Genomic DNA, 56970 nt, shown 5'->3' with positions numbered 1-56970 from the left:
CTGTTTGAACAGCTGCACGGTGAGCGCGTGCGCGAGCCAGCGCCATGCCTTCTCGTCGCGGACCCAGACGCCGACGTTCGCGTCGCCGCCCTTGTCTCCGGACCGCGCGCCCGCGATCCGGCCGAGCGGAACCTCGCGGGTGCGCGGCGGCCCGCTCGAGAGCTGCAGCAACGGCATCGGCTCCTCGATGTCCTCGACCGGCTTGAGCCGCTGGGTCCGCGCCGCCGGCTTGATCACGTGACGTGCCCCGTCCGGGAGTACGACGACGTGCTCGACCTCGTGAATGTCGACGTACCCGGCCCGGAACACGCCGTACGGCGAACCCTCGCCAGGCGGCGCCGTGACGTGGAACCCGGGGTAACTCCCCAGCGCCAACTCCACCGCGGCACTGCTGAACGCGCGGCCGACGACCTTCGGATCCGGGTCCTTCACCGCGCACCGCAGGAAGACGCTCGCCTCCTCCTCGGTCCCGGCGTTCGGCTTCTCGGTCCAGGCCAGCGTCCACTTCAACTCGGTCGGCCGCTTCGGCAGCGCCTGCTCCAGTTGCCGCTGCACCAGCTCGGCCTTCTGCTCCAGCTGCAGCCCGGTGAGCACGAAGTCGACCTCGTTGCGGAACCCACCCACCCTGTTCAGCGACACCTTGTACGTCGGCGGCGGGGCCTCACCGCGGACGCCGGAGATCCGGATCCGGTCCGGACCGTCGTCCGACAGCTCGATCGTGTCGAGACGCGTCGTCACATCCGGACCCGCGTACCGGGCGCCGGTGATCTCGTACAGGAGCTGCGCCTTGACCGTGTCGACGGTGACCGCGCCCCCGGTGTTGTCGTGCTTGGTGATCACGCTGCTGCCGTCCGCGTGGATCTCCGCGATCGGGAAGCCGGGGCGGCCGAAGTCGCGGATCTCGGTGAAGAACGCGTAGTTCCCGCCGGTCGCCTGGCAACCGCACTCGATCACATGCCCGGCGGCGACGGCACCGGCGAGTTCGTCGTACTGCGTCGGCGTCCAGCCGTGATGCGCCGCGGCCGGCCCGACGATCACCGATGCGTCGGTGACCCGCCCGGTCACCACGACGTCCGCGCCGGCCCGCAACGCCTCCGCGATCCCCCAGGCGCCCAGGTAGGCGTTGGCGGTCATCGGCGTACCCAGGCCGAGCTCCTCGGCCCGGGGCAGGAGGTCGTCTCCTTCGACGTACGCGATCTTCGGATGCAAACCGAGCTTGCCGGCCAGCTCGTCGATCGCCGCCGCCAGACCGGAAGGGTTCAGCCCGCCTGCATTGCTGACGATCCGGACGCCCCGGTCGAGCGCCTCGCCCAGCCCGGTCTCGAGCTGCCGGAGGAACGTCCTGGCGTAGCCCAGGCCTGGATCCTTCAACCGATCGCGCCCGAGGATGAGCATCGTCAGCTCAGCCAGATAGTCACCCGTCAACACATCCAGCGGCCCGCCGGTCAGCATCTCCTGCACTGCGCTGAACCGGTCGCCGTAGAACCCGGACGCGTTGCCGATGCGGATCGGTTCGGTCATGCGAACTGCCCCGGCCGGCGGCCCTTCCCGGGCAGACCGGCGAACGCCTGGATGATGCCGAGCCACTCCTCGACATCCGCGCCCGTGGCCTCGATCGACAGGTCGTCGCGGTGCCGGCGTTGCGTCGCGAGCAGGCAGAAGTCGACCGCGGGAGCACTCACCCGCTGGGTCGCGTCCGCTGGCCCCCAACTCCACTCGTCACCGTCCGGCCCGGTGAGCTCGACGCGGAACTGGTCCGCGGGCGGGGTCCGATCGTTGAGCAGGTACGCGAAGTCCCGCGTACGGACCGCGAGGTGGGCGACGTGCCGCAGCCGGTTGCTCGGTTGCCGCCGGACGCCGAGCGCGTCGAACACGTCCTGCCCGTGCGCCCACGTCTCCATCAACCGCGCGGTCGCCATCGACGTCGGGCTCATCGGCGGCCCGTACCAGAGCACCTTCTCGCCGGCCGGCACCCGCTTGAGTGCATCGGTGACCTCGGCGCGAGCCTCCCGCCAGTACGTCAGGAGCTGGTCGGGCGGCAGTGCGGCGGTCTCCGCGGCCCCGTCGTCGACGTACGTCGTGGGGCTGGCGGCGGCCTTCTGGAGCAAGGCCTTGAACCCAGCCGGATCGGTCGCGGCCAACTCGCTCGCCTCGTCCGTCCAGGCCAGGTGTGCTATCTGGTGGGCGATCGTCCAGCCCTCGGCCGGGGTCGGAGTAGACCACTCCTCCGCGGCCAACCCGGCGACCAACCGGTCCAGTTCAGCACTCTCGGCCCACAGGTCCGCCAGCACTTCGTCCAGTTGCACGCTGCACTCCCTCGCGCGAGTCCTTCGTGCAGCCGAGCGTCCCACGGCCCAGGAAAAGAATCAAGCGTGCTTGTTTTTGCCGAGCTGTACCGCCACGCAGGCAGAAGTCCCGTTTCGGCCCCCAAAACGGCCTGAAAACCGGGGTTATGCCTGCGTGGCGATCCGAGGTGCGTCCCAGTCGGCCCATTGCGCGGTCGCCTTGCGCCACGCGGCCGGGGACACCAGGCGGGCCGCGGTGAGGAGCGCGAAGTGCCGGAACGCGTTGGTGTCGGAGTTGCGGGCGATGCTCGCTCGGGCGGCCGCCATCATCGGGTGCACCCGGGCGCGGCGTTCGCGGTCGTAGCGGGCGAGGTCGTCGGCGTTCGCGGCGAGCACCACGGCGTCCTCGAGTGCCTGGCAGGCGCCTTGCCCGAGATCCGGGGTCATCGCGTGCGCCGCGTCACCGAGCAGCACGACCCGGTCCTTCACGAACGTCGGTACCGGATCGATGTCGAGCATGTCGTTGTGCAGCACCTGGTCCTCGGGCGTCGCGGAGACGAGTTCCGGGATCGGGCCGTGCCACGACCCGATCCGCCGCAGTACCTCGGCGCGGTCGTCGGCGTACAGGATGTTGGGCCGCGGCTCGTTCGCGGTCAGGAACCAGTAGACGCGCTCCCCGGGCAGCGGCAGTACGCCGACCTGCTCGCCACGCCCCATCGTCAGCGACTCCTGCACCGGCCACACCGATCCCGACGGCGTCACACCACGCCAGACCGTACGGTGCTGGAACACCGCGTCCCCGGACCACAACGTTCGACGAGTCACGCTGTTCACGCCGTCGGCCGCGACCACGAGATCGGCCCGCAGTTCCTCGCCCGCGCAGGTGACGGTCCCGTCGGTCGACACCGCGGTCACCTCGGTGTCCGTGTGTAGCGCCGACTCGGGCAGCGCCTTGCGCAGTACGTCGTGGAGGTCGGCGCGGTGGATCGCGAGCACGCCAACGTCCTCCGGATGGTTCCGTCGCACCCACCGGCCACGCGGCGTCCGGATGTTGCCGCGCGAGATCGTCGGCACGCTGCGGTCCGTGACGTCCAGACCCAGCGCGGCCAGCGCCTTGACCGCGTTCGGCCACAACGTCAGGCCGGCGCCGACCTCGGCGATGACCGGTGCCCGTTCGAGCACGCTCACCGACCAGCCCGCCTGACGCAGCCCGATCGCCGCCGCCAGCCCACCGATCCCGGCGCCGATCACCAACGCATTTCGTTCACCAACAACCATGCGCCGGAGGTTAGGGCATGGCGGCCCACCGAACGATCCAGGGTGCGAGTGGTCTCTTCAACAGCTGTCGAAAGGCTTTCGAAGTGGTCCAGTCGGTGCTAGTCAGGTGCAATGCATGGTTCGCTGCCGGGGAAGGCCGCCGAGATCCGGGCGCTGTTGCTCAGTCTGATCGACACGTTGCCGGAGGGCGCTGCCCTGCCTCCCGAGCGCGAGCTGGCGGCCCGCTGGAACGTCGCGCGGATGACGCTGCGCCGGGCCGTCGACGAGCTGGTGATCGAGGAGTTGCTCGTCCGCCGGCACGGCAGCGGTACGTACACGACCCGTCCGAAGGTGGCGCGCTGGCTCGGGATGATCGGGTTCTCCGAGGACATCCGCCGGCGCGGGATGCGGCCAGGCAGCACGATGCTGGAGTTCCGGCACCAGAAGGCCGAGCGGGCCGCGGCGCGCCGGCTGCGGATCCCGGTCGGCGACGCGATCATCGCGTTCACCCGGCTACGGCTGGCCGACGACCACCCGATGGTGGTCGAGCGCACTACGCTCCCGGCCGCGTACGTCCCCGGGCTGCGCGCCGAGGACCTGAACGGCTCGCTGTACGACCTGCTGACCAGCCGGTACGGCATCGATCTGGTGAGCGCGACGTCGCGCCTCGAGCCGATGATGCCCGACGCGAAGACGGCGGGCTGGCTGGACATCCCGACCACGCAGCCGTGTATCGCGCTGCACGGCATCAGCTTCGACAGCCGCGACCGCGTCTTCGAATACACCTCAGCCGTCTACCGCGGCGATCGCTACGCGTTCACCACCGAACTCCGCACCACCACTCCCTCACCCCGAGCCAACGCCAAGGGCCTTTGACCCGTCACACCGCCGGCCGCTCGATCGCGAGCCCGACGCCGAACACGGTCAGGATCGCGCCACCCACGCGCAGGATCGCGCGGGTCACCCGTGCGTCGCGCAACAACTTGGCGGCGGTGCTGAAGACCAACGCGTAGGTGACCAGCGACAGGAAGCCGATGAACGCGAACATCACGCCGAGAACGAGGGTGTCGACGGGCCGTGCGCCCTGGCCGATGAACTGCGGGATCACGCTGGTGAAGACGATCACGGTCTTCGGGTTGGAGAGGTCGCTGATCACGCCTTCCCGGTACGCGCGCCGCCGGCTGTGCGGCCGGCCGGGAACGGACAGCGCCGCGCCCGGATGACGAGCACCACGGACAGGGCGGAGAAGGCGAGGATCGAGGACATGTCTGCATTATCCGGGTGGTTGACGTGTCATGGGGATTGGTGAGCGGGTCGGGGCGTTACTAGGGTGCTGAGGATGGATCTCGGTACGCCGATCAGCACAGTGGTGCCGTCGCTGGACGGTCCGGTGCTGCTCGTGCTGGCCGCCGCCGAGGAAGGGCTGTCGGGGCGGCAGATCCACAAGCTGGCCGGCTCGGGCAGCGTCGCGGGCGTTCGGCTCGTCCTGCAGCGGCTCGCGGCGACCGGTCTCGTACACGGCGACGACTTCGGCAACTCGTTGCTCTATCGCCTCAATCGCAAACATCTGCTCGCGCCGATCGTCGAGCAGCTCGCGAACCTGCGCAGTACGTTGATCACCCAGCTCGCGGCCGAGATCAGCACCTGGCACATCCCACCGGTCCACGCCGGCGTGTACGGCGCCGTTGCCAGCGGCAACGGCGACTCGGACAGCGAGGTCGACCTCCTGCTGATCCGCCCGGATCACCATGACGCCGACGACACCCTCTGGTCCGCGCAGGTCAGCCACCTGATGCAGTCGGTCGTGGACCTCACCGGCAACGCCGCTCACGTCTTCGAGCTCAGTCAGTCCGAGCTCACCGGCCACCTCGCCGCCGAGGCCCCCATCCTGAACGACTGGACCCACCAGAACCTCCACCTGGCGGGCGTACCGCTGGAATCTCTAGACCACCTCGAGGTAGTCCTTTCCGGGTAGCTCGGGGTACGGCGCATGCGGCTCGGTCTGGTACCAGTACGAGGTCGACGCCAGATCGTCCTGGAGTTGCAGGAAACGTCCGTCGCGGCGCCAGCCGAGCGCCTGGACCGTGACGCGCAGGTCCTCGGTGAAGCGGATCGGGTCCTGGATGTGCCAGCGGTAGAGCCCGAACCGCTGCTGGTTGTCGAAGAACCCGTCCGGCTCGATCACCTGCGGCATTCCGAGGTACGGCGTCGTGAACGTCGCGTACTGACCGGAAGGATGCTCGAAGCCCCACGCGCCACCGAAGTAGTCCTCGGTGCCCGTGCCGCAGATCGTCGGGTACTCGTCGTCGCCGTCGAGGTAGAACTTGAACTCGCCCTCGCCCCACCAGCCGCTGTTGTTCGCACCCCACGCCAGGTACGTCCCGACGTACTGTCCCTGGCCACGGACGCCGTCGAGCAGCGTGTGCACCTCGCCGTACGGGACCGGGTTGCTGCGCCGGAACTGCGCGTGGAAGTACGCCATGTCGTCCGGGACCGACGTCCGGGTGAAGTCGACCTGGTAGAAGAAGTTCGAGACCTCGGTCTCCAGCAGGTTCTCGATCGTGATCCGGGCGCCGCCGCGGAACGGCATCTGCCAGTAGCTGTTGAACCCGCCCTTCGGGTTCACCGCGATCGGCACCGAGCTGACCTGGCAGTGCCGGCCCCAGCCGTTGCAGAAGAAGTCGCCGAGCGGCACCTCGACCGACGGCGTCTCCTCGCCGTCCCAGTACATCCTCAGGACCAGCGAACGCCAGGTGTTCGAGTCGACGGTGATCCAGAAGTGCGTGATCGCGCCCGAACCGTCGATGTCCGCGAGCGTCGTGGTCGACTCGGGGGCGAGGTTGACGCACGGCTGGATCTTCCAGCCCGGGCCGAGGTCGCGGGCCTGCCGGGACAGGATCCCTTCGGTCGCCCGCGCGCCGCCGGCCTTGGCGCCGTCCGGGTTCTCCGCGCTGATCGAGTAGGACTGCGCGGACGACAGCCGCGCCAGATTGCCGAGATGGAGGTCGAGACCGTTGAAGTCACCCATACCGGACGACCCTAAGGCGCGGTCGGCGCCGCCACACCCCGTCCGGTGAGACCGCAGGCGTCCGGTTCCGGTCAAGTGGTCTACCCAAGGTGCTTTACCGGCCGCGATTCGTCGGCAACAGTGAACCGGTGCCTGCTTCGTCTGTCGCGCTGATCGGTCCGCCCGGCCCGGCGGCCGCGTTCGCCCCCGCTCTCGACCAGGCCGGTCTCACCTCGGTCCGGTACGACGACCTGCCCACGGACCTCGCCGCGCACCACGCGGTGGTGGTGCTCGCGGGCCGTTACCCGGAGCCGTCGCGGATCGACACGACGACCCTGGCGGAGTACGTGCGGTCGGGCGGGTCCGCGTACGTCGAGTTCGCTCTCGACGACGGTTTCCTGCCTGCCGGTCCGGTACGGGACGCGCACATCGAGCGGATCTTCACGCGCGAGGCGTTCCGGGGCATCGAGCCGCTGAGCATCCTCGACGAGCACCTCTCGCGCGCGCAGGAGGTGGTCGCACCGGCGGGCTCGACCGAGTTGCTCACGTACGGCTCAGTGGCGGGCACGCACAAGGCGGTCTTCGGCCCGCCCGAGCACACCTTCCCGGCTCTCCTCGACGTACGGATCGGCGACGGCCGGTTGCTCTACGCCACAACTGCGCTCAGCCATCACCTTCAGGGCCGCTACAAGCCGGTACGCCGCTGGACGCGCCTGCTGCAGCTGATCGTCGCCGAACTCACGCGCACCGAGGCTGCACCCGACGTCGAGGTCTTCACCGAGCCCCATGTCTGGTCCGCGTCCGGCGAACCGGTGAAGCTCGTCGTCCGCGCAACCACCAAGCCGCAGTCGGACGTCGAGCTGATCGAGGTCTCGCCCGGCCGGTACGAAAGTGAACTCGCCGCGCTTCCCGATGGCGAGCACACCTTCGCGGTCGGCAATCACACCACGAGCGTGAGCGTCGGCCCGCGCCCGGAGCGCTACCGGCGGATGGTCGACCGCGGCATCGCCTGGTTCGACAAGGCCGGCATGTTCTACGACGCTCCCGACGGCTCGAACGGCGTCGCAGAGGGTTTCTCGAACGAGATCGGCTTCGACGGCACGCTTCCGTTCCGCCCGGTCCCGCGCGGCGACTGCTACACGCAGACCGCGCACGCGTTCCGGATGTACGCCGACCTCGCCGACTTCCCGCGCGGCCGTACGATCGCCGCGAACCTGATGCGCCGCGTCGTCGAAGAGGAGCAACTGACCGACCGCAACGCGCTGTACGGCGCCTTCGAACCGCGCGGCGCCCGGACCGATCTGACCGCGACCAACAACCTGTTCGCCGACGACGGCGGCTGGATCGCACTCTTCGCGCTGATCTCCGGCGACACCGAGGCCGGCCTGCGCGGCGTCGAGTCCCTGATCCGGACCGCGAACACCGAGCTCGGCCTCCAGGTCGACCCGTGGCGGACCCCGTCGACGCTGATGGTGAAGGGCTGGGACGAGTTCGGCCGCAGCCCGATCGAGGACGGCCTCGACCTCACCTCGCACTGGCAGAGCTCGGCGTTGTGCGCCTACCTCTACGCGTACGGCATCACCGGCGAACCCTCGTACCTGGAGATCGCCGAACGCGGGCTCGACCACATGGCCTCGCACTATCCGCGCGCCCGGTTGGAGACCAGCCGCACCTGCGAGGCCGGCCGCTTCCTGCTGCCGCTCGCCGGCGGGTACTTCTACACTCGTAAACCCCTTTATCTACAGACCATGCTCAAGCTCGCCGAGTACCTGAAGAGCCGCCAGGGCCCCGACGGCGGGTTCGCCGAGTGGGACGGGAAGTGCCCGCCGAGCAACGAGGCGTACGGGGTCGACGAGGCGTCGATCTTCCAGGCCAACGGCGACCCGGTCACCGACCAGCTGTACGGCACGCCCTTCGCGGCCTGGGCGCTGCCGATCGTGCATCAGATCACCGGCGAACCGGTCTTCGAGGAGCTGGCGCACGGCGTTCTCGACTACCTGAGCCGGATCCAGATCGACGATTCGGCCGACGAGCAACTCGACGGCACCTGGCAGCGTGCGTTCGACTTCGACGCCTGGGAGTACTTCGGGTCGAACGCCGACATCGGCTGGGGACCGTACTGCGTCGAGACCGGCTGGTCGGTCGCCCCGAGCCTGATCGCCGCCATGCAGTACCTGCAGGGCAAGCCCTTCTTCCCTGTACCGCAAGCCGACCGGACCGAGCTTGTTGCCAAGATCCGTGCGGAGTTCGCCTCCATCGCGGACGGTGAACTCGCGGAGCCGGCGTTCCATCGCCGCGACGACGGCCGCATCGGACGCACCCAGGCCGGCGTCCACGCGGTCCTCGGCGACCTGCAGGCGGGTGGCGAACCGGTCTGGGCGCGCAACGATCCGGCGAACTCGTACGAGATCTACGTCCGTGGTGCCGACAACCACCTGCACCACACGTACCTCGACGACCGCACCGGTCAGGGCCGCTGGCAACAGATCGGCGACCTCGAGCTCGCCGACGACCCGGTGGTCGCGTTCAACCCCGGAGCCGGCGCGATCGAGGTGTACGCCCTCGGAGCGGACCGCCGGATCCACCACTGCTCGATGATCGACGTCCGCGGCGGTCACACCCCGTGGGAACCTGTCGGTACGCTGCATTTCACCGGCTCACCGGCCGTGATGTACGACGAGTTGCTCGGCAGCGTCCGCCTCGTGGCGAACGACACCGCCGGCCAGGACCGCCGTACCCGGAAAGTGAACCGCTGGCACCTTCCCTGGCAGGACTACTCACACTGGATCACCGCATGACTCTACTTTTGGCCGGGCCTCCGGCGCCGGCGTGGTCACGGGGCTCTTCCTCCCGGTCTTCCCTCGTCGCTCCGGTCGCTTCGCTCTCTCCGCTCCTCAGTCCAGACCGGGAGGCCCCGTGACCTTCATTGCTATTGACGGCGGGCAATCCGCCCTTCGGCTTCGGGTTCTTCCTTCTGGGCGGACTGGTTCCGGGCCCGGTTATACGCACGGGCCGGATGCCGTGCAGAAGTTGCTGGATGCGATCGGGGCCGCTGCGGCCGAGGCTCAGGTGGACGGGCCGGTCGAGGTTGTTGCGCTCGGGCTCACCGGTTATCCGCAGGCGCCCGGTGTTGCGGAGCGGTTCGCCGCGGACGTCGGCGCGTTGCTGGACGCCGACGAGGTGCGGCTGACGCAGGACATGGTCACCGCGCACGCCGGCGCGCTTCCCGACGGGTACGGCGTGGTGGTTGCCGCAGGCACCGGTCTGGTGTGTCTCGCGGTCGACCGCGACGGGACGTGGCGGAAGCTGGACGGCCACGGGTACCTGTTCGGCGATGCGGGCAGTGCGTTCGCGATCGGGCGGGCCGGGCTGGTCGCCGTACAGCGCGCCCGTGACGGTCGCGGGCCTGTCACCAAGCTTGCCGACACCGCGCTCGATCCGGTGACGCTCTACCGTTCGTCGACGCTCGTCGACGATGTTGCCCGGTTCGCTCCCGAGGTGCTGCGGTGCGCTGCCGAGGGCGATCCGGTCGCGCACGAGCTCGTCGTACTCGCAGCCAACGACATCGCCGAGACGATCGGCGCAGCGATCGCTCAGCTCGCCGGAGAAGGACCCGCGCCGGTCGCGTGCGTCGGCGGGCTGTTCTCGGGCGCCGGCGAGCAGTTGCTCGCACCGGTCCGCGACGCACTGCCCGCGCGCGCCCAGCTCGTACCCGCGGCCGGGAACTCCCTCGACGGAGCCGAACGCCTCGCCACCGGATCCGCCGGAACGTACGCCGACCTGATTGTGACGCACCGTCGATGAGAACCCTTGCCCCCGGCACCCTGGCGGTGTCCTGCCAAGCAGGTCCCGAGAACCCGTTCTACGGGCCGGCCGGGATGGCGCTGATGGCACAGGCCGCCGAGGCCGGTGGGGCAGGGGCGATCCGGGCCAACGGGCCGCAGGACGTCGCCGCGATCCGCGCGGTGACCGACCTGCCGATCATCGGGATCCACAAGCTCGGTGACCCCGACGGCGTGTTCATCACCCCGACGTACGACGCCGCGGCCGGGATCGTGGCCGCCGGCGCGGACCTGATCGCGCTCGACGCGACGCTGCGCCCGCGGCCCGACGGGCACCAGGTCGCGGAGCAGATCGGCCGGATCCACGCCGAGCTCGGCGTACCGGTAATGGCCGACGTGGACACCCTGGACGCGGGCCTGGCGGCGCGGGAAGCCGGTGCCGACATCGTCGCCACGACCCTGTCGGGGTATACCAATGGCCGTCCGCCGACCGGACCTGACGTCGAACTGGTCCGGCAGCTGGCCGCCAAGCTCGACTGCCCGATCGTTGCCGAGGGCAGGATCCGGACCCCCGAAGACGTCCGCAGCGTGTGCGATGCGGGCGCGTACGCCGTCGTGGTCGGGCACGCGATCACCAACCCGATGGACCTCACCGCCCGCCTGGTCGGCGCGATCCCGGTCCCGTAGACCACGACCAGTGGTCTAGTCGATCTTGTCGACCAGGCTCGAATCCCCTTCCGCAGTCACGGTCCGGCGGCGTATCCATGACCCAGTTATTGCCCCGGAGAGGACTCGTCATCATGATCGAGGTCGACCGTCGTACCCTGCTCCGCGCCGCTCTGGCCGGATCCGCCGTTGCCACGCTCGCCTCTTGTGCGAAGCCCGTCCAGGACAAGGCCGCCGCGCCGGCCGCCGGCTCCAGTACGTCCGTGGACGGCAGCAAGCCGCTGGAGTTCTTCAACTTCGACGGCGGCTACGGCAAGGAATGGACCACGATGCCGCTGGATCTCTACCGCAAGGAGTTCCCGAACGCGGACGTGAAGCTGAACAGCGGCCAGCAGCTCCAGCAGCAGCTGCAGCCGCGGTTCATCCAGGGCAACCCGCCCGACCTGATCGAGAACGTCGGCATGGACGGCGCCACCCTGGCCGCGAAGAAGCAGGTCATGGACATCGGGTCGCTGCTCGACATGGAGGCGTACGGGCAACCGGGCGTGAAGGTCCGCGACACGCTGCTCCCCGGCGTCGCCGAGGCCGGCCGGTACGACGGCGTGAAGTACGAGATGCCGTACGTGTTCGGCGTCGGCGGGATCTGGTACAGCAAGCCGCTGATGGACAAGCACGGCTGGGAGTACCCGAAGCACTGGGACGAGATGCTCGCGCTCTGCGCGGAGATCAAGAAGACGACCGACATCGCGCCGTGGACGTACCAGGGCAAGTTCCCCGGCTACCTCACCAACCCGATGCTGATGACGGCGTACAAGGCGGCCGGCCCGGACCTGAAGAAGAAGGTCGACAACCTGGAGCCGAACGCCTGGCGCGACCCCGCGTTCATCGCGGCCGCCGAGGGCTACCAGGAGCTGGCCGCGAAGGGCTACCTGCTGGAGGGTTCGCAGGCGCTCACGCACACCCAGTCGCAGACGTACTGGGCGCAGGGCAAGGCGGTCTTCATCCCGTGCGGCGGCTGGCTCGAGAACGAGCTCGGCGACATCGCCCCGAAGGACCTCGGGATGACGATGGTGCCGGTGCCGGGCATGTCGTCCGCCGACAAGGCCCCGTTCGAGACGGTCACCGGCGGTCCCGGTGGTGCGCTGATCGTCCCGGCCAAGGCGAAGAACCCGCAGGGCGGCCTCGAACTGCTGCGGATCATCGTGTCCAAGCAGTGCATGCAGAACTTCACCAAGGTGACCAAGTCACTGACCGTGGTGAAGGGCGCCACCGACGGCGTCGAGCTGTCCTCGGCGAACAAGTCCATGCAGGACGTGATCGAGGCGGCCGGTACGAACATGTTCTCGGACTGGTCGTGGCGGCTGTGGTACAAGAAGCTGCTGGACAACTCCGACAAGGCGATGGCCGCGCTGATGAACCGCGAGCTCACCCCGGACGGGTGGAGCAAGCAGATGCAGAAGTACGCCGACGAGACCGCGAAGGACCCGTCGATCAAGAAGTTCCACGTCTGATGCACCACGGGAAGTACCGGTTCGTCATCAGCCTGCTGATCGTTCCGCTGGCCGTCTACGCGGTGTTCGTGATCTCGCCGTACGTGCAGGCGTTCCCGATCGCGTTCACGGACTGGGAGGGGCTGTCGGCGACCTACCACTACATCGGGTTCGGGAACTTCGTCACGCTGTTCCACGACTCGGTGTTCTGGGTGGCGCTGCGGCACAACCTGTTCCTGCTGGTCTCGCTGCCGATCATCGTCGTCACGCTGTCGCTGTTCTTCTCCACCGCACTCAACTACCGCGGCGGCGTGCCGGGATCCCGGATCTACAAGGTGGTGTACTTCTTTCCCGGCATCTTGTCGATCGCGATCGTCGGCGTGCTGTGGCAGTTCGTCTTCGAGCCGCGCAGCGGGCTGCTGAACGGGTTCCTGCGCGCGGTCGGGCTGGACGGACTGGCGCGGCTCTGGCTCGGCGACGGGAAGACCGCGCTCGGCTCGATCATGGCGGTGGTCGTGTGGGGCGGCGTCGGGTTCTACGTCGTCCTGTTCACGGCCGCGATGGCGGCGATCCCTCGCGAGCTGTACGAGGCCGCCCTGCTCGACGGGGCCGGTGCGGTGCAGTCGTTCTTCCGGGTGACGCTGCCGTTGATCTGGAACACGGTGCAGACCGCGCTCGCGTTCCAGGTGATCGGGGCGCTGGACCTGTTCGCGCTGGTGAAGATCCTGTCGGTCGGCCCGGGCGGTCCGGACGACGCGACCCAGGTGATCTCGCTGTACATGTACACGAACGCATTCACGTACGGGAAGTTCGGGTACGCGTCCGCGATCGGGGTGACGTTGTTCGCGATCAACATGATCCTGACCCTGCTCACGTTCCGGCTGACCCGCCGCGAGCGGGTCGAGTACTGAGGAGCCTGCGATGGCCTTGCTGACGTCACCGTCGCGGACGGTAACGCCCGACGTACCGCCTGCTGCTCCGGCCCGGTCGCAGGCCGGCGCCCGAGTGCTGGGTGGGGTGTCCCAGGGGTTCCTGCTCGTGTGGGGCGCGATGGTCGTGTTCCCGTTGCTGTGGGCGGTGCTCAGCTCGTTCAAGTCCGACAAGGACATCTTCACCAGCCCGTGGAGCCTGCCGACCCACTGGCAGTGGAACAACTTCTCCCGCGCGTGGAACGAGTCACACATCGGCTCGTACTTCTTCAACAGCGTGATCGTCGTGGTCTCCGGCGTCGTACTGACGTTGCTGCTGTCGTCGGCGGTCGCGTACGTGCTGGCACATTTCGAGTTCCCGGGCTCGCGAGTGCTCTACTACGTGTTCGTGGCGGGGATGGTGTTTCCCGGGTTCCTGGCGCTGGTGCCGCTGTTCTTCGTGATCCAGAACCTCGGGCTGATGAACTCGTACCTCGGGCTGATCCTGGTGTACGCCGCGCACGGGATGTCGTTCTCGGTGTTCTTCCTCACGGCTTTTTTCAAGACCCAGTCGAAGGAGCTGGCCGAGGCAGGACTTGTCGACGGGTGTTCTCATTGGGGTGTGCTCTTTCGCATCATGCTGCCGCTCGCCAGGCCCGGTCTGGTCAGCATCGGCATCTTCCAGTTCCTCGGGATGTGGAACGAGTACCTGCTGCCACTGGTGCTGAACACCGACGAGAAGCGGTACTTGGTCACCCAGGGGCTGGCGAATATCGCGGTCACTCAGGGGTACCACAGTGACTTCTCCGGTTTGTTCGCCGGACTGACCATCTCGATAATTCCGGTCCTGGCCGTATATCTTGTCTTCCATCGGCAGATCAGCACCGGTATGACCGCGGGAGCACTCAAGTGACCGAACTCCGACTGGCAGCGAAGTCCCTCGACGTCACGCCTCCGCCCGGTCATCTGCTCGACGGCTACGCCGCCCGCGCGGACGTCGCGACCGGCACGGCGGACCCACTGCGAGCGAGCATCATCTGGTTGTCGACCGCCGACGACCCGGGCGTGCTCTGGCTCACGCTGGACGCGATCGCCGTCGGGTGCCAGTTGCGTAGCGAGCTCGCCGCGGCCGCAGGCGCCGCGGCCGGCATCCCGCCGTCGCACGTCGTGGTGTCCGCGTCACACACGCATTCGGGACCGTCCGGCTGGACCGGTGAGATCCATCCGGTGATCCCCGCCGCGCGCGAGGCCGACCTGGTTGACGCGCTCGTCGGCGCGGTGCGCTCGGTGCAGTTGGAGACGCAGCCGGTGACCGCGTCCTGGCGTTCGATCGAGGTCGTCGGCGTCGGTACGAACCGGCATCGGCGCAACGGTCCGCACGACAACACGGCCGGCATCCTCGCGCTGCACTCGGCGTCCGGCGCGCTCGAGGCCGTACTGCTCGACTTCGCCTGTCACCCGACGACGTACGGACCGGAGAACCTGAAGTACTCGGCCGACTGGCCGGGCGCTGCTCGTGCGGCGCTCGCGCCCGCCGTCGTCGGATTCCTCCAGGGTGCCGCGGGGGACGTGAGCCCGCGGTTCACCCGGCAGGGGCGCGGTGCGGCCGAGGTCACGCGCCTCGGATCGTTGCTCGCCGGTCGCGTTCGCGAGGCGCTTGCCCAGCCCGGCCTGGAGCTGCCTCAGGCCGCGCCGGTCATCCGCCGTACGACGCTCACCCTGCCGGTCCGCAACATCCCGCCCGCGGCTGAGGCCGCGAAGGTCGTGTCCGCGGCCGCCAGCCACGTCAACGGCAAGGACGACCCGTCCGGCCGGATCTCACAGACCCGGCTGGACGGCGCCCGCGGTCAGGCGCTGATGTCGGCCGCTTTGTTGCCACCGGCATATGACCTCTCGATCAGCACCGTCTCGATGGGCGGGGTCTGCTGGATCAACCTGCCGGTCGAGCTGTTCGCGGTCCACGGCGCGTGTCTCCAGGCTGACAGCACGCACCCGATCACGCGGGTCATCGGGTACACCGACGGCTACTTCGGGTACGTCGTGGACCCGTGCGCAGCGGAAGCCGGCACGTACGAGGCGCTGATCACCTTCTTCGACCAGCCCACGACGAACCAGCTCCTCAAGCAAACGGCCGACTTCGTCAACAGCTGATTTATAGGGCCTGGAAGCCGCCCAGCTCTTCTTCGAGCAGTTCGGCCAGGCGCAGCGGGGTGCGGTCCTCGTACATCGGGCCGATGAGCTGCACTCCGACCGGGAGACCCTCGGGGGAGCGGCCGGCCGGGATCGCGGTGGCGGGCAGGCCGGGCATCGTCGCCAGACCGGCCCAGACGAGCTGGTCGAAGTACGGGTACTCGACGCCGTCGATGTCGAGCTTGCGTTCCAGCGCGTTGGGGTCGTGATCGTGCGGGAACGCGGGCGTCGGCGTGATCGGACACACCACCGCATCGAACTCGGCGAAGAACTGCCGCCAGCCGTGGCGGTGGAGTTCGCGACGGTAGTTCGCCTGCATCCAGTCGTGGTGGCTGAACACCATGGCGCGGAGTTGCGCGGCGGCGAAGCTCTGGTCGTCCGCGCTGAGTCCGGCGATGCGGTCCTCGAGCTCCTCGATCGGAAAGTGCGCGACAGCGCCCGAGAACAGCAGCTGGATGTAGAGCGTCCCTGCCTCGGCCAGATCAGGCAGCAGCGGACTGTCATGTACGACGTGGGCGCTGTTGCCGACGAGCGCGTCGGCCACCCGGCGCACGCCTTCGCGTACAGCCGAACTGGTCGGGATGAGCGGATGCTCGTCGAGCACCAAGACCCGGAAGTCGCTGAGCCGTTCGTGGCGTGCGGGAGGCAGCTTCAACTCGTGCGCCACGCCGAGCGTCAGCGGGTCCGGCCCGGCCATCACGTCGAGCAGCAGCGTGAGGTCGCGGGCACTCCGCGCCATCGGCCCGACGACAGCCAGGTCGAGGTCGATCGGCAGGGCCGGCGCGGTCGGCGGAACCATGCCACGGTTGGCCGCGAGTCCGATGGTCGGTTTGTGCGCGTAGACGCCGCAGAAATGCGCGGGCGTACGCAGCGAACCGGCGAGGTCGGAGCCGAGCGAAAGCGCCCCGAACCCGGACGCCAGCGCCGCCGCCGACCCGCCGGACGAACCGCCCGAGGTGCGATCGTGGTCCCACGGATTGTTGGTCGTGCCATAGATCTCGTTGAAGGTCTGAATGTCCTGCAATCCCAACGGCACATTGGTCTTACCAACCACCACCGCACCGGCGGCCTTCAGCCGCGCCACCGCCACCGCGTCCTCGGTCGGCATATAGTCCGCGTACTCCGGCATGCCCCACGTCGTGGGCAGCCCCGCCATGTTGTAGCACTCCTTGACCGTCACCGGAATCCCAAGCAGCGGTCGCTCCTCCCCCCGAGCCCGAGTCTGATCGGCAAGCTCCGCATCCGCCCGTGCCCGCTCAAAGTCCCGCACACAAACGGCATTGACCGCCTCGTCCTCCCGCTCGATCCGCGCAATCACCCCCTCAACCAGCTCAACCGAGGTCACGTCCCCAGCCCGCAACGCATCCAAAAGCTCTTCAGCCGACCCAAAGTCCCAATCCATAAATCCGACGCTATAGACCCATCCGAGTAGCCACGAAATACTCTTTCGCGCAACGGGGTCTGTGTATTAGCGGGTCCACTTCTGGGTGTTGGATCCGTTGCAGGGGGTGGTGGTGACAGGGGCACCGTTGCCGGTGCCGACGGCTGCTAGGCACTGGGTTGGGGCGGCGGGGCTGGTGATGGTTTGGTCGGCGTTGAGGTCCCATGCTTGGTTGGGTGCGCCGGTGCAGGTCTCGATGGTGACGGTGGTGCCGGTCGTCATGCACATGTTCGCGTACACCGTCAGTTCTTTGGCGGCTGTGTAGTTCCACGACTGGTTGCCGCCGTTGTTGCAGTCCCACAGATCCAGTGACGTACCGGGTGCCGTCGAGAACCCGGGTACGTCGACGCATCGGCCGCTCGCGACACCCCACAGTGGTTCGCCGGGCGGGGCCGGCGGCAGGGTGTTGGTCGGCTCGTCCTTCAGCAGCCGCCAACCCCACCACAGCTGGTCGAGGCCGCTGCGGCTGTTGACCTGGAGATCCGCCGGTCCGACCTGCGTCGTCATCGAGTACGAGTCGCCCGTACGCAGCCCCGGCCAGTACACGATGCCCATCCCGTTCTCGCGGGCGACCTGCGTGAGCGCACCGAGGTACGCCGTGTAGACGTTCCCCTCGTGGTTGCCGTAGTTGAGCCCGATCGTCATCGGCGAACCTGCCTCGTCGATGATCGTCCGCCACCCGTACGTACCGATCCGCGGCCGCAGGTTCGCCAACCAGGCGGCCTCCGTGGTGTCGGACGCCCAGAATCCGTAGAAGTGCAACGACAGCAGCGTTCCGCGCAGCTCCGGCGCCGCGCCGACCCCGGTGACGTTGTCGTTGTAGCCGGTGCCGGAGATGACGATCCGGCCGCGCGGTACGTCGTGATGCCGGGCGATCCAGCCCGACGTGAGCGTCACCCACTCGGGCAGCGAGTACCCGAACGGCTCGTTCATCGGCTCGAAGTACACGTGCGGGTTCTTCCCGTACGCCTTGACGACGGTGTCCCACATGGCGGCGTACGCGGCCGGATCGTCGACGCGTCCGTCCTTGGCGTTGTCGGCCTCCCAGTAGCTGAGGATGACCTTGAACCCGCGCCCGACCGCCGCATCGATCGCACCGCGGTACGACGTCCACCAGGCGGTCCCGACGCTCGACGGGTTGATCGGCAGCCGGACCGTGTTCGCCTTGAGCTCCTTACGGAACTCGCCCACGATCCCGTCGGCCTTGCGGTACGTCGTCCGGTAGCTGTCCGCCGTACTGAGACCGGACGGGACCACCTCGTCGTGCGCGTAGTTGTCGCGCGGATCGGCCCAGTTCACGCCGCGGAACGCGTTGGTGTCGCCGGGCGGGGGTGCCGCCTGGGTCGAGGGGGCTGTCAGGGCGGTGACGGCGGCGGCGACCGAGAGCATCGCGGCGGCGATCCGGCGGACGGTTGAGCTCATGGGCCTGATGTTCACGCAAACATCAGGCCCGGTCAATGGCTCGCCGACGGCTTTACAGCACCAGTTCCGGCTGGAGCTTCTTGGCCGGCCAGACCCGCTGGTTGCGGGCCGCCAGCGTCGAGGCGGCGATCGCAACCGCGAACCAGGCGCCCAACGCGAGCAGGTCGCGGCCGAGGGAGGCGCCGGGGCCGCCGTACATCAGGTGCCGGACGCCGTCGATCGCGTAGCTCATCGGGAGGGCGTGGTGGAAGAAGTACAGCGGCTGCGGGATCGTCTGCCACGGGAACGTCCCGCCGGCGCTCACCAGTTGGACGACCATCAGTACGAGCCCGAGGAACTTGCCCACGGCACCGAACCACGCCGACAGCGCATGCAGGATCGCGACGAAGGTGAACGACGTCAGGATCAGGAATCCGACCGTCAGCCAGGGGTGCGCCGCGTTGATCCCGAGGCCGACGGTGACGGCCACGAAGACCAGCGTCGCCTGCACTGCGCCGAAGAGGGCCGGAGGCAACCAACCGCCGAGCGCCACCCGGAACGGTGACTGCAGGGCGGCCAGCGCCCGCGGCGACAGTGGTCGCACCAGCAGGAACAGGACATACGCACCGATCCAGCAGGCCAGGCTGAGGAAGAACGGAGCCAGCCCGGCGCCGTAGCTGTCCGCTGTGGCCTGTGAGACGTTCTGCAGCGTCACAGGTGCGCCCAGCGTCTCCGCGACGGCCTTGCGCTGATCAGCGGTCGGGTTGGGAATCTGCTTCACGCCACTGACCAGGCCGGTGTTCAGCTGCGTCGCGCCAGTCTTCAACTGGCCAACACCGGTCGCGAGGCTGTTCACACCGGTAAGCAGTTGCCCCTGCCCGGTCACGGCCTGCTTCTCACCCGCAGCGAGCTTCTGCGCACCGGTCTGCAACGTGCCCAGCCCGGTCTTCAGCTGGCCGGCACCAGTGTTGAGCTGGTGCGCGCCGCTGGCTGCAGTACTGATCCCACTGGTCAGTGCGGGGGTCGCCTTGGCCAGCGTGGATGCGCCGTTCGAAACCTTCCGGGCGCCGGTCGCGAGCTGGTTGAGCTGCTTCGAGGTCGACTGGATCTTGGTGTTCGCCTGGACCACGGGAGCCCGCAGCTTCGCGGTGTCCTGCAGAATCACCCGGATCTGATGCTGGCTCAGTCCCTGCGCCTTCAGCCGCGCGGCGAGCTGCGTGTCGAACGACTTCAGGTCCTTCACCAACGTGCTCGACGCGGTCGCGACCTGCTTCCCGACGCCGGCGATCTTCTCGTTGCCGTCGGCAACCTGATCCGCACCCTCGGCGAGCTGCTTGGTCTGCTTGGGCAGCGAGGCCGTCTTGTCCTTCAAAGTACCCAGGCCGCTGTCGAGCTGCGCGGCACCCGAGGCCAACGACGATGCGCCCTGCGACGCCTGCGTCGCGCCGGTGGACAGCTGTGTCGCGCCGGCCGAGAGCCGCTGCTGCGCGGTGTTGAGCTGCTTGGCACCCGACTGGAGCTTCGTGACCCCGGTCGCAGCCGACGTCAGACCGGTCTGCAACTGAGCGGCGCCGGCGGCCGCGGAACTCACCTGCTTGTGGATGGTGTTGTAGCCGGCCAGCAGCTGCGACGCGGCCGTCTCACTCACCTGCGACGCCACCGTCTTCGTCACCTGCGCGACGACCTGGTTGGCGATCGTGTGGGCGATGTAGTTGTTCGCGTCGTTGGTCAGCAGCTCCAGCTGCGCCTGCTTCGGCTTGAAGTCGGCACTGGACGCCAGGTCTGCCGAGAACGACTTGGGCAGCACCAGCGCGAACTCGTACTTCCCGTCCGACACCCCGTCGGTCGCGTCCGCACGATCCACGCGGTGCCAGTCGAAGCTCTTCGACTTCACCAGTTCGTCCGCGACCTCCGGTCCGACGTTGAGCTTCTCCCCGGTCGCGAGCGTCGTACCGGAGTCCTCGACGACCACGGCCGTCGGGATCTTGTCCAGTCGCCCGTACGGGTCGTGGTTCGCGTAGAGGTAGAGGCCGCCGTACAGCACCGGCACCAGCAGCAGCGCGACCACCGCCAGCTTGGGCAGCCGCCCGGCCGTCAGGCGCCGCAACTCACTCAGGGCCATCCGCAGCGCGGTCACGCCTCTGTCTCCTCTTCGTCCTCGTCGTCTTCTTCGTCTTCAATGGCAGCTACCGGCTCGACAGGAGCTGTCGGTGTGACCTGCACCGGGTCAGGCTGGTCGGTCTCGCCCATGCGAGCCGCCTTGATGTCCAGCAGCCGGGCCGCCGCGTCGGCGCAGGTGATGATCACGCCGTACCCGTCTGCGGCCAGTCCGCGACCCAGCTCGTACCAACCGTGCGGATCGCCACCATGCCGGTCTGGCATGGTCAGAATGACCACCTGTACGTCGGGGCGCGCCACGGTGAGCTCGGTGAGCAGCCTGGTCCGTACGGCGACCGGCAGGTGCTCGAACCGCTTGTCAGCATGCTCTGCGGCGTCATGCTCGGTCAGCCACTCCAGCACTGCCTTACGCCCTGCCTTGCGCCCCGCGATGGCTAACTCCTCGCCAACGACCGTCTGAACCGGCAGGGCATCGTCCGGCTCGGTGATGCCCGGTGCGTCGACCACGGCGACCCGTCGACGCAGTAGCGCGAGGTCAGCCTTCCCGTCGAGCCGGACCGTCCCGGTGTCGGGCTTGAGTCGCCCGGAGAGTCCTAGCGACGCAGCCACGTGGCCGGCGCCCGGGTAGCCGGTCAGCAGCACCACCTGGTGGTCGGCCACGGACACCGACGTGGTGTGCAGCATCGGTGCATGCGGACCCTGCACGCTGATCCCGACGGCCTCGAGCTCCATCCTGCATCCCCGTTCAATACGGTTGTGTATTCAATACAGAACTGTATCCTACTCCTATGGAACCGCTCAAGCGCCGCCGCTCCAACACCCGGGCCCGACTCCTCGAGGGAGCCCTGGAGGTGTTCGCCGAGCGCGGTTTCCACGGCGCGTCGGTGGAGGACATCTGCGAGCGCGCCGGATTCACCCGCGGCGCCTTCTACTCGAACTTCGGGTCCAAGGACGAGCTCGTCCTGGCGCTTTTCCAGGCCACGACCGACCGGCTGCTGGAGCAGATCGAGGCGCTGCTCCCGGAGCTCGCGAACCAGCCCGGCACGCTGCTCGACGCCGTCCTCGGGCTGCTCGACGAGACCGCGCCGGATCAACGGCAGTGGCATCTGATCTCGGCCGAGTTCACGCTGCATGCGCTCCGCGACGCCGAGGCGGCGGAGGCGCTGAAGAAGCAGCGAGCGATGTTCCGCGAGAGCCTGACCAAGCTGGTGGAGCAGATCACCGAGACCAGCGGGCTGGAGCTCAGCGTCCCGGCCGAGCAGTTCGTCCGCCTGGTCATCGCGGTCCACGAAGGGTCGCGCGCTCAGAGTCTCCTGGAGCCGGACGACGTCCCGTCCGGCTCCCTGGAGCACACCTTCCTGCCGATGGTGCTCGAGGCGGTCAGCCGACCTTCACGTTGACCGTGTGCAGACCGGTGGACCCGTTCGGAGCCGGGGGTGCCGAGTCTTCGACCTGGGGCGTTCCCTTGGCGTCGAACGCGCGTACCTGCAGGACGTGGTTGCCGCGCGGCGCGTCCCAGCTCCAGTGCCACTGCCGCCAGGTGTCGATCGACGGGTCCGTCGCCAGTGTGGCTTGTTGCCAGGAGCCCCCATCGACGCGGACCTCGACCTTCGAGACACCGACGTGCTGGTCCCAGGCCACGCCTGCGACCGTCACCTGGCCCGGCTCGACCTTCTTACCGCGCGGGGTGTCGATCCGCGACGACAGCTTGATCGGTCCGAGCGCCGACCACCCGCGCGGCGTCCAGTACCCCTCGAACTGGTCGAACCGCGTCACCTCGATGTCGACCAGCCACTTCGTCGCCGACACGTAGCCGTACAGGCCGGGGACAACGACGCGTACCGGGAAGCCGTGCTCCACCGGCAGCGGGTCCCCGTTCATCGCGAACGCCAGCATCGCCTGCCGGTCGTCGAGCAGCGTCGGCAGCGGCGTACCGGCGGTGAACCCGTCCTTCGACGTCGACTTGATCGCGTCGGCATCCGCCGCCGGGCCGGCCTCCTGGAGCAGATCCTTGAGGAGCACGCCGGACCAGAGCGCGTTCCCGATCAGGTCGCCGCCGACCTCGTTGCTGACGCAGGTCAGCGTCACCCACTTGTGGACGACCGGACGCTTCAGGAGGTCGTCGAAGTTCAGCTCGATCTCCTTGCCGACCATGCCGTGGATGCGCAGCTTCCAGTCCGCGGGCACGATCTGCGGCACCGAGAGCGCGGTGTCGATGCGATAGAAGTCGGCGTTCGGGGTGGCCCACGGGACGGCGCCGTCGGCTTGTACGCCGGCAGGCGGCGCGAGGGTCGGAGGCTGCGGGAGTTGGAGCTGCTTGCGAGCGTCGGCCACCGCGGCGCGGTTCCCGCCGACGACCTTGCCGAGGACCGCGACCGCGGCCGATCCGAGGGCGACACCGGTCGAGAGCTGCAGGAAGCCGCGCCGGCTGACGCCGTCGTCAGGGAAGTCGATCAGCGGCTCGAGTCGCCGGCTGAACAGGCGCAGTACGAGCAGCGCGGCGACGCCCGCGAGCGCCGACGGCAGGAACCCGGTCTGGCCCGAGTCCGCGCGGGTGAAGGCCGCCACCACGGCGACAGCGCTGAGCGCGATCGTGATCAGCGCGCCGGCCCAGTACCGACGCACGGCGAGCATCCCGCCGACCGCGGCGAGCGCCGCGACCACGATCAGGATGCCGACCCGGAGCGCGGTCTTGTCGTGCGTGCCGAACAAGGAGATCGCGAGATCCTTGAGCCACGGCGGCACCCGGTCGATGAACGCGGACCCGATCGCCACCACCGGCGTCTGTGGCGTACCGAGGACGGCCGCCACCAAGCTTCCGACAGCAAGCCCGGCCAACGCCGCCAGCACACCACCGACGGCCCCACGCCACCTCAGACCCCGCCGACCCGGCACCAATCGCCCCGCCGAACCCCCGCCGGCACTCCCCCCGGAGGGGCCACCCGTACCACCGGCGGAGTCCTCAGCCAGTGGGGTGGTTGTGCGCTCGCGGGTACGGGTGCGGGCCGTCCGGCCGTCGGTCGTGGGGCGGGCCGCATACGTGGGCCAGCCGTTGTCGGGCGTGCTCGTGCCGGGGTGTGGCTGGTCCGAGGCTTGCTTCACTTCTCAACCATTGCGCGATGGGGCGCCCGACACCAGTCGGGCGCCCCATCCGTTAGTCGCGGGTAATGCTTCGTGCGGTTGTGCGGTGACCCGGAATCGTGGTCAGATCCGGTCGGGCGTGATCGGCCCGAGTCCCGGCCGGCCGTTCGGCCAACGCCGGGCGTTGTCCCGGACCCGGCGAAGCCTGCCGAGAACGACGTCCCGCTCGTCCGCCAACTGAGACATCCAGAGGCTGTCGATCTCGAGCAGGTGATCCGGCAGTGCTTCGCGCAGCCGCCGCTTCCCCTCCTCGGTCAGGACGGCGAACGAGCCGCGGGCATCGTCGGGGCACGGCTCCCGGCGGACCAGTCCGAGGTTCTCGGCACGGTCGACCAGTCGGGTGATGCCACCAGTGGTGACGGTCAGGTCCCTGGCAAGGGACGTAAGACGCTGCTTCTCCCCGTTGCTACGGGCCAGCCGTAGCAACAGTTCGAACATTGCCATTTGCAGTCCACTGCGCTTCAGGGAATGGCGCATCAGGTGATCGAGCTCGGCTGCTGCTTCTCGCAGCAGGCCGTAGGCCGTCAGCACGTCGCTTTCCCAGGGTTCGGCAGCGCGGGTGGAGTCTGCATCGGCGAGCGCTAGGGGCGAGCAAAGCGAAGGCGCGATGGTCATGCGCGGACTCTATTAGCTGACCAGTTCACTTCGCTACACGGGGTGACCCTTTGGCTACAGATCGACCCAGAATCGCAAACCCTCTGAGCGTAGCGGACACCCTCCCCGAGATCCGGTCTAGAACGCATTCAGACCCCGAAATCCCCCTGTGGATAACTTCCGCGGGCCCTCCCCGATCTTTGCGAACCTTGTGCCCTGAGGTTGTGAACCGGCGGATCGGGGAGTGGACATGAGCAAGGACGAGGAAGACAAATCGCCGTACGGCGCGGGTTTCATCGCGGCGTGCATCGTGGTCGGCGCGGTCCTGATCTGTGGCCTGGCGGTCATCGTCGTCGGCCGCGGTTCGTCACAGGCGAGCACGGTTGATCAGCGGGCAGTCAGCGCCGTGTCGGCGCCTCAGCCCACTGACGCCCCGGCCACCCAGCCGGCTCAGGCGCCCGCCACTCCGGTCGACAACCCCTCGCAGAGCAGCAGCGTTGACCATCAGCGACAGACAGGCTCGTGCGACGTCCCGGCCGGCGACCAGACGGTCCCCGCGTCGGCGCCCGCGGCCGACAGTTGGGAGGTCAGCCGGCGCGTGGTCGTACCGCGATCCTCGAAGTTCGGCCCGGCAACGACCGACTCGGACGGATTCCGGCACTGCTTCGCGCACTCACCGACCGGTGCGCTGTACGCCGCGTACAGCGCGATCGCGGCCACCGCCGACCAGACCAAGCGGGTCCCCACCGTCAAGAAGCTCATGGTCCCTGGACCTGCAACCGACGCCCTGCTCCAGGAGGTCAGCACCGAGGACCCTTCGGCGAGTACCGAGTCGCCGGCCCAGCCAGTCGGTTATCGGATCGTCGACGCGGCTCCTGATCGGGTGAGCGTCATGCTCGCCATGCCTGTCGAGTCCGTGTACATGAGTGCCAGCTTGACCCTGGTCTGGTCCCGGGGCGACTGGCGGGTTCAGCCCCCACAGCCCGGCGAAGCCGTCGGAGCGCCATTCGCACAGCACCGCGACCTGGACGACTTCGTGAAGTGGAGTGGTATCTGATGTGTGGTCCGACAAACCTGACGTGCCACGTCGTCGCCGGCGTCCAGTCGGTCGCGACCAACTGGTTCGACAACTTCAACCGGATGTCGACGGAGTTCTTCTCGACCGCACTGAACTCGTTGGCGACATTCTGGGTGAAGCCGCACACGCCGGTCGCTCTTGCGACGCCGTCCGGCGACGGGTCGTGGACCGACAGCAAGACGGTTGCCTTCGTCCACTCGCAGACTTTTGCCCTGACCGCCGCGATCTTCACCTTGGCGATCGTTGTCGCGGGCATCCGAATGGCTTGGGAGCAGCGAGCCAAGCCGTTGCAGGATCTGCTCAAAGCGATGCTGACCTTCGTTGTCGTATGCGGTGCAGGCACGGCGGTCGTGCAGTTGCTGATCGCCTGGTCGGACGACTTCGCCGTGAACGTCGTGAACTCCGCGATCGGAGGTAACAGCTTCGCCTCGATGATGACGAAGATGGTCACCGCCCAGACCGAGCACAATTCCGGTCAGGAGTTTCAGTCGAGGATGATGTTCATGGTCCTCGCCCAATTGGCGACGTTCGCGTCGCTGATTCAGATCGTGTTGATGCTGATCCGCTCGGCAATGCTCGTTCTGCTCGGCTCGACGCTGCCACTCGCCGCCGCGGCGACCAACACCGAGGTCGGCAAGGCCTGGCTCAAGAAGTACTGCGCGTGGACGCTCGGCTTCGTCGCCTACAAGCCGGCGGCAGCTCTCATCTACGCGGCCGCGATCAAGCTCAAGAACGAGAACATGCTCAGTGGGGACAACTCCGGTGTGATGCAGTCCCTCACCGCGCTGATGATGATGATGCTTGCCATCCTTGCGATGCCGGCGCTGCTGCGGCTCGCGGTGCCGGCCACGGCAGCGGTGGCCGGAGGCTCGTCCGGTATGGGGAGTGCGGGTCCCGACATGGGCTCGCTGGCGACGGGTGCACTCAACGTCGGACCGTCGTCCAGCCGCAGTGGCGGGGCCTCGGGCGGCGGCATGTCGGGTGGAGGTGCATCAGGTGGAGGCGCCAGTGGTGCCGCAAGCACTGGCGCCAAGGCGGCAGGTGCGAGCGCGGCGCTGGGTCCGGTCGGCGTGGCCGCGTCTGCGGCTCGCAAGGCCGCAGGCACCTTCGCCGGAGCCGCCGCGCACTCCGCCGGGGAAGCAGGCGGCGGCCCTGGTGGGTCGTCCGGGGGCGGCGGTCGATCCGGTCGCGGGCCGATGAGCTCCGGTGGCAAGCGGACCCAACCCGCAGCTCCGTCGTCGAACCCGCAGCCGAAGGTCCCCGTCGGGGCCGGCTCGAGCGGCACCACCGGCCCAACCGGGGCTGGTGGCTAGTCGTCACCGTCGCGACTGTCCCCAGGGTTTTCCACAGGTGTGGATTGGGGGCTTTTGGCAACTATTTGTTGGTTGTTCGGGTGCTGGTCACTTGATGAGGAGGGCTTCGGATCCGACCGGCTTGTAGTTGGCGGCGATGAAGGTTCGTAGGGAGGCTGCGTTGCCGGGGGTGATTTGGGCCCAGATCGAGGCTGTGGGTGGGATCAGTGCGCGGGCCGCTCGGGCGAGGCGGCGGCCGTGGCCTTGGTGGCGGGCTTCGGGTGGTACCTCGATGGCGCATTCCAGGCGGTCGGCGACGCCGCGGCCGGTCAGTACGAGGCCGCCGAGCTCGTCGACGTACACCCGGACGTCGTCGCGGTAGCGCCAGGCGTGGTCGACGCGGGGATGGTCGAGGTTCTCGAGTTCGGTGAGGCCTGCGGTTGCTGCGGCGCGTTCGGCCTCGTCGGTGAGGGCCGGGGCGAGGAGCATCGCGTCGAGCGAGCCGACGCGGCGGCCGGTGAACTCCTCGAGGGCCGAGAGGAACGGCGGGTTCGTCGGGGCGCTCACGTCCCCGTCCGGGACTCGCTCCGCGACCCACTCCGGCGTGACGTCGGCGGCGACGACGATGTGGGCCGTGAACGCGACGACGCACGACTCCCGGACCGACGGTGGAGGTACGACGACGGTGCGGAGATCCGGGGGCGGGAACACACCGCGTTCGACGGCACGCAGAATGGCAGCAAGAGTGGTCATCGAGAGCATTGTCGCGGAGATCCCGTGTCAGGCTCGGCCGTCAGGCTCGACGAGGAGGCAGCACGATGCGCGAACCGCAGCTGGTCCAGGCCGAGGGACTGCCCGAACGGGTCACGATCTACGAGGTCGGCGCCCGCGACGGGCTGCAGAACGAGTCGGCGGTCGTCGACGTGGCGGTCAAGGCCGAGTTCGTCCGGCGGCTGCTCGACGCGGGGCTGACGACGATCGAGACGACCAGCTTCGTACATCCGAAATGGGTCCCGCAGCTCGCCGACGCGGCCGAGCTCCTCGAACAGCTGGACCTGCCCGACGACGTACGCGCCCCGGTCCTCGTCCCGAACGAACGCGGGCTGGATCGCGCGCTCGCGGCCGGTGTGCGGGAGATCGCGATCTTCGCGAGCGCGACCGAGACGTTCGCCGAGAAGAACCTGAATTCGACGCTGGACGACCAGTTCGCGATGTTCACGCCGACGGTCCAGCGGGCGCTCGAGGCCGGATTGGCGGTACGTGGATACGTGTCGATGTGTTACGGCGATCCGTGGGAGGGCGACGTACCGATCGATCAGGTCGTCAAGGTCGGGGCGCGGCTGGTTGAGCTCGGGTGTCACGAGCTGTCCCTCGGCGACACGATCGGTGTCGCGACGCCGGGGCAGGTGACTGCGCTGCTCGCCGCGTTCGGCGCGGCCGGGGTGGGTGTGGACAAGCTGGCGGTGCACTTCCACGACACGTACGGGCAGGCGCTCGCGAACACCCTCACCGCCCTCCGCGAAGGCGTTACCACGGTCGACAGTTCGGCTGGTGGGCTTGGCGGCTGCCCGTACGCCGAGAGCGCCACCGGCAACCTTGCGACCGAGGACCTGCTCTGGCAGCTGAACGGGCTTGGCATCCAGACCGGCGTCGACCTCGAGAAGCTCGTCAGCACCAGCACCTGGATGGCCGAACAACTCGGCAAGCCCTCCCCCAGCCGAGTAGTACAAGCCCTCGCCGGCTGAGCCCCAAGCCCGTCAAGGCGAGGTCCGATGCGGACGTAGAGTTCGGACATGGAGCTGATCGACGCCGCGTCGGCCGAGTTCGAGCGTGTCGTACGCCAGTTGCCGCCCGACGCCTGGTCAAGCCCGACGCCGTCGGACGTCGACGTTCGGGAACTGGTCGAGCACGTGGTCGTCGGCAACCGCCTCAGCGCTCTGATTCTTGGCGGCGTGAGTCTGGACGAGGCCAGGGCACAGTTGGACTTCGACCAGTTGGGTGACGACCCGGTGGCTGCCGTTGCCGAGTCTGCGGCCCGCCAGTCGGCGGCGTTCGGTGCGGCGGCGCCGGATCAGGTCGTTCCACATCCGAAGCGCGACATTCCTGCGAGCTCCTTCCTGCGGTTCCGTCTCGTCGATCTCGTTGTCCATGCGTGGGATCTCTTGCGCGCCGCGGGGCTCGACGAGGCACTCGATCCGAGCGTTGTCCAACGCCTCTGGGTCGCGGTTGAACCGCACCTGCCCGACATGCTCGCGTTCGGCGCATACGGCGACGGCCCCAGCGGGACTGTGCCCGCAGACGCCACTCTGCAGGCGAGACTGCTCGACGCCTTCGGACGGCGGCCGTGATTCCCAGCATTTCCTGTCGGTGGGGTGGGGGAGACTTGGTCGGGTGAGTGCGCAGCGGGTTGAGCTTGGGGAGTTTTTGAAGGCGCGGCGGGCTCGGGTGACGCCTGAGGACGTCGGGCTGCCCGGGGGCGGGCGGCGGCGGACGCCTGGGTTGCGGCGGGAGGAGTTGGCGCAGCTCGCCGGCGTCGGCGTCACCTGGTACACCTGGCTCGAGCAGGGCCGACCGATCAACGCATCCGGGCAGGTGCTGGACGCGGTCGCGACGACGCTCCGGCTGACGCCCGTCGAGCGCGAGCACCTGTACCGGTTGGCCGAGGCGACGCCGGTGCGGCTGCCGCGGGCCACGGACTGTGCGAGCGAAGCGGTGTTCGAGGAGATCGTGGAGGCGCTCGACCCGTTGCCGGCGGTGATCACGAACACCCGGTTCGACACCATCCGGGCGAACCGTGCGTACCACGACCTGTTCCACGACTGGCATCAGCTGCCCTGCGTCCACAGGAACCAGTTGTGGTGCCTCGTCACCGAGCCGACCGCCCGCGACCAGCTGCTGAACTACGACACCGAGGTCCCGTACCTGGTCGGTCGGCTGCGGTCCGCGTACGGCGAGCATGTCGGCGACCCGGACTGGGAGACGGATATCGCCCGGTTGCGGTCGATCTGCCCCGAGTTCGAGCAGCTGTGGTCGCGGCACGAGGTGACGGCCTGTACGCCCCGCCTGCGCCGGATCCTCAACCCGGAGGTCGGCGAGCTGCGCCTCACGGTCACCGAGCTCGCGCTGTCGGCGCACCCGGACCTGATCCTGTTCATCGAGTCGCCCGCGGACGACGAAACCCGCGCCAAGCTGCCACTCACCCGCCGACAGCCAACCGAACAGCGAACCTGAAGCCCTACTGCTCGATCGATCGCGGGATCCGCCGGATCAGACTCTTGTCCGCGAACTGACCGACCCGGTACGTCGACCAGCCGTCGACGCCGGCGCCCACGGCACCACCCAGGAGCGGGACGCGCCGGGTGACGGTCAACGCCATCCGCTTGCCGCTGATCCGCCCGATCAGCTCCGCGACGACCTCACCCGAGACCTGCCGATCGAGGTCCGGGTCGAACACCGGCGCGGTCGCGATCGCGAGCGGCGACGAGACCAGGCTCGACTTCCGCAGCCGGGACGTCACGCCTTCCTCACCGAGCAGGCAGGTGATGACCGCCGTACGGACCCGGGGATCGTGGAGGTCGTACCCGCGCAGATGGGCGATCGCCGCCACCATCCGGCACTGCACGACCGCGAGCCCGGTCAGGTTGGCCGGCAACGCGACGGGCAGCGTGACGAGACCGCCGATGCTGGTCGCGAACCCTTGCACCCCGGCGAGCCGGATGTGCTGGTCGATGACCGCCTCGATCGCGAGCGTCACGTCGCCGTCGCAGCGCGCCAGCTTGTTGTCGGCGATCCGCTCCGCGCCCGGGAACCGCTGGTACCCGTCGATGGCGATCTCGAGGATCTGACGCAGCGCACCGCCTGCTGCCGTCGGCGCGAACCGCTGGGCGGCGGGCGCGAGACTACTGGCGACGAACCTGGCTACTCCGGCCACGGTGCTCCTTCCGGCCCGGCCCCACGCGTCAGAACCCGGACGTGTCTCAACTGTACGTGGCTCCCCGCACCGCGCCACTCGGGAGAAACCCTTGGTGTCCCCTAGGTGGACGGCGACAGGAGTGGATCGCCAGGCAGGCAGAAGTGCCGTTCTGGGCCGGTTCTACCGCGGTTTGACCGGGTTCTGCCTGCGTGGCCGTCCAGTCATGGGCGAGGATGGGTCGCGTGCCAGTCGAACCTGCCCCGAGTCCGTGGGAGTTCCCGCCTGCCGGCGTGGCAGGGGGTAGTGACGTGGTCGCGGGTGGTGCGGACCTCGCGCCGGGGACCGTGCTCGCGGCGTACCGGAGGGGCCTGTTCCCGATGCCGGACCATCGCGGCTCGCTGCTGTGGTGGTCGCCGGTCGACCGTGGCGTGATCGACGTCGCGGAGCACGCGCCGTCCCGGTCGGTGCGGCGGGCCCGGGCGAAGTTCGAGATCCGGGTCAACACCGCGTTCGACCAGGTGATCCGCGCGTGTGCGGACCCGCGGCGTCCGGGTTCGTGGATCGACCGCGACATCATCGCGTCGTACACCGAGCTGCACCGGCTCGGCTGGGTGCACTCGGTCGAGGCCTGGGACGGCGACGAGCTGGCCGGCGGGCTGTACGGCGTGGCGATCGGCGGCCTGTTCGCGGGCGAGTCGATGTTCCACCACAAGACCGACGGCTCGAAGGCAGCCGTCGAGGGCACCATCGAGCTGCTGAACGACGAGTACGCCGCGGACCGGGTCTTCGACATCCAATGGGTCACCGACCATCTCGCCACGCTTGGTGCGGCGTCGATCCCCCGGGAGACCTACGTACGGCGGGTTGCCCGCGCCGTGGACGTACCGCTGCCGAAGGCCTTCAGCTGAGCCCGAGGAACGCCGCCATCTGCCGCGACGCCGACGTGAAGAACTCGTCCGCCGGATCCATCGACCCGACCAGCTGACCGAACAGCTCGAAGCTGATCATCCCGAACAGCTGCGTCCAGGCGATGATCGCTCGCACCAATACGGCGGGCGGCAGGCCGGGCGCCAACGCGACCAGGATCTCCGTCTGCTGGGCGAGCGCCCCGGTCGGCGCCGGCGCATCAGCCGGCGGAGTGAGCTGCCCGGCGGCGTGCGCGCGCTGCAGGAGGTCGAGCAGCAGCAACGGCACGCGGCTCGCCGGCTGCACCGTGGTCTGCGGCGCCTGATACCCGCTGATCGGTGAGCCGTAGATCAGCGCGTACTCCTGCGGATGCGCCCGCGCCCACTCCCGTACGGCGGCGTAGATCGCGATCCACTCGTCGACCGGATCGCCACCCGTGGCGGCGCCCTCGGCGGCCGTGCCGAGCGCGTCGTACGCGTCGATGATGAGCGCGGTGAGCAGCTCGTCGCGACTCGCGAAGTACCGGTAGAGCGCCGACGAGACCATTCCGAGCTCGCGCGAGACCGCCCGCAGCGAGAGCGCCTCCGCGCCGACGGTCGCCAACTGCTGCCGGGCAGCCGTCTTGATCTCCTCGGTCAGCTCGGCCCGGGCTCGCTCACGGGCAGTACGTCCGGCGTTCATGGGTCCAGTCTGCCACAAAACCGAGAGCAGTGCTCTTGACAGTGATCAGCGCTCTGGTGTTCACTGATCACAACAGAGAGCACCGCTCTCGCCCAGCAGAAAGCGATCGCCGCCATGACCGAGTACAAGCAGACCTACGACAGCAAGCGCGTCGTCACCGCCAACGAGGGCAGCATGCGGGCCTTCAACAAGATCGTCGCCCGGCTGACGAAGCTCGGTCTGAGCCTGATGGGCAGCCGGGTCCTCTCGGTCCAGGGCCGCAAGTCCGGTGAGTGGCGCAGTACGCCGGTGAACCTCTTGGTGATCGACGGCCAGCGCTACCTGGTCGCGCCGCGCGGCCACACCCAGTGGGTGAAGAACCTGCGTGCCAGCGGCACCGGCCGGCTGCAGCTCGGCGGCAAGGTGGAGACGTTCCGCGCGGAGGAGCTCGCGGACGCCGACAAGATCCCGGCGCTCCGGCTGTACCTGAAGAAGTGGGCCTGGGAGGTCGGCGCGTTCTTCAGCGGCGACGTGAACAAGAACTCCCCCGAGGAGGTCCTGCACCACATCGCGCCAGGCGTACCGGTCTTCAAGATCAACTAGTGATAAGCGGCCGCCTGGATCCGGTACAGGTCGGCGTAGTGACCGTTGCAGGCGATCAGCTCCTCGTGGGTTCCGGTTTCGACGACGTGGGCGCCGTCCAATACGACGATCACGTCGGCCATCCGTACCGTCGAGAACCGGTGTGAGACCAGGATCGTGATCCGGCCGTCGGCCGGGTCCTTCGCCGCCGCGGCGTACCGCTCGAAGAGGGCGTGCTCGGTCTCGGCGTCCAGCGCGGCGGTCGGCTCGTCGAGAACCAGCAGCAACGGCCGGTCCCGCATGAACCCGCGGGCGAGCGCGAGCTTCTGCCACTGCCCGAAGCTGATCTCGGCGCCCTCCGGCCAGGTCGAACCGAGCTGCGTGTCCAGCCCCGATTCGAGCCGCTCCAGTACGTCCTCGGCTCCGGCCCGCCCGACCGCAGTGGTGACAGCCGGTACGTCGTCGAGCCGCGGCAGGTCGCCGAGCCCCACGCTGTGCGCCGCGCGGAACTCGAACCGGAAGAAGTCCTGGAACGCGCCCGCGATCTTTGCCCGCCAGGCCTCCGCCGGGATCCGGTCCAGCGGCCGATCGTCCAGGAACACGTGCCCGCTGTCCGGCTCGTACAGCTTGCAGATCAGCTTCACCAGGGTGGACTTGCCCGCACCGTTTTCGCCGACGACCGCGACGACCTTGCCGGCCGGCAGGTGCAGCTCGACGTCCTCGAGCGCCGGGCGATCGGATCCGGAGTACGAGAACGACACGTTCTCCAGGCGGATGCCGTCGGCGAGCCGCTCGGGTGCCGGCTGATCCGCGGTCTTGTCGAACGAGGCGGCGTAGTTCTCCAGCCACACCAGCCGCCGCGACCCGTCCAGCCAGATGCCGCGCAGGAACCCGATCTCGCCCACCGTCGCTCCGATGTACGACGACAGGCGCGCACCCGCCGCGAGGATGAGCAGTACGTTGCCCACGGAACCGTGCAGCCCCGACGCGACGAATAGCACCGCACCGACGTACGCGGCTCCGAACACCGCCCACGCGAGCGCATGCCACGCGGCGCTGATCCAGCGCGCCGCAGCCATCGGCGCGTACCACTGCTCCCACTCGCGACGACGACCCGCCACGAGATCGGGCCCGATGCCGATCACCCGGACCTCCTTGCCTGGCGCGGGCGTGGTCGCGGTCTTGAACAGGTGCTCCGCCAGGCGGCTGTGAGTGGCGTACCGCTCCTCGATCTCGCGCTCGACGCCCGGGCGCCAACTGGAGCTGAGCACGGTCGGAAGCGCGAATACCAGCAGCAAAGCGAGCACCGGGTGAATCGACATGAGCAGGGCGACCGTCACCGCGAGCCGCAGGATCCAGCCGCAGGTGGAGAACAGCGACATGTACATGTGGTCGAGCACGAACACCTGTTTGCGCAGCACGGACAGGCGATCCAGGTAATCGCGCCGCTCGTGGTGCTCGACCGTCGCAACCGACGCCTGCAGATGCGCGACGTGAGCCTCGAGCATGATCGTCACCCGGTCCCGGAAGCGTCGCGAGATCCGCGTCGACAACGTACGCAGAAGCCAGGTCGCGGTCACGGACAAGGCCAGTCCGCCCGCGGCCAGGAGAGCGGCCCGGCGGTCGTCGTGCAGTACGCCGTCCGCGAGGATCTTGAGCCACAACGCCAGCAACGCATCCGGTACGGCGGCGAGCAGCGTCATCGTGAACGCGGCGACCAGCAGCCACGGCTCGTGCTGGTATCCCAGTTTGCAGAGGCGCCACATCGCGGGGATCGCCTTCGGCAGGTCGTCAGAGCGTGTCATAGCTCAGCCCCTCCTCGTCGACCTCGGCGGTGAACCGCTGCGCCTGCAGGTCGAACATCGTCCGGTACCGCCCGCCGCGGGCCATCAGCTCGTCGTGGCTGCCGAGCTCGACGACCCGGCCGTGCTCCAGTACGCAGATGCGGTCGGCGTGCCGGACCGTCGAGAACCGGTGCGAGATGAGGATCGTGGTGACGTCACGGGTCGCGGTCAGGATCCGGTCGAAGATCGCTGCCTCGCCGCGAACGTCCAGTTGTGCGGTCGGTTCGTCGAGCAGGACCAGGCCGGCTCCTTGGCGTACGGCGCAGAGCGCGCGGGCGAGGGCGACGCGCTGCCACTGCCCGCCGGACAGGTCGGTGCCGTCGCCGTACCCGGTGGCGAGTCGCGTGTCGAGGTCCGCCAGGTCCGCGGCGCCGGCGTCCGCGAGGGCGCCCCGGATGTCCTCCTCCGGGGCTCCGGCCGGCGCTACGTTGTCGCGCAGCGGGAGCTCGAGTTTGAGGAAGTCCTGGAAGACCGCGGCCACCCGGGTCCGCCAGGCGCCGACGTCGAGATCGCGGAGGTCCGTACCGTCGACGCGGATCGTGCCGGAGTCGGGGTCGTACAGGCGGCAGAGCAGCTTCGCCAGGGTGGTCTTGCCGGCGCCGTTCTGCCCGACGACAGCCAGCGACGAACCCGCGGGGACAGTCAGGTCGAGGCCGTCGAAGATCTGCCGATCGGTCTGTGGATAACGGAAATCCAGCCCGCGAAGCTCGAGCTCCACAGCGCCGGCGGGCACTGACCCACCGGCAGTCTGCGCGCCGGCGTTCAGCGAGCTGGCTTTCAGTGTGCTGGCTTTGAGGGCGCCGGCTGGTGCCATCGCCGGCTCCAGCCGTCGTACGGCGGCGACCGGCGCGGCTGCACCGTCGAGCGCCCAGTTGAGCCCGCCGAACGCGATCATGCCGACCCCGATCGCCACCTGCGCGAAGACCACGAGCCGGTCCAGCGGCAACCGCCCGTCGATCGCCGCGGCGCCCAGCGCCCAGAACACCAGGCCGTTGGCCACCACAACGATCAGCAGGCTCCAGATCATTGGCCGCTCCCGCAGTCGCGTCGCGGCGTACTGCAGCTCGAAGAGGCGTCGACGCCGCTCGGTGAACCGGCGTACCGTCCAATCCGCCAGCCCGAACAGCCGCAGCTCCTTCGCCGCTTCCGGCTCGACTGCCAGCTCGTACGCATAGTTGGCATGCCGTTGCGCCGAACGAACCTCGGCCGTGTTGCGGTCCTTCCAGACGCCGCTCTCACGGAGCAACCAATGCGTCGCGGTCCAACCGGCGATCAGCACCAACGGCGCCCACCAGTTGAACCCGAACAGCACCACAGCAGAGGCGATCCCGCCGACGAGCTCGACCAGGCTGCCCGCGACGAAGTCGACGTTCAGGTACATCGGCGGGCCGGTCTGACCGCGGTCGAACTCGCGCGCGACCGTCAGGTCCTCGGTCAGACTCGGATCCTCGAGGTGCCCGATCCCCGGCGGGCCGACGCACGCCTTCGCGAGCGCGTCGTTCAGGTACGCCGAGACGCGGTTGCCGAGGTTGGCGCTGACCGCCTGATGCACCGGTGTCAGCACCTGCAGCAGCACGAACGCCGTACCCATCAAGGTCAACGGCGCCGCGAGCGCCTCCCCGTGCTGCACCGCGCCGACCAGCCACCCCATCGCGATCGCGAACACCGCCGGCAACACACCCCGCGCCACCAGCAACACCCACCAAGCCGCAGCCAACCCCCGATCAGCCCGCGGCAGTACACCGAAGAACTGCCACTCGGGACGATCAAGCAATCGGCTCACCATCCCAACACGATGACACCCCCACCGCCCCACGTCTTGAACGTTTGCCGGATCAGTCGTCAAAGGTGAGCTCGGCCTCCAGTTCGGCGACACTCGGCAGCGCGGACCGGAACTCCTCGGGTAGCGACTTGTTGATCGCGTCCGTCCACTCGGCCACCCCGATCGGAGCCTTGAAACCCTTCAGTGCGTACTCGGCGACGACCTGATTCTTGTTGCGGCAGAGCAGGAGTCCAATGGTGGGCTTGTCACCCTCCTTCGCGAGTACGCCGTCCACCACTGCCATGTAGAGGCCCAGCTGACCGAGGAACGCGGCGTTGAACCTCACCGCCTTCAGTTCGACGACCACGTAGCAGCGCAGCTCGAGGTGGTAGAAGAGCAGATCGCAGAAGAACTCCTCGCCGTCCAGCTCGAACCGAACCTGCTCGCCGACGAAGGCGAACCCCTGGCCGAGCTCGAGCAAGAACTTCCCGACGTGCTCGACCAGCTTCTGTTCGAGCTCACGCTCGTGCCAGCCCTCGGTCGAGCCGAGGAAGTCGAACAGGTACGGATCGCGAGTCGACTGCTGCGCGAGGTCGGACTCCTCCGGTGGCATCGCCGTGGCGAAGTTGGTGACCGCCTTCCCGGCGCGGTCGTGGAACCGGCTGTCGATGTGCAGCGCGAGCACGTCACGGCTCCACCCACGCTCGACCGCGGCCGCGGCGTACCAGAGCCGAAGCTCGGCGCTGTCGAGTTTGTCGAGCAACGCCAGGTGATGACGCCAGGGCAATTGTGCAACGCTGCATTGCACAAATGCCGGGTCCGGCCACGCGACGGCGAAGGCTCGCATGTACTTGAGGTTGCGGGGCGAGTATCCGGTCGCGCCGGGGAAGCGGGTCTTGAGGTCGGTGGACAGCCGGTCGACGACCTTGCTGCCCCATCCTTCCTCGTGCTGGCGGCTCAGGATCTCTTGACCGATCGACCAATAGCTCTTGAGCATCTCCTGATTCGCGGCGCTGACGGCGCGCCGGTGGCCGGTGGCGATGTGGGCCGAGACGCTGTCGAGCAGGTCCGGGTACCAGTCAGGGAGTGAGGATCGGGCGGGGGCGCTTTCGAAGCGGGGCGTCTTGTCGTTCATGGAGACCAGGCTTCCGGTTGCGACACCCGCGACACGAAGGCCTTTCTGGGGCATCGTGGGGCAGATCGAGGCGGTTTGGGGCCGGAATGGCATGGATTGTGGGGCAGACCGGGGCAAGTCGGGGCACGTACTCAGGATCGACTTGGCACTATGGCCGCATGATCAGCGCGGAGGAGTTGGCGGCGGCGCCGAAGGTGGTTTTGCATGATCATTTGGATGGGGGGTTGCGGGCGGGGACTGTGGTGGAGTTGGCGGGGGAGATTGGGCATGAGTTGCCTCGGGCGAGGGCGGCGGAGTTGGGCGCCTGGTTTGTGGAGTCGGCGGATTCGGGGTCGCTCGAGCGGTATCTGGAGACGTTTGATCACACGGTCGCCGTGATGCAGACGGCTGCGGCGATCACGCGGGTGGCGAGTGAGTGCGTACAGGATCTGGCCGCTGACGGTGTCGTGTACGCCGAGGTGCGCTACGCGCCGGAGCAGCACCTGAACCGTGGGCTGACGCTCGAGCAGGTCGTCGACGCCGTGCGGGAGGGATTCGAGCACGGGATGGCGATTGCCGAGCGGCCGATCGTGGCGCGGCAGTTGCTGACGGCGATGCGGCACAAGGCGCGGTCGATGGAGATCGCGGAGCTGTCGGTCGCGTACCGCGATGCCGGTGTGGTCGGGTTCGACATCGCCGGCGCCGAGGCGGGCTTCCCACCCACCCGGCACCTGGACGCGTTCGAGTACCTGCAGCGCGAGAACGCGCACTTCACCATCCACGCCGGCGAGGCGTTCGGGCTGCCGTCGATCTGGCAGGCGATCCAGTGGTGCGGCGCGGACCGGCTCGGGCACGGCGTACGGATCATCGACGACATCAACACCGACGGCGACGAGGTGGAGCTCGGTCGGCTCGCGGCGTACGTCCGGGACCGGCGGATCCCGCTGGAGATGTGCCCGAGCTCCAACCTGCAGACCGGTGCGGCCGCGTCGATCGCCGAGCATCCGATCGGCCTGCTCGCCAAGCTCGGCTTCCGGGTGACCGTCAACACCGACAACCGTTTGATGAGCGGTACGTCGATGAGCCGCGAGCTCGCCCTGCTGTCGGAGGCGTTCGGCTACGGCCTCGATGACCTGCGCTGGTTCGCGATCAACGCGATGAAGTCCGCCTTCCTGCCGTTCGACGAACGTCTCGCAATCATCAACAACACCATCAAACCCTGGTACGCCGAGGCGCTCGCTCCGTGAGCGTAGATCTGCGGGTCAAGTCGTCAGCCACGCGAACGCCCGAGCGCCGAGGCCGCGGACGCGGAGCGCTGCTAGTGCGCGGTACGTCGGCTCCTCGACGTACTTCGTGAGCAGCCAGGCGAGCCCGATCACGCCGACGACCGCGCCGGTGATCTGGACGAGCCGGTCCGCGCCGAGCTGCATCAGGCGGTACGCGATCAGGTAGCCGACCACCTGGTTCAGCAGATACAGGCCGAACGAGATCCGCGCCAGGAACTGGATCGGCCGCCGGAGCCGGGCGAACACCGTCCAGTCCGGGCCGCGGGCCGCGAGCGCGACGAGCAGCAGCATGGCACCGATCCCGAGCGACGACGGCAGGTCCGCGGTGTGTGCGTGCTGCGCGAAGACGGTCGCGACCAGGAGGGCGGACAGGTGCAGTACTCCGATCCGCCGCTGCGACCAGAGCCAGATCGCGATGCCGATCGCGAACAGCTGCATCCGGTGCAGGCCGAGCCCGTTCCAGGCCTGGATGACCCAGACCGGGCTGTGGTCGATGCGGCCGTGCCACTGCAGGGCGACCGGCGCGAGGATCATGATCCACAGCATCGTCGTGATCCGCGGGCCGACACCGCGCGGCCAGAGCAATGCGGCCGCGGCGAACGCCATCAGCTGCAGCGGCAGCGTCCAGTACGAGCCGTCGATGAGCTGTACGCCCGGATCGAACGAGGCAGCCAGCGTGAGGTTGCCCCACAGGTCGCGCCCGCTCGGGAGGATCCAGTTGCTCGGGCCGAACAAGATCAGCAAGGTGTACGTCACCAGTACAGCGACCAGGTACGGCGGGAGTACGCGGCAGGCGCGCCGCCACAGCCACCTCGACGTGGAGCCCTTCCGGATCGTCACGCAGACGAAGTACGCACTGATCACGAGCAGGATGCTGGCGCCGACCTGGAACGGATACCGCCCCAGCGGCTTGCCCAGCTCCGGATGCAGGAACGGGCCCATGTACGTCGTGTGCGTGAACATCACCGCGAGCACTGCCACGACGCGCACCACGTCCCAGCTCAGCCTGCGTGCGGTCCTGCCCGGAGGGCGGTCCGGCGTCGTCAAAACAACTCCATCTGCGTCGGCGCTCGTTACCCCCCTGTGACCTTAGGCAGAGCAGGGGGTGCCGATGCAAATCCGCAGCGTGCCGCTTACCTCACATCAACCGGCCGTTTGGAACGTGCGGCGGTAGTCCTGGGGCGGTACGCCGACGACGCGACGGAAGTGGTGGCGGAGCAGGGCGGCGGTGCCGAAGCCGGATTCTCCTGCGATCTGCTCGATGCCCATCCGGGTCTGTTCGAGCAGGGTACGGGCGCGCAGGACGCGCTGGGTGGTGACCCATTTGAGCGGCGTCGTACCGGTCTCGGCGACGAAGCGGCGGGCGAAGGTGCGCTCGGACATCTGGGCGCGGCGCGCGAGGGCCGGCACGGTGTGCTCGATGGTCAGATTGTCGACCATCCAGTCCAGGACCGGCTGCAGGCTCTCGCTCGACGACTCCGGTACCGGTACGTCGACGTACTGCCGCTGGCCGCCGTCGCGCTGCGGTGGGACCACCATCCGGCGGGCGATCCTGGTGGCGACCGCGCTGCCGAGCTCGCGTCGGACCAGGTGCAGGCAGGCGTCGATACCGGCCGCGGTGCCGGCGCTGGTGATGATGTTGCCGTCGTCGACGAACAGCACGTCCGGGTCGAGCTTCGCGCTCGGGAACTGCTCGGTGAACTTCTGGGCGTACCGCCAGTGCGTGGTGCAGGCGCGGCCCTCGAGCAGGCCGGCCGTCCCGAGCACGAACGCGCCCGAGCAGACCGTGAGCAGGATCGCCCCGCGGGCCTCGGCCTGCCGGAGTGCTTCCAGGACCCGCTCGTCGTACGCGTGCCGCCAGGTCGTCGCGGGGATGCCGATCAGGTCCGCGTCCTCGAGCTCTTCCAGCCCGTACGGAGCGATCACCTGGGAATGGGTGCTCGTCTGCATCGGGACGCCGGGCGTCGTCGAGCACACCTTGAAGTCGAACGGCGGCACGCCGTCGTCGGTGCGGTCCAGCCCGAAGACCTCCGCGAGCACGCCGAATTCGAACAGCGCGACGTCCTCCATCAGTACGACCGCGATCTTTCGGAGCATGGCAGAATCTTATCGGACCATGTCAATGGCGCCACTGGTGGCAGGATCTGAAAGATAGAATCATTACTGCCATGAGCGGATACGTAGTTCTCGTAGTTCTCGTACTGGCTGTGATCGCGGCTCTGGAGATCAGCAACAGGCGCCACTCGACCGGTCCGGCTGCCGGACCGCGGGGCTCCTGGATCGCCGACGACCGCGACCTGGCCCGGACCAAGCTCGACCTGCTCGCGCTCGGCGCGGCGGCCAAGCCCTTCACCAGCAAGCCCGCTTCGACCACCGGCACGGTGCACCACATCCGCGCCGCCCGGGTCACCCACGGCCGTCACGCGGCCTGAGTCCGCCAGCTGAGGGCGGTCGCGTTGGTGACCGCTCGCAGTACGCCTTCGACCGGGCCGTACCGGAAGCTGTTGAGCCACATGTGGCTGAGCATCAGCTGCAGGACGAAGATCCCGACCGCGAGGCCCGTGGTCTCCAGTGGCGACACCTGACCCATCAGCCCGAAGCCGACGCCGGTGAAGATCAGTACGGTCGCTACTGACTGACCCAGGTAGTTCGAGAGGGCCATGCGCCCGGCCGGCGCGAGCAGGCGGCGGATGTCCTCCCCGCGCTCGGAGTGCATGATGCGCAACAAGGATGCGACGTAGGCCGCTGTCAGGAAGGGCGCCGTCATGACACTCATCAGTACCGCCCTGGTGTCACCGTTGCCGCCGGACGCGTAGACAACGCCCCCGGTGATACCGATCGCGAAGCCGACCAGCTGGATCAGCCGGAGCAGTGCGTCGGCTCCAGTGGTGTTCTGCAGCAGTCGGCGCCGGCCGGCCACCATGCCGACCAGGAACGCCGCCAGTGTCGTGGGGCCCTGCACGGTCAGCAGTGAGAGACCGTACGTGGGGAGAGCGCGGAGGTGCTCCCCTATGACACTGCTGAACGAGCCGGCCAGGTTCGCCGTGGTCTCCTGGGCGGCTGCTACTGCTGTGGTTGGGTCCAGGACCGCGGACGTGTCCAGGAAGAGCGCAGCGATCGCCAGGGTGAGGAAGAGGTACGCGTAGATCGCTCCGGCGACGAGGAGCGCCGTACGGTCCTTGACGCGCCGCATGGCGACCAGGACGAGCCCGATGATCGCGTACAGGCTCAGGATGTCGCCGGTGATCAGGAAGACGCCGTGCAGTACGCCCAGCACGAACAGCCCGCCCAGCCGGCGCACCATCCGTGGGCGGAACGCTGCGCCCACCCGCTGCGCCGCCTCGAGCTGCAGCTGGAAGCTGTACCCGAACAGGAACGAGAAGAGCAGATAGAACTTCATGTCCACAAAGGCCGACGACAACCAGTGGACGGAGTGGTCGAGCCACGACCCGTACGCCGGATCCTCCGCGACGTGAATGGGAAACCCGGAGGCCGCGAACGTGATGTTCACAATCAAGATGCCCAGCAGGGCAAACCCACGCAACGCGTCAACATCCTGAATCCGCGTCCGTTCCAGTACCTGGCCCATACAGCCAGCACACCAGCACGGCGCCCCCCACGCAGTGACCCTGAATCCTCCCCCGAGGTAGACCTAGCTCTACCTCGGCGTCAGTGAGCGCGGCGTTGCTGGACCTTTTGGACCGCCTGCTTGATCTTCTGCTGGTTCTCCGGCTTGCTCAGCTCACGCTGGGCAACCTGCACCAGCTTGGCGACCACAGCGCCCTTGAGCATTGTCTTGACGAACCCCATGAGGGCCTCCCAACTCTGGTACCCCCGAAACTACCGCCCGTCACAACCACCCTCCATAGGTGATCCACCGGAGACAGCCCTCAGGACATGTCCGAATACGCCAGGTGTGTCCCGCACTGCAGGCACCGGAACAGGTACCCCGTAGCTTCGCCGTCCGCGTCCAGGTGTCGCACGTAGTACTCACACTGCTCCGGCGACCAGAACTGCCGGTTCTCCTCCAGCAGCATCTCAACCGCCTCCGGAAGCTCGCGCAGTACCTCGTACCCGACCCGCCCGAGGAAGGCCGCCCCGTCGCCGCAGTGGAAGAGCCAGCGCTCCTGCTGCCACCCGTCGAAGCCAGGCGTTCGTGTCAGCACCTCTTGCACGACAGGCTGTGGCACGCCATCTGGTTCGCCCAAGGTGTCGGTGAACGTCGCGTCGAACCGATCGGCCGCCGACCCGTCCGCGATGCACCACGGGCACAGTTCGTCGACGATCTCCTCGACTGCGTACACCGGGCCGGTGTACAGATAGCCGCGCGACTGGCCGCAGTTCAGGCACTCCTCCTCGCTCGGCTTGACCATGCCGGTGGCGAGTGGGTCGGGGTGGTAGCGGAAGGTGGGCAGTTGGGTCACAGTGGTGATTTTGGCCGAACTGTCCCTGGGGTCGGGCACACTGGGGGTATGCCTGAGTTGCCGGAGGTTGAGTCGCTGGCGGTGTTCCTGCGGGAGCGCGCGGTGGGGCATGCGTTCGTGCGGGCGGACATCACGGCCATCAGCGCGCTGAAGACGTACGACCCGCCGGTGTCCGCGATGGTCGGGTTGCTGATCGACGACGTGCAGCGGCACGGGAAGTTCCTGGACATCTCGGCGCAGGGCGTGCACCTGGTGATCCACCTGGCGCGGGCCGGCTGGCTGCGCTGGAAAGAGGAGCAGAACACCGGGCTCGTCCGCCCGGGCAAGGGCCCGATCGCGCTCCGGACCGTGCTGGACGACGGGGCCGGGTTCGACCTGACCGAGGCCGGTACGCAGAAGAAGCTCGCGGTGTACGTCGTCCGGGACGTCGCCGACGTCCCGGGGATCGCGCGCCTCGGCCCGGATCCGTTCACGCTCTCGCTCGACGACTTCGGCGAGATCCTCAGACGCGCCGGCCGTGTCCAGCTCAAGGGCGTCCTGCGGAGCCAGTCCGTGATCGCCGGCATCGGCAACGCGTACTCCGACGAGATCCTGCACGTCGCGAAGATGAGCCCGTTCAAACCGGCGTCGAACCTGTCCGACGACGAGCTCAAGGTCCTGTACGACGCGATGCGCGAAACCCTGCAGGACGCGGTCGACCGCTCCGCCGGGCTCGCCGTCCAGGACCTGAAGTCGGAGAAGAAGTCCGGCCTGCGCGTGCACGGCCGCAAGGGCCAGAAGTGCCCGATCTGCGGCGACATCGTCCGCGAGGTCAGCTTCGCCGACTCCTCCCTGCAGTACTGCGCAACCTGCCAGACCGGCGGCAAACCCCTGGCCGACCGGCGGATGTCAAAACTCCTCAAATAGCGCCCTGGGGCGGCGGCCCACACGATCGTGAACCGCCACCCCAACACAGGACTACTTGTCGAGCTGCGTCAGCTGCGCGATCCGGTCCAGCTCCAGATCACCCTTCGGCGCGCCACGGAAACCGTCGAAGTTGTACGCCGGCAGCGTCCGGTTGGCGTGCTCGTCGGTCTCGGTGCGGGTCGTCGTACCGCGGTGGTCGGCCACCTGCTCAACGGCCGTCCGGCGCGAGGAGTTGCCGAAGTCGCCGAGCAGACCGAAGCCCTCGTACGAGTACGGCAGCGCGTACGTCGCGTAGCCGTCGCGGTCCGAGCGAACGATCGAGCCGTCCCGGTCACCGGCGACGATGCTCGACCGGTGGTCGGCGAAGTCGAGCGCCGGGTTCCCGGTGATCGCGCCCGAGCGGCCCGCGATCGCCTGGTGCGAAGCCTGCTCGTCGGTGACGACCTTGCTCACCGTGCCCCGACGGCTGGACTCCTCCGTGCCACGAACCCGCCGCGACGCCTGCTCGGAGGACACGAATCCGGTCACACCGTCGAACCTGAACGGCGCCGCCAGCGAACCGGTGGTGGCCTGGTCGTTGACCAGCGTGTAGCGACCGTTCCGGCCGGTGGCGAACAGGCTTGAGCGCCGGTCGCTCAGCGCGGCGCTCGGGTCGGCCGCGAAGCGCCCAACGTTCAGACCCGCGGCCGTACGGGAAGCCCGCTCATTGGACTCGACCTCGGTGCGGTTGCCGTGGTGACCGGCCGCTGAGGTCTTGCGGTAGTTGGCGTCGTACGACTCCGACCAGCCTTGCGCCTCCAGCCCACCGGTCGAGATCGGCAGCGAACCGGTGACGTCGGTCGCCGAGTTCGAGGAGACCTTCGAGCCGTGCCGCCCGCTGGTGCCCGCGATGGACTTGCTGGTGTCGACGGCCCCGTTCGGGTCCAACGTGATCGCGCCCGTGGCGAGCGAGCCGCCGGTCTTGCTGCTGTGGACGTTGCGCTGCTCCGACGTCGAGGTGCCGTGCTTGCCGGTACGGACGACCTTGCGGCTGTCCGTCGACGTCTGCTCGTTCTGCGCGGTGACCTTGGCGCCGCCGATCGTGATCGGTGCCTTGATCGAGCCCTTGGTGTGCTGCGCGGCGGCGCCACTGGTGTTGTGCCTCGAGCGGTCGGTGGTCGACCGGGTGACACTGCTCAGGCTGCCGGCCGGGTCGGCGGTGATCTTGCCGGTGCTCAGGCCGAGCGTGCTCTTCTGCGTCGAGGCCGAGTTCTTCGTGCTCGTCGTCGTACCCTTCCGGTCGGTGTGGGTCACCGCCGTGCTGTGGCTGGACGACGACTCGGTCGTGAGGCCGAGGTCGACCGAACCGATCTCGAGCGGAGCGGACAGGTTGCTGCTGGTCAGGTTCTCGGCGAGGCCGCCGCCGGTTCCGATTCCGGTTCCGGTGTCGGCGTTCGCGACTGCGGCTCCGGCGAAGAACAGGCCGCCTGCGACTGCGGCGGTGCTGAGGGAGCGCTTGATCCAGACGTTCATCAGGTGATGCCTTCCGTTCGTTGCGTTCATCGGTAGCCGGCGTACTCGGGGTACGCCGTCCAGGTCCGGCCGCCGGCCGGTCACGCGATGGAACGGAAAGGTCAGTCGGGCGTGGTCCCGGGGCGGCCGCCCGGGTGCGGTTGTACGGTGACGTCGTGCTCGCCGGCGCGGGCAGCTGAGGCGAACCGCTGAGTCAGTGCATGTGGGAGCACGGCGAGCTTCTTGACGACGTGGGTGCCGGCCGACGAACAGGTCAGCTGGGCGTCTGCGGGAGCACCGGGCACAGGGTGCGGCGCCGGATGCTGCGGGCCCGGACCAGAGTCCGAGCCCGGAGCGGGAGCCGGAAGCGCAGCTGGAGCGGGAGCCTGAGCCGGAGTCACCGCCGGAGCCGGGCTGCGGCTGGCGGCTGGGGCCTGTGCAGGCGGTGCAGTTTGCGCGGCCGGTCGTGCCTGCGCGCGCCGGGAGGTGACGTGGGTGCTGGCAGCCCGCACGGCCCGGGGCTCGTGTTTCTTGATCGCGGCCTTCGTCGGAGCCACAACGGTCCGAGCAGGTTGAGCGGGTTCCGGTGTGACAACCGGCCGCAGCACAGGCTGCACGACCTCATCCAGAGCAGGCTGCACGACCTCATCCAGAGCAGGCTCCACGACCCGATCCGCAGCAGGCTTGACCACCGGCCGTACGACATCCTGAACCACTGGCTCGACAGCGCGATCCACCACAGGCTTGGCGACAGGGCGTACGACCTGCTTCGCGACGGGTTCTACGACACCCTTCACCGCTGGATCCAGGAGTGTGCTGATCGGGCTGGACGGTGTCCGGGCGGCGCTGGCTTGAGTGGTCGACAGGATCAGCGCGGCCGCAGCGCCCGCGAGAGTGCCGCCGAGGAGAAGCGCGAGACGCGTCCAGCGACGACGTTCGGCGGACATCTGCGGCACCTCCCCGGGCGTGGGTTCTCAGCTGCTGACAGTCCTCCTTCGGAGTGAGCAGCTGCCCGGATAGGTGTCGATCCGGAAAGAATTCTGCCTGCGCGAGCAGGCACCGGTCAGGTGGTCATCTGGTCGAACATCGTCTTGACGTCGGGGGTGTTCGGCGTCGACAACAGCGTCGGTGTGCCGCTCGTCGTACGCCGTGACGTGACAGCGAAGACGTACCCGAGGTTGGCGTCGATGCGGTCCTTGAACCACGGGCCGCCGCTCGCGCCGCCGTTCATCGAGCAGGTCAGCGCCGCGTCCGAACCGCCCCACGCGTAGGTGTCGCCGTCGCAGTAGTACGGCACCTCACCGTTGTACGGCGCCTCGGCCGGCCAGCCCCAGATCCGGGTGCCGGGCTGGTTCTGTCCGTTGCCCCAGACGAGTCCGTTGCCGCCGACCGAGTCGATCAGGTTCGCGCCGTTGCGCTGCTGCAGCGTGACGAACGCCTGGTCGTGGGTGAAGTCGCTGCCGTTGATCCAGGAGTCGAACGCGCGCGCCTGGCTCCAGTTCCACAGGCCGTAGCCGGACTGGCCGTTGTAGTACGCCGGCGCGAACACGATGTTCGAGTGCCACGCGCCGCCCTGGCCGCTGTGCACACAGTGTCCCGCGGTGATGATCAGGTTCTTGTAGCCGTTGTTGATCGTGGACGCCGAGCACACATAGTTGAGCCCGTTGTCGGTGAAGAACAGCTTGCCCGCCGTACTCGGAACGGCGTCGTTGGCGAGCTTGTTTCCGCCGAGCGCCGCAACCGGCCGGGACGCGATCCCGCTCGAAGTCCCTTGTTTTGCTGGGGTTCCGGCGGTGCTGCCGGATGGCAGGTCGGCCGGGATGGCGTTCCTCAGCTTCTCGGCGGTCCAGTACCCGGTCGCGTCCAGCGCGCCGGCCGGAGCCTTCGCCGAAAGCGCCGGAGCCCGTACGGCGGTGGTCGCGGCTGTGGGCGCCGCGGTTGCTGGCGGGACGGCTGCGCCGGTAACGAGCAGAACTCCGGCGGCGAGCAGACGGACGAATGTTCTGGGCATGCGTACTCCTCGATCGGGGCGGTTGATCGATCACTGCCAGTAGAGGGGAAGCGCTCTCAAAACGCAAGCGGTCACAGGTGAATGACGTACGGTGATGAAGCCGACCGGCGCCCCGCGTCGAGCCGCGCCCGCAGTTCGTGCTCACCCGGCGGACCGGCGACGCGCGTGGCCCAACCGAGCGACCGGCCCGGCTCCAGCCCGTCGAAGGTCCAGGTTTGCTCGGTCGCGGACCACCCGGGCGGCAGTGGGAGCTCGACGTCGCCGCGCGCCGGCGTACGGCCGAAGTTCGTGACGACCATGGTGACCTCGTCGCGGCCCGGGTGGATCGACGCCAGTACCGTGCCGACCGGCGCGACGAGGATCCGGCGGATGCCGGCCGGTACGGAGAGCGGTACGACCCGGAGCTCCGGCATCGGGAACGGGCCGACCGTGGACCGGGTGAGCTGGTGGCCGCCCACGCGGTACCGGCGGCCCGCGAGGCGGATCTGGTACTGGCCGTCCGCCTCGACCATGCCGACGAAGCGGATGGCGATGTCGGTCGCGCGCCGGGCGACCAGATGGGCCGTCGGACCGCTCGGGGTCAGGTCCCAGACGCCGTCCGCGTTCGCGGTGACGGTGTCCTGCGGGACGATCCGCAACTTGCCGGACAGCGCGACGCGGACGACCGGCGGCTCACCGGCCTCGGGCAGCCGGACGACCAGGTCGTCACCGTCGCGGCGCCAGGTCAGCGCCTTGCCGGTGTGGTCCTCGACGACGTGCCGCGGCGTGGTGGCCAGGCCCGGCAGCCGGACCTCGTGGTCGGGTGGCCGGCACGCGATCCGGAGCAGCAGCAGCTCGCGATTCCGCAGGATCGCCTCGCCCCACGGTTGCGGTTCGAACTCCCCCGGGATCCCCTGAATCAGCGCCACCGCAGCCTCCTTCGAGCCACGGTCCGAGATCCGCCCTCTGGTGTCAACGCCTTTTCCGTACTCCGGGCAACCGCTTCCTCCACACACCGTTAAGGGGTGAACCTCGCAGCCGGCCCCTTCGCAGCGGGCATGCAAGGTGTGAACGGTCCGCTTGGGTGGTGAACCACTCAAATGAGGGTGCGGCCGGGTGGGGTGGGGTTGGTCTGACATGCTTGAGCCATGTTCCGGAACCAGGAGATTCCTTCGGTCGTGGTGAGCGAGCTCGACGACGCCCTGCTGGCGGAGGCGTTCGTGCTCGACGTGCGCGAGCCGGACGAGTGGGACCGCGGCCACATCGAGGGCGCCAAGCACATCCCGCTCGGCGAACTGCAGGAGCGGGTCGGCGAGATCCCGGTGGACCAGAAGGTGCTGTGCGTCTGCGCCGTCGGCGGCCGTTCCGGTATGGCGACCCAGTTCCTGAACCAGGTCGGCCGGGAGGCGATCAACCTCGACGGCGGCATGCACGCCTGGGAGATCGCCGGCCGCCCGATGACCAGCAATTAGGGCATGTTCGGGAAGAAAACCTTCCACACGGTGAGTGCACGCGTTACTTTGTCACCGGTCGGTTGCCCGGCGTACACCTGCGGCTCATGAGGCGGTAGCGCACGCGGCGTCGGATGACCGCGTCCGTCCACCGTGGGGAGGCCCCTGTGTCGCTCATCCGTCCGTTGACCACAGCGATCGGAGTCGGTGGCCTGCTGGCCGGCGTCCTGGTCAGTCCGGCCGTCGGCCAGACCCTGACAACGCACACCCGTACGTCCGGGATCCCGGACGCCGCGATCGCCGAGAACGGTGTCGTGACGTCACGCAGCGACAGCCCGGTCGCGCCGGGCGTGAACTACACGTCGTTCGACCGCCTGGACCCGAAGGGGTGGCAGCGCGGCGACATCCTCGCCACCGACCTGGACAAGCACGGTGTCACGGTCGACCTGGTGAACACCGGCAAGGTCTCCGGCGGTCAGCCGCTCAGCCAGCAGCTCGCCCGCAAGGGCGCGATCGCCGGCGTGAACGGCGACTTCTTCGACATCAACGACACCACCGCGCCGCTGGGCGTCGGCGTCGAGTCCGGCAAGCTGCGGAACGCGCCGGCCACCGGCCACAACGACACCGCGGTGATCGGCAAGGACGGCCTCGGCAAGATTGCCGAGCTGTTCCTGCAGGGCACCGCGACCGACGGCGCCACCAAGCTGGAGCTGACGAACCTCAACTCGCCGGCCGTCAACTCCGGCGGGATCGGCCTGTACACCCCGGAGTGGGGCGACGCGGCCCGGACCCGAACCGTGGACGGCCTGCCGACCGTTCGCGAGGTGATCCTTCGCGACGGTGTGGTCGTCTCGTCCGCGACCACTCCGGCCACGACCCCGCTGGCGGCGAACGAGCAGGCGCTGATCGGCCGCGAGGCGGGTGCCGACGCGCTCACCGCCCTCCAGATCGGCGACAAGGTCGGCATCGAGTACGGTCTGCGCCCGGACGCCGCCGATGTCGCGGCGGCGGTGAGTGGCAACTACCAGCTCGCGAAGGACGGCAAGGTGCCGGCCGACGTACCGGACGCGGATCTCGCGCCGCGGACCGCGATCGGGTTCGACGCGGACGGCAGCCGGATGATCCTGCTCACCGTCGACGGTCGTGCGACCGGCTCCCGCGGCCTGTCGCTCAAGGAGATGGGCGACCTGATGATCAGCCTCGGGGCTGACGACGCGCTCAACCTGGACGGCGGCGGCTCCTCGACGATGCTCGCGCGGACCCCCGGCAAGGTCGCGCCGGACGTGGTGAACGACCCGTCCGACGGCAGCGAGCGGCTGATCCCGAACGGCCTCGGCCTGCTTCCGGTCAAGGGCAGCGGCCGGCTGAAGGGCTACCGCGTCGAGTCCGTCGGCACCTCGACGGAGAGCCCGGACACCGACATCTCCCGCAGCTCCCGCGTCCTCACGGGCCTCAGCCGCGTCCTCAGCGCGACCGGTTACGACGAGACGTACGCTCCGGCCACCGGCACACCGCTCTGGTACTCCGGCAGCAACGTCCGCGTCGATCAGCACGGTGTGGTGACCGGCCGTCGCGCCGGCGACGTGATCGTCACGGCGACTCGCGGCACCGCGAACGGAAGGTTCCCGATGACTGTCCTCGGTACGCCGACCCGCCTCGCGCCCAGCACCCGCCAGGTGTCGCTCGCCGACACCGGTGCCAAGGGCTTCTTCGAGATCGACGGGTACGACGCCGATGGGTTCTCGACCTGGGTCGAGCCGCGCGACGTCAAGCTCAGCTACGACCCGGCACTGGTGAAGATCGTTGCGAAGGGCAATGGTTTCGAAGCCAGTGCCGTGAGCGACGAAGCGACGTCGGCAGTGGTCACCGCGACGGTCGGCAAGCTCAGCACACAGCTCAGTGTCACCGCGGGCCTCGCGAGCACCGTCGTCGACGAGCTCGACGACGTGAGCAAGTGGGCCGCGAACGCCGTACCGGTCGGCGCCGCCACCGCATCGCGCTCCGCTGCGGAAGGGCACGACGGCGGGCAGGCGATCGCGCTCGACTACTCGTTGACGGGCAGCACCGCCACGCGCGCCGCGTACCTGTCGCAGACCCCGCAGCAGACGCTGCCCGGGCAGCCGCAGAAGCTCGGCGCCTGGGTGTACGGCGACGGCAAGGGAGCCTGGTTGCGCGCCAACGCCTACGACGCCGCAGGCGGTACGGCACAGACGCTCAACCTGGCCGCGACCATCGACTGGACGGGCTGGAAGTACGTCGAGGCGGACGTCCCGCCCGGCCTGGCGATGCCGCTGCGGTTCTGGCGGATCTATGTGGTCGAGACCTCGCCGACCCGGCAGTACTCGGGCCGGATCGTGATCGACGACCTGACCGTACGCAGCGCGCCGCCGGTCACGCTCGATCCGCCCGCGAAGGTGATCGACCCGATGGTGGTCACCGACGGGACCGTGCAGACCAGCGACCGCTGGCGGTTCGCGGTGCTGTCGGACGCGCAGTTCACCTCCGACGACCCGAACTCGGACTACGTGAAGCAGGCCCGCCGGACGATCCGCGAGGCGCTCGCGCAGAAGCCGGACTTCCTGGTCATCAACGGCGACTTCGTCGACCGGGCGTTCGGGCCGGACATCGCGCTGGCCAAGCAGATCATCGACGAAGAGGTGGCCGGCAAGGTGCCGCTGTACTACGTCCCGGGCAACCACGAGACGTACGGACCGGGTGATCTGTCGGAGTGGAAGAAGGTCTTCGGCAACGCGACCAGCACGTTCGACCACAAGGGCACCAGGTTCGTGCTGCGGGACTCGTCGCTCGGATCGCTGCGGGCCGGCGGTTTCGACCAGATCCTCGACCTGCGCAAGCAGCTCGACGATGCGGCGCACGACAAGTCGATCCGGAACGTCGTCGTGATGGCGCACCACCCGATCGACGACCCGTCGCCGACGCAGAACTCGCAGCTCGGCGACCGCAAGGAAGCCGCGATGATCGTGAAGTGGCTCGCCGACTTCCGCAAGGCCACCGGTAAGGGCGCTGCGTACATGGCTGGACACGCGGGCACGTTCGCCGCTACCCGGACCGACGGCGTGCTGCTCCCGCTGACCGGCAACTCGGGCAAGAGCCCCGCCGCCGCACCGGACGCCGGCGGCTTCACCGGCTGGGCTCTCGTGGGCATTTCCACCGCGGCCAGCCAGTCCTCGCGGCCGTGGTTCCAGGTCGAGTTGCGTCCGCACGTGGACTCGCTCGAGCTGGCCGCGCCCGCCACCCTCCGCCGCGGGCAGACAGCAACAGCGGCTGCGACTGTGGTTCAGGAAGACCGGCGCGTCCCGGTGTCGTTCCCGGTATCGGCCGACTGGTGGGGCTCGTCAACGATGCACATCGGGCCCGCCAAGACCGCACCGTTCTGGGCAGTGGCGTCGTACGACCCCGCCACCGGCCAGCTGACCGCCCTGCGCCCGGGGATCGCCCAACTCGGTGTAACCGTCAACGGCACTTCCAAGAGCACCACCATCAAGGTCGATTGGTAGCGTCTGCGGCGTGAAGAACGTGGTGCTGCCGCAGCGGCTGCGGAGTGGAGACAGGGTCGCTGTGGTGGCGCCGTCCGGGCGGGTGGACGGCGCACGGCTCGCAGCTGGGACGGAGTACCTCAGGTCCTGGGGCCTGGACGTTCAGGTGATGCCGGCCGTACTGGATGGACATGAGCGGCTCAAGTACCTGGCTGCTGAGGACAAGGCCCGCGCCGAGGACCTGCGGAGCGCTTGGCTCGACCCGCAGTACGCCGCGGTGTTCTGTGCGCGTGGCGGGTACGGCGTGCAGCGGATGGTCGAGTACGTCGACTTCGACGAGCTGGCCGCAGTGCCGAAGTGGTTTGTCGGGTTCAGCGACATCACCGCGCTGCACGAGCCGCTGAACGCACGTGGTCTCGTGACTATCCACGGGCCGATGGCTGCTGCTGTAGAGCAGTTGGCCGTTGCTGAGGGGCGGGAGCGCCTACGGGCGTTGCTGTTCGAGCCGGAGACGGTCACCGACCTGCTGGCACCACGTGGTGCCAGCACAGTGGTCGGCGGTGTTGCCGAGGGCCAGCTGCGCGGCGGCAACCTGGCGTTGCTGGCAGCAAACGTCGGTACGCCGACGTACGCCCCGCCGGCTGGTGTCGTCGTACTCGAGGAAGTGAACGAGGAGGCGTACCAGGCCGACCGGCTGCTCACTCAGCTGCTGCGCGCCGGGTGGTTCGACCAGGTGACCGGGCTGGTGATCGGAGACTTCAGCCAGGGCGGTGAGGGCCTCGACGACACGATCCGCGAACGGCTCGAGCCGCTCGGCGTCCCGATGGTGGAGGGTGCGGCGATCGGCCACGAGGCGTTGAACCTCGCAGTACCGCTCGGACTGCCAGTACGGCTCAACGCGACCGCCGGCACACTCACGCCAAGTGGTCTCGCAGGAAGCTGAATGCCTGTGGGTACGCGTCCAGGCGGTTCGTGAGCTTGGCCAGCCCGTGTCCCTCGTCCGGGTACACGAGCAGCTGGCACGGGACGCCGCGCTTGGTCAACGCCTCGGTGACCTGCTCGGCCTCGGACAGCGGCACGCGTGGGTCGTTGGCGCCGTGAATGACGAACAGCGGAGCCCGGATGTCGTCCACGCGGCTCAGCGGGCTCGCGGACTGCAGGAACTCCCGGTCCGTGGCCAGGTAGCCGTACTCGCGCTCCCGCATCGCCCGGCGGTAGTCCGAGGTGTTCTCCAGGAACGTCACCAGCGAGGCGATCCCGACGATGTCCACGCCGGCTGCCCACAGCTCCGGCTGGAACGAGACGCCCGCGAGCACCATGTACCCGCCGTACGAGCCGCCCCAGAGCGCGGCGCGCTGCGGGTCCGCGTCGATCGTCGGCAGCCAGGCGTTGATCGCGGCCAGGTCCTTCACCGAGTCCAGCCGGAGCTCGCGGTCGTCCAGCGAGTACCAGCGCTTGCCGTAGCCGGCCGAGCCCCGCACGTTCGGTACGACGACCGTGTGGCCCTCGCCGGCCAGCGAGGAGATGATCGGGCTCCATATCCGCATCGCGGCGCCTTCCGGACCGCCGTGCACGTGGACCACCGTGGAGCCGAGGTTCGGAGCGGTCGGCCGGAACACGAACACCGGCACCTGCTCGCCGTCGAACGACGGGACGCGCAGACTCTCCGGATGCTGCAGCTCGGCCGGGACCTCGACAGCGTCGATGGTGTCGATCGCGGTCAGCTCACCGTTCGGTACGAACCGGAACACGGTCGGCGGTGTGACCGGCGAGTTGTAGGTGATCGCCGCGAACGACCCGTCCGGTGACCAGATCGGATCCGGCGCGGCCACGGTCAGTGCCGCACAACCACCGGCCGGCAGGTCGAGCGGAGCGATCGGGGACCCGTCGTCGAGTCGATGCAGGGCCAGCGACACCTCCCCGTCCTCCAGTACGGCGACCAGCAGGTGCTCGCCATCCGGTGAAGGCCACCCGGCCAGGTCGCGTGCGTCGTCCACCAGGAGGTCGGTCCAGGCGGCATCACTGATGTCGTACCGGCGGAGGGCCATCCGGTCGCGGTCGGCGTTGCTCGAGACGAGGAACGCGGACGAGTCCGGCAGCCACGCGACCGGCCCCTGGTCGTTGTGTGCGTCCTCTGCGGTGAGCTCGGTGACCGCCCGGCTCGACGTGTCGACCAGGAGCAACTGCATCGAGTTCGCCGGGCTGCTGGCCTTGGAGAGGACGACCCACTTGTCGTCCGGCGACGGGTCGACGGCCATCACCCAGCCGCCGGCGTCGTACAGGGCGGTCTCGCGGCCGGTGGTGAGGTCGCGGGAGATCAGGTCGAAGTCGACGCCGTTGCGGCGGTTCGTGGTGTAGAGGATGCGTCCGGCGCCGGCGGAGACCAGGTGGTGGATGTACTCCTCGTCGTGCACCAGTGGGGTCAGCGCGGGCAGGCCCTCGTCGGTGAGATCGAGCATCGACAGCTGGCCGCGCTCGTTGCCGCCGGTGTCGTGCTCCACGACCACCTGGCTGCTGCCCGGGACGAACCGGGCGCCCCGGCAGGTGTCGCCGAGGTCGGTGAGTGCACGCCAGGTGCCGTCCGGGGCGACCTCGTTGACCTGGCGGGTGCCGGTGCCGTCGTACAGGACCAGCATGCGGCCCTCGTCGTCGATGTCGCGCGCCAGCGTGGTGGGCAGAGAGAACAGCGTCGTCAGCAGCACATCGCCATCCTCACACGCCCCCGAGGTCGCTTGCGTCCGAAGATCGGAGGGTTCTGGACCTCGATTCTTCGGACGCAAGCGGTCGGTCAGCGGTCGCCGTGCCAGGAGTGCCAGAGGGCGGCGTACGCGCCCTGTGCGTCGACCAGCTCGTCGTGCGGGCCGAGCTCGACGATCTTGCCGTCCTCGACGACCGCGATCACGTCGGCGTCGTGGGCGGTGTGCAGCCGGTGCGCGATCGCCACCACGGTCCGGCCCTCCAGTACGGTCGCGAGCGACCGCTCCAGATGCCGGGCCGCGCGCGGGTCCATCAACGAGGTCGCCTCGTCCAGGACCAGGGTGTGCGGGTCAGCGAGCACCAGCCGGGCCAGTGCGACCTGCTGCGCCTGGGCCGGAGTCAGCGAGACCCCACCGGACCCCACCTCGGTGTCCAGACCGTCGTCGAACCCGGCGACCCAGCCGTCGGCGTCCACCGACCGCAGCGCCGCCCACAGCTCCGCATCGGACGCGCTCTCCCTGGCCAGCCGCAGGTTGTCCCGCACGCTGCCGACGAACACGTGGTGCTCCTGGTTCACCAGGGCCACGTGACTGCGCACCTGCTCGGCAGACATCCGGTCCAGCGCCGCACCACCCAGGGTGATGTCACCGACGCGTGGCGAGTAGATGCCGGCCAGCAACCGGCCCAGCGTCGACTTGCCTGCACCGGACGGCCCGACCAGCGCCACCCGGGCGCCCGGCTCGACCGTCAGCGTCACGCCGTGCAGTACGTCGCGACCCTCCAGGTACCCGAAGCGGACGTCGTCGGCCAGTACGGTCCGGCCGTCCGGCTCGTCCTCACCGGCCGCGGCAGCCTCCTCGACCTCACGGACCCCGACCAGCCGTGCCAGCGACACCTGCGCCACCTGGAGCTCGTCGTACCAGCGGATCATCATGTTGACCGGCTCGACGAGCATCTGGATGTACAGCGCACCGGTGGTCAGCGCACCGACCGTCAGCCAGCCCTGGATCGCGAACCCGCCACCGATCACCAGCACCGCGGCCAGCGCGACCGTGTGCGTCATGTTGATGATCGGGAACAGGATCATCCGCAGATACAGCGTGTATCGCTCCCAGGCGACCCACTGGCCGATCCGGGTGTCACCGACGTTGATACGGCGAGCACCGAGCCGGTGCGACTCGACGGTCCGGCCGGCGTCGACCGTCTCGGCCAGCGCCGAGGCGACCGCGGCGTACCCGGCCGCTTCCGACCGGTACGCCGAGGGCGCACGGCGGAAGTACCACCGGCCGCCGATGATCAGGATCGGTGTCGCGATCACGACCGCCACAGCCAGCGCCGGCGCGGTCACGATCAGCGCGCCGATCAGCAGCGCCGCCCAGATGACGGCGATGGTCAGCTGCGGTACGGCGTCGCGCATCGCGTGCGACAGCCGGTCGATGTCGGTGGTGATCCGGGACAGCAGGTCACCGGTGCCGGCGCGCTCCAGTACGCCCGGCGGCAGGCCGACCGCGCGGACCAGGAAGTCCTCACGGAGGTCCGCGAGCATCTCCTCACCGAGCACCGCGCCGCGCAGCCGGGTCAGCCGCACGAACACGGTCTGCACCGCCAGCGCGATCACGAAGCCGATCACGACGGACGGCAGCTTCACGTCGGTGCGGCCCTCGGACAGCTTCTGCACGACGTTGCCGAGCAGCCACGGACCGACCATGCCGCTGAGCGCAGCCACCGCATTCACCGCGGTCAGCCACAGGAACTGACGGCGGTGCCGGCGGAACAGCGACTTGATGTACGCGCGCA

51 protein-coding genes (2 of these 51 only partly in view) are annotated in these 56970 nt (G+C 68.8%); 23 read left to right on the top strand and 28 right to left on the bottom strand.

Annotation, left to right across the window (positions count from 1 at the left end; all coding sequences use genetic code 11):
- The 3 genes from ACGFI6_RS09665 to ACGFI6_RS09655 form a co-directional block, all read right to left on the bottom strand.
- Window positions 1–1521, bottom strand: the 5' portion of a protein-coding gene (locus ACGFI6_RS09665; RefSeq protein WP_393116768.1) for an acyclic terpene utilization AtuA family protein. It extends 189 nt beyond the left edge of the window; only the first 1521 of its 1710 coding nucleotides appear in the window; the start codon lies at window positions 1519–1521; its stop codon lies off the left edge, out of view.
- Window positions 1518–2306, bottom strand: a complete 789-nt coding sequence (locus ACGFI6_RS09660; RefSeq protein WP_393116766.1) for a TIGR03084 family metal-binding protein — start codon at window positions 2304–2306, stop codon at window positions 1518–1520. The genes ACGFI6_RS09665 and ACGFI6_RS09660 overlap by 4 nt, the downstream gene beginning before the upstream one ends.
- Window positions 2307–2450: 144 nt before the next feature.
- Complete coding sequence (locus ACGFI6_RS09655) at window positions 2451–3563, bottom strand: FAD-dependent monooxygenase (protein WP_393116764.1); 1113 nt, start codon at window positions 3561–3563, stop codon at window positions 2451–2453.
- A gap of 111 nt (window positions 3564–3674) precedes the next feature.
- Between ACGFI6_RS09655 and ACGFI6_RS09650 the strand changes: the two genes are divergently transcribed.
- Window positions 3675–4418, top strand: a complete 744-nt coding sequence (locus ACGFI6_RS09650; protein WP_393116763.1) for a GntR family transcriptional regulator — start codon at window positions 3675–3677, stop codon at window positions 4416–4418.
- Window positions 4419–4422: 4 nt separating this feature from the next.
- Here ACGFI6_RS09650 and ACGFI6_RS09645 read toward each other — a convergent pair whose 3' ends face one another.
- Window positions 4423–4698: a LysE family translocator gene (locus ACGFI6_RS09645; protein WP_393116761.1), complete on the bottom strand. Its 276-nt coding sequence runs from the start codon at window positions 4696–4698 to the stop codon at window positions 4423–4425.
- 183 nt (window positions 4699–4881) lie between these two features.
- Between ACGFI6_RS09645 and ACGFI6_RS09640 the strand changes: the two genes are divergently transcribed.
- Window positions 4882–5517, top strand: coding sequence for a hypothetical protein (locus tag ACGFI6_RS09640; RefSeq protein ID WP_393116759.1), 636 nt, complete (start codon window positions 4882–4884; stop codon window positions 5515–5517).
- Here ACGFI6_RS09640 and ACGFI6_RS09635 read toward each other — a convergent pair.
- Complete coding sequence (locus ACGFI6_RS09635) at window positions 5485–6570, bottom strand: glycoside hydrolase family 172 protein (protein ID WP_393116757.1); 1086 nt, start codon at window positions 6568–6570, stop codon at window positions 5485–5487. The two genes, ACGFI6_RS09640 and ACGFI6_RS09635, sit on opposite strands and share 33 nt — an antisense overlap.
- A gap of 128 nt (window positions 6571–6698) precedes the next feature.
- On the opposite strand from ACGFI6_RS09635, the gene ACGFI6_RS09630 reads away from it, so the two are divergent.
- The 7 genes from ACGFI6_RS09630 to ACGFI6_RS09600 all read left to right on the top strand — a co-directional run bounded on the left by ACGFI6_RS09630 (window position 6699) and on the right by ACGFI6_RS09600 (window position 15546).
- Entirely contained in the window at window positions 6699–9347 is a 2649-nt protein-coding gene (locus ACGFI6_RS09630; protein WP_393116755.1) for a hypothetical protein, read from the top strand.
- Between the two features lie 31 nt (window positions 9348–9378).
- Entirely contained in the window at window positions 9379–10353 is a 975-nt protein-coding gene (locus ACGFI6_RS09625) for an N-acetylglucosamine kinase (protein ID WP_393116754.1), read from the top strand.
- Complete coding sequence (locus tag ACGFI6_RS09620) at window positions 10350–11018, top strand: N-acetylmannosamine-6-phosphate 2-epimerase (protein ID WP_393116752.1); 669 nt, start codon at window positions 10350–10352, stop codon at window positions 11016–11018. Before ACGFI6_RS09625 ends, ACGFI6_RS09620 begins: the two co-directional genes overlap by 4 nt.
- A 113-nt stretch (window positions 11019–11131) precedes the next feature.
- Entirely contained in the window at window positions 11132–12508 is a 1377-nt protein-coding gene (ngcE, locus tag ACGFI6_RS09615) for an N-acetylglucosamine/diacetylchitobiose ABC transporter substrate-binding protein (RefSeq protein WP_393116750.1), read from the top strand.
- On the top strand, window positions 12508–13398 hold the full coding sequence (locus ACGFI6_RS09610) for a carbohydrate ABC transporter permease (protein ID WP_393116749.1): 891 nt from the start codon (window positions 12508–12510) through the stop codon (window positions 13396–13398). The genes ngcE and ACGFI6_RS09610 overlap by 1 nt, the downstream gene beginning before the upstream one ends.
- 10 nt (window positions 13399–13408) lie before the next feature.
- On the top strand, window positions 13409–14308 hold the full coding sequence (locus ACGFI6_RS09605) for a carbohydrate ABC transporter permease (protein ID WP_393116747.1): 900 nt from the start codon (window positions 13409–13411) through the stop codon (window positions 14306–14308).
- Complete coding sequence (locus ACGFI6_RS09600; RefSeq protein WP_393116745.1) at window positions 14305–15546, top strand: hypothetical protein; 1242 nt, start codon at window positions 14305–14307, stop codon at window positions 15544–15546. The genes ACGFI6_RS09605 and ACGFI6_RS09600 overlap by 4 nt, the downstream gene beginning before the upstream one ends.
- A 1-nt stretch (window position 15547) precedes the next feature.
- On the opposite strand, the gene ACGFI6_RS09595 is transcribed toward ACGFI6_RS09600, so the two are convergent.
- The 4 genes from ACGFI6_RS09595 to ACGFI6_RS09580 all read right to left on the bottom strand — a co-directional run bounded on the left by ACGFI6_RS09595 (window position 15548) and on the right by ACGFI6_RS09580 (window position 21277).
- A complete protein-coding gene (locus ACGFI6_RS09595) occupies window positions 15548–16987 on the bottom strand; it encodes an amidase (RefSeq protein ID WP_393116743.1) in 1440 nt (479 codons plus the stop codon).
- A gap of 66 nt (window positions 16988–17053) precedes the next feature.
- A complete protein-coding gene (locus ACGFI6_RS09590; RefSeq protein ID WP_393116741.1) occupies window positions 17054–18448 on the bottom strand; it encodes a ricin-type beta-trefoil lectin domain protein in 1395 nt (464 codons plus the stop codon).
- Between the two features lie 52 nt (window positions 18449–18500).
- Complete coding sequence (locus ACGFI6_RS09585; RefSeq protein ID WP_393116740.1) at window positions 18501–20564, bottom strand: YhgE/Pip family protein; 2064 nt, start codon at window positions 20562–20564, stop codon at window positions 18501–18503.
- On the bottom strand, window positions 20561–21277 hold the full coding sequence (locus ACGFI6_RS09580; protein WP_393116738.1) for a hypothetical protein: 717 nt from the start codon (window positions 21275–21277) through the stop codon (window positions 20561–20563). Before ACGFI6_RS09580 ends, ACGFI6_RS09585 begins: the two co-directional genes overlap by 4 nt.
- Window positions 21278–21333: 56 nt before the next feature.
- Between ACGFI6_RS09580 and ACGFI6_RS09575 the strand changes: the two genes are divergently transcribed.
- Window positions 21334–21945 (top strand): TetR/AcrR family transcriptional regulator, encoded by a 612-nt coding sequence (locus ACGFI6_RS09575; protein ID WP_393116736.1) that lies wholly within the window; start codon window positions 21334–21336, stop codon window positions 21943–21945.
- Here ACGFI6_RS09575 and ACGFI6_RS09570 read toward each other — a convergent pair.
- Together ACGFI6_RS09570 and ACGFI6_RS09565 are read right to left on the bottom strand one after the other, a co-directional pair.
- Window positions 21926–23356, bottom strand: coding sequence for a molybdopterin-dependent oxidoreductase (locus ACGFI6_RS09570; RefSeq protein ID WP_393116734.1), 1431 nt, complete (start codon window positions 23354–23356; stop codon window positions 21926–21928). The genes ACGFI6_RS09575 and ACGFI6_RS09570 overlap by 20 nt on opposite strands.
- A gap of 393 nt (window positions 23357–23749) precedes the next feature.
- A complete protein-coding gene (locus ACGFI6_RS09565) occupies window positions 23750–24301 on the bottom strand; it encodes a MarR family winged helix-turn-helix transcriptional regulator (RefSeq protein ID WP_393116733.1) in 552 nt (183 codons plus the stop codon).
- A 229-nt stretch (window positions 24302–24530) separates the two neighbouring features.
- Between ACGFI6_RS09565 and ACGFI6_RS09560 the strand changes: the two genes are divergently transcribed.
- Window positions 24531–25337 (top strand): hypothetical protein, encoded by an 807-nt coding sequence (locus ACGFI6_RS09560; protein ID WP_393116731.1) that lies wholly within the window; start codon window positions 24531–24533, stop codon window positions 25335–25337.
- Window positions 25337–26671, top strand: a complete 1335-nt coding sequence (locus ACGFI6_RS09555) for a hypothetical protein (RefSeq protein ID WP_393116730.1) — start codon at window positions 25337–25339, stop codon at window positions 26669–26671. The genes ACGFI6_RS09560 and ACGFI6_RS09555 overlap by 1 nt, the downstream gene beginning before the upstream one ends.
- A gap of 87 nt (window positions 26672–26758) precedes the next feature.
- Here the strand turns inward: ACGFI6_RS09555 and ACGFI6_RS09550 are convergent, their stop codons facing one another.
- On the bottom strand, window positions 26759–27403 hold the full coding sequence (locus ACGFI6_RS09550; protein WP_393116728.1) for a GNAT family N-acetyltransferase: 645 nt from the start codon (window positions 27401–27403) through the stop codon (window positions 26759–26761).
- A gap of 65 nt (window positions 27404–27468) precedes the next feature.
- Between ACGFI6_RS09550 and ACGFI6_RS09545 the strand changes: the two genes are divergently transcribed.
- From ACGFI6_RS09545 to ACGFI6_RS09535, 3 genes are read left to right on the top strand one after another with little or no spacing between them, the layout of a single operon-like run.
- The gene (locus tag ACGFI6_RS09545; RefSeq protein WP_393116726.1) at window positions 27469–28395 is read left to right on the top strand and encodes a hydroxymethylglutaryl-CoA lyase; all 927 of its coding nucleotides are present in this window, start codon (window positions 27469–27471) and stop codon (window positions 28393–28395) included.
- A gap of 48 nt (window positions 28396–28443) precedes the next feature.
- Window positions 28444–28998, top strand: a complete 555-nt coding sequence (locus tag ACGFI6_RS09540; protein ID WP_393116724.1) for a TIGR03086 family metal-binding protein — start codon at window positions 28444–28446, stop codon at window positions 28996–28998.
- 43 nt (window positions 28999–29041) lie between these two features.
- Window positions 29042–29881 carry a helix-turn-helix transcriptional regulator gene (locus ACGFI6_RS09535; protein WP_393116723.1) on the top strand — a complete coding sequence of 280 codons (840 nt, stop codon included), beginning with the start codon at window positions 29042–29044 and terminating at the stop codon, window positions 29879–29881.
- A gap of 4 nt (window positions 29882–29885) precedes the next feature.
- Here ACGFI6_RS09535 and ACGFI6_RS09530 read toward each other — a convergent pair whose 3' ends face one another.
- Entirely contained in the window at window positions 29886–30581 is a 696-nt protein-coding gene (locus ACGFI6_RS09530) for an EcsC family protein (RefSeq protein ID WP_393116721.1), read from the bottom strand.
- Window positions 30582–30805: 224 nt separating this feature from the next.
- Here ACGFI6_RS09530 and aat point away from each other — a divergent pair, with 224 nt between their 5' ends.
- A complete protein-coding gene (gene aat, locus ACGFI6_RS09525) occupies window positions 30806–31471 on the top strand; it encodes a leucyl/phenylalanyl-tRNA--protein transferase (protein ID WP_393116719.1) in 666 nt (221 codons plus the stop codon).
- Here aat and ACGFI6_RS09520 read toward each other — a convergent pair.
- Window positions 31464–32150, bottom strand: a complete 687-nt coding sequence (locus ACGFI6_RS09520; RefSeq protein ID WP_393116718.1) for a TetR/AcrR family transcriptional regulator — start codon at window positions 32148–32150, stop codon at window positions 31464–31466. The genes aat and ACGFI6_RS09520 overlap by 8 nt on opposite strands.
- Window positions 32151–32264: 114 nt before the next feature.
- Between ACGFI6_RS09520 and ACGFI6_RS09515 the strand changes: the two genes are divergently transcribed.
- The gene (locus ACGFI6_RS09515) at window positions 32265–32732 is read left to right on the top strand and encodes a nitroreductase family deazaflavin-dependent oxidoreductase (RefSeq protein ID WP_393116716.1); all 468 of its coding nucleotides are present in this window, start codon (window positions 32265–32267) and stop codon (window positions 32730–32732) included.
- On the opposite strand, the gene ACGFI6_RS09510 is transcribed toward ACGFI6_RS09515, so the two are convergent.
- Genes ACGFI6_RS09510 through ACGFI6_RS09500 form a run of 3 tightly spaced genes read right to left on the bottom strand, consistent with a single transcriptional unit; the run spans window position 32729 to window position 37452 of the window.
- The gene (locus ACGFI6_RS09510) at window positions 32729–34516 is read right to left on the bottom strand and encodes an ABC transporter ATP-binding protein (RefSeq protein ID WP_393116714.1); all 1788 of its coding nucleotides are present in this window, start codon (window positions 34514–34516) and stop codon (window positions 32729–32731) included. The genes ACGFI6_RS09515 and ACGFI6_RS09510 overlap by 4 nt on opposite strands.
- The gene (locus tag ACGFI6_RS09505) at window positions 34503–36341 is read right to left on the bottom strand and encodes an ABC transporter ATP-binding protein (protein WP_393116712.1); all 1839 of its coding nucleotides are present in this window, start codon (window positions 36339–36341) and stop codon (window positions 34503–34505) included. Before ACGFI6_RS09505 ends, ACGFI6_RS09510 begins: the two co-directional genes overlap by 14 nt.
- 49 nt (window positions 36342–36390) lie before the next feature.
- Window positions 36391–37452 carry a YhcG family protein gene (locus ACGFI6_RS09500; protein WP_393116710.1) on the bottom strand — a complete coding sequence of 354 codons (1062 nt, stop codon included), beginning with the start codon at window positions 37450–37452 and terminating at the stop codon, window positions 36391–36393.
- Between the two features lie 158 nt (window positions 37453–37610).
- Here ACGFI6_RS09500 and ACGFI6_RS09495 point away from each other — a divergent pair, with 158 nt between their 5' ends.
- The gene (locus ACGFI6_RS09495) at window positions 37611–38678 is read left to right on the top strand and encodes an adenosine deaminase (protein ID WP_393116708.1); all 1068 of its coding nucleotides are present in this window, start codon (window positions 37611–37613) and stop codon (window positions 38676–38678) included.
- Between the two features lie 15 nt (window positions 38679–38693).
- Here ACGFI6_RS09495 and ACGFI6_RS09490 read toward each other — a convergent pair whose 3' ends face one another.
- A complete protein-coding gene (locus tag ACGFI6_RS09490) occupies window positions 38694–39707 on the bottom strand; it encodes an acyltransferase family protein (RefSeq protein ID WP_393118094.1) in 1014 nt (337 codons plus the stop codon).
- 153 nt (window positions 39708–39860) lie between these two features.
- Window positions 39861–40814: a helix-turn-helix domain-containing protein gene (locus tag ACGFI6_RS09485; RefSeq protein ID WP_393116706.1), complete on the bottom strand. Its 954-nt coding sequence runs from the start codon at window positions 40812–40814 to the stop codon at window positions 39861–39863.
- Window positions 40815–40885: 71 nt separating this feature from the next.
- On the opposite strand from ACGFI6_RS09485, the gene ACGFI6_RS09480 reads away from it, so the two are divergent.
- Window positions 40886–41149: a hypothetical protein gene (locus ACGFI6_RS09480; RefSeq protein WP_393116704.1), complete on the top strand. Its 264-nt coding sequence runs from the start codon at window positions 40886–40888 to the stop codon at window positions 41147–41149.
- Here the strand turns inward: ACGFI6_RS09480 and ACGFI6_RS09475 are convergent.
- The 3 genes from ACGFI6_RS09475 to ACGFI6_RS09465 form a co-directional block, all read right to left on the bottom strand.
- Window positions 41137–42306 (bottom strand): DUF418 domain-containing protein, encoded by a 1170-nt coding sequence (locus ACGFI6_RS09475; protein WP_393116702.1) that lies wholly within the window; start codon window positions 42304–42306, stop codon window positions 41137–41139. The two genes, ACGFI6_RS09480 and ACGFI6_RS09475, sit on opposite strands and share 13 nt — an antisense overlap.
- An 80-nt stretch (window positions 42307–42386) precedes the next feature.
- On the bottom strand, window positions 42387–42527 hold the full coding sequence (locus ACGFI6_RS09470) for a hypothetical protein (protein WP_165546414.1): 141 nt from the start codon (window positions 42525–42527) through the stop codon (window positions 42387–42389).
- An 80-nt stretch (window positions 42528–42607) separates the two neighbouring features.
- Window positions 42608–43141, bottom strand: a complete 534-nt coding sequence (locus ACGFI6_RS09465; RefSeq protein ID WP_393116700.1) for a CbrC family protein — start codon at window positions 43139–43141, stop codon at window positions 42608–42610.
- Between the two features lie 48 nt (window positions 43142–43189).
- On the opposite strand from ACGFI6_RS09465, the gene ACGFI6_RS09460 reads away from it, so the two are divergent.
- Window positions 43190–44047, top strand: coding sequence for a DNA-formamidopyrimidine glycosylase family protein (locus ACGFI6_RS09460; RefSeq protein WP_393116698.1), 858 nt, complete (start codon window positions 43190–43192; stop codon window positions 44045–44047).
- A gap of 51 nt (window positions 44048–44098) precedes the next feature.
- Here ACGFI6_RS09460 and ACGFI6_RS09455 read toward each other — a convergent pair whose 3' ends face one another.
- The 4 genes from ACGFI6_RS09455 to ACGFI6_RS09440 all read right to left on the bottom strand — a co-directional run bounded on the left by ACGFI6_RS09455 (window position 44099) and on the right by ACGFI6_RS09440 (window position 48457).
- On the bottom strand, window positions 44099–45643 hold the full coding sequence (locus ACGFI6_RS09455; RefSeq protein WP_393116696.1) for a hypothetical protein: 1545 nt from the start codon (window positions 45641–45643) through the stop codon (window positions 44099–44101).
- Window positions 45644–45660: 17 nt separating this feature from the next.
- Window positions 45661–46485 (bottom strand): hypothetical protein, encoded by an 825-nt coding sequence (locus tag ACGFI6_RS09450; protein ID WP_393116694.1) that lies wholly within the window; start codon window positions 46483–46485, stop codon window positions 45661–45663.
- A gap of 116 nt (window positions 46486–46601) precedes the next feature.
- On the bottom strand, window positions 46602–47549 hold the full coding sequence (locus ACGFI6_RS09445; protein ID WP_393116692.1) for a trypsin-like serine peptidase: 948 nt from the start codon (window positions 47547–47549) through the stop codon (window positions 46602–46604).
- A gap of 71 nt (window positions 47550–47620) precedes the next feature.
- Window positions 47621–48457 carry a hypothetical protein gene (locus ACGFI6_RS09440; RefSeq protein WP_393116690.1) on the bottom strand — a complete coding sequence of 279 codons (837 nt, stop codon included), beginning with the start codon at window positions 48455–48457 and terminating at the stop codon, window positions 47621–47623.
- 219 nt (window positions 48458–48676) lie between these two features.
- Between ACGFI6_RS09440 and ACGFI6_RS09435 the strand changes: the two genes are divergently transcribed.
- From ACGFI6_RS09435 to ACGFI6_RS09425, 3 genes are all read left to right on the top strand, one after another.
- On the top strand, window positions 48677–49000 hold the full coding sequence (locus tag ACGFI6_RS09435; protein WP_393116688.1) for a rhodanese-like domain-containing protein: 324 nt from the start codon (window positions 48677–48679) through the stop codon (window positions 48998–49000).
- A 146-nt stretch (window positions 49001–49146) separates the two neighbouring features.
- Window positions 49147–52497 carry a phosphodiester glycosidase family protein gene (locus ACGFI6_RS09430; protein WP_393116686.1) on the top strand — a complete coding sequence of 1117 codons (3351 nt, stop codon included), beginning with the start codon at window positions 49147–49149 and terminating at the stop codon, window positions 52495–52497.
- Window positions 52498–52507: 10 nt separating this feature from the next.
- On the top strand, window positions 52508–53419 hold the full coding sequence (locus ACGFI6_RS09425) for an LD-carboxypeptidase (protein ID WP_393116684.1): 912 nt from the start codon (window positions 52508–52510) through the stop codon (window positions 53417–53419).
- On the opposite strand, the gene ACGFI6_RS09420 is transcribed toward ACGFI6_RS09425, so the two are convergent.
- Both ACGFI6_RS09420 and ACGFI6_RS09415 read right to left on the bottom strand, forming a co-directional pair.
- Window positions 53391–55178: a S9 family peptidase gene (locus ACGFI6_RS09420; protein WP_393116682.1), complete on the bottom strand. Its 1788-nt coding sequence runs from the start codon at window positions 55176–55178 to the stop codon at window positions 53391–53393. The two genes, ACGFI6_RS09425 and ACGFI6_RS09420, sit on opposite strands and share 29 nt — an antisense overlap.
- Window positions 55179–55264: 86 nt before the next feature.
- Window positions 55265–56970: the 3' portion of an ABC transporter ATP-binding protein gene (locus tag ACGFI6_RS09415; RefSeq protein ID WP_393116680.1), read on the bottom strand. It continues 73 nt past the right edge of the window; the window shows 1706 of its 1779 coding nt (coding positions 74–1779); the start codon falls outside the window, past its right edge; it ends in the stop codon at window positions 55265–55267.

Origin of the sequence: Kribbella sp. NPDC048928 (assembly GCF_043197975.1) — a bacterium.
Taxonomy (GTDB): Bacteria; Actinomycetota; Actinomycetes; order Propionibacteriales; family Kribbellaceae; genus Kribbella.
The sequence above is the reverse complement of the archived record's forward strand: the minus strand, read 5'-3'. Positions and strand labels throughout refer to the sequence as shown.

What these genes read in the sequence shown, in the direction of transcription:
- ACGFI6_RS09655 (WP_393116764.1), bottom strand. Translation starts at nt 3,563, where the DNA reads ATGGTTGTTGGTGAACGAAATGCGTTGGTGATCGGCGCCGGGATCGGT.
- ACGFI6_RS09650 (WP_393116763.1), top strand. Translation starts at nt 3,675, where the DNA reads ATGCATGGTTCGCTGCCGGGGAAGGCCGCCGAGATCCGGGCGCTGTTG.
- ACGFI6_RS09640 (WP_393116759.1), top strand. Translation starts at nt 4,882, where the DNA reads ATGGATCTCGGTACGCCGATCAGCACAGTGGTGCCGTCGCTGGACGGT.
- ACGFI6_RS09635 (WP_393116757.1), bottom strand. Translation starts at nt 6,570, where the DNA reads ATGGGTGACTTCAACGGTCTCGACCTCCATCTCGGCAATCTGGCGCGG.
- ACGFI6_RS09620 (WP_393116752.1), top strand. Translation starts at nt 10,350, where the DNA reads ATGAGAACCCTTGCCCCCGGCACCCTGGCGGTGTCCTGCCAAGCAGGT.
- ngcE (WP_393116750.1), top strand. Translation starts at nt 11,132, where the DNA reads ATGATCGAGGTCGACCGTCGTACCCTGCTCCGCGCCGCTCTGGCCGGA.
- ACGFI6_RS09610 (WP_393116749.1), top strand. Translation starts at nt 12,508, where the DNA reads ATGCACCACGGGAAGTACCGGTTCGTCATCAGCCTGCTGATCGTTCCG.
- ACGFI6_RS09605 (WP_393116747.1), top strand. Translation starts at nt 13,409, where the DNA reads ATGGCCTTGCTGACGTCACCGTCGCGGACGGTAACGCCCGACGTACCG.
- ACGFI6_RS09595 (WP_393116743.1), bottom strand. Translation starts at nt 16,987, where the DNA reads ATGGATTGGGACTTTGGGTCGGCTGAAGAGCTTTTGGATGCGTTGCGG.
- ACGFI6_RS09590 (WP_393116741.1), bottom strand. Translation starts at nt 18,448, where the DNA reads ATGAGCTCAACCGTCCGCCGGATCGCCGCCGCGATGCTCTCGGTCGCC.
- ACGFI6_RS09580 (WP_393116738.1), bottom strand. Translation starts at nt 21,277, where the DNA reads ATGGAGCTCGAGGCCGTCGGGATCAGCGTGCAGGGTCCGCATGCACCG.
- ACGFI6_RS09575 (WP_393116736.1), top strand. Translation starts at nt 21,334, where the DNA reads ATGGAACCGCTCAAGCGCCGCCGCTCCAACACCCGGGCCCGACTCCTC.
- ACGFI6_RS09565 (WP_393116733.1), bottom strand. Translation starts at nt 24,301, where the DNA reads ATGACCATCGCGCCTTCGCTTTGCTCGCCCCTAGCGCTCGCCGATGCA.
- ACGFI6_RS09560 (WP_393116731.1), top strand. Translation starts at nt 24,531, where the DNA reads ATGAGCAAGGACGAGGAAGACAAATCGCCGTACGGCGCGGGTTTCATC.
- ACGFI6_RS09555 (WP_393116730.1), top strand. Translation starts at nt 25,337, where the DNA reads ATGTGTGGTCCGACAAACCTGACGTGCCACGTCGTCGCCGGCGTCCAG.
- ACGFI6_RS09550 (WP_393116728.1), bottom strand. Translation starts at nt 27,403, where the DNA reads ATGACCACTCTTGCTGCCATTCTGCGTGCCGTCGAACGCGGTGTGTTC.
- ACGFI6_RS09545 (WP_393116726.1), top strand. Translation starts at nt 27,469, where the DNA reads ATGCGCGAACCGCAGCTGGTCCAGGCCGAGGGACTGCCCGAACGGGTC.
- ACGFI6_RS09540 (WP_393116724.1), top strand. Translation starts at nt 28,444, where the DNA reads ATGGAGCTGATCGACGCCGCGTCGGCCGAGTTCGAGCGTGTCGTACGC.
- ACGFI6_RS09520 (WP_393116718.1), bottom strand. Translation starts at nt 32,150, where the DNA reads ATGAACGCCGGACGTACTGCCCGTGAGCGAGCCCGGGCCGAGCTGACC.
- ACGFI6_RS09515 (WP_393116716.1), top strand. Translation starts at nt 32,265, where the DNA reads ATGACCGAGTACAAGCAGACCTACGACAGCAAGCGCGTCGTCACCGCC.
- ACGFI6_RS09510 (WP_393116714.1), bottom strand. Translation starts at nt 34,516, where the DNA reads ATGACACGCTCTGACGACCTGCCGAAGGCGATCCCCGCGATGTGGCGC.
- ACGFI6_RS09505 (WP_393116712.1), bottom strand. Translation starts at nt 36,341, where the DNA reads ATGGTGAGCCGATTGCTTGATCGTCCCGAGTGGCAGTTCTTCGGTGTA.
- ACGFI6_RS09500 (WP_393116710.1), bottom strand. Translation starts at nt 37,452, where the DNA reads ATGAACGACAAGACGCCCCGCTTCGAAAGCGCCCCCGCCCGATCCTCA.
- ACGFI6_RS09495 (WP_393116708.1), top strand. Translation starts at nt 37,611, where the DNA reads ATGATCAGCGCGGAGGAGTTGGCGGCGGCGCCGAAGGTGGTTTTGCAT.
- ACGFI6_RS09485 (WP_393116706.1), bottom strand. Translation starts at nt 40,814, where the DNA reads ATGCTCCGAAAGATCGCGGTCGTACTGATGGAGGACGTCGCGCTGTTC.
- ACGFI6_RS09480 (WP_393116704.1), top strand. Translation starts at nt 40,886, where the DNA reads ATGAGCGGATACGTAGTTCTCGTAGTTCTCGTACTGGCTGTGATCGCG.
- ACGFI6_RS09475 (WP_393116702.1), bottom strand. Translation starts at nt 42,306, where the DNA reads ATGGGCCAGGTACTGGAACGGACGCGGATTCAGGATGTTGACGCGTTG.
- ACGFI6_RS09470 (WP_165546414.1), bottom strand. Translation starts at nt 42,527, where the DNA reads ATGGGGTTCGTCAAGACAATGCTCAAGGGCGCTGTGGTCGCCAAGCTG.
- ACGFI6_RS09460 (WP_393116698.1), top strand. Translation starts at nt 43,190, where the DNA reads ATGCCTGAGTTGCCGGAGGTTGAGTCGCTGGCGGTGTTCCTGCGGGAG.
- ACGFI6_RS09450 (WP_393116694.1), bottom strand. Translation starts at nt 46,485, where the DNA reads ATGTCCGCCGAACGTCGTCGCTGGACGCGTCTCGCGCTTCTCCTCGGC.
- ACGFI6_RS09445 (WP_393116692.1), bottom strand. Translation starts at nt 47,549, where the DNA reads ATGCCCAGAACATTCGTCCGTCTGCTCGCCGCCGGAGTTCTGCTCGTT.
- ACGFI6_RS09435 (WP_393116688.1), top strand. Translation starts at nt 48,677, where the DNA reads ATGTTCCGGAACCAGGAGATTCCTTCGGTCGTGGTGAGCGAGCTCGAC.